At 57.7% G+C, this 55841-nt stretch carries 57 protein-coding genes and 1 tRNA gene (1 of these 58 running past the window's edge); 25 read left to right on the forward strand and 33 right to left on the reverse strand.

Features of this window, described 5'->3' with window-relative positions:
• Window positions 1-78 precede the first annotated feature (78 nt).
• The 4 genes from NW870_RS03630 (at window position 79) to NW870_RS03645 (ending at window position 3863) form a co-directional block, all read left to right on the forward strand.
• Window positions 79-1374, forward strand: coding sequence for an FAD-dependent oxidoreductase (locus NW870_RS03630; protein WP_414373957.1), 1296 nt, complete (start codon window positions 79-81; stop codon window positions 1372-1374).
• A 68-nt stretch (window positions 1375-1442) separates the two neighbouring features.
• The gene (locus NW870_RS03635; protein ID WP_414373959.1) at window positions 1443-2207 is read left to right on the forward strand and encodes a glycerophosphoryl diester phosphodiesterase membrane domain-containing protein; all 765 of its coding nucleotides are present in this window, start codon (window positions 1443-1445) and stop codon (window positions 2205-2207) included.
• A gap of 97 nt (window positions 2208-2304) precedes the next feature.
• Window positions 2305-3018 carry a hypothetical protein gene (locus NW870_RS03640; protein WP_414329739.1) on the forward strand — a complete coding sequence of 238 codons (714 nt, stop codon included), beginning with the start codon at window positions 2305-2307 and terminating at the stop codon, window positions 3016-3018.
• A gap of 125 nt (window positions 3019-3143) precedes the next feature.
• The gene (locus NW870_RS03645; RefSeq protein WP_414373960.1) at window positions 3144-3863 is read left to right on the forward strand and encodes a glycerophosphoryl diester phosphodiesterase membrane domain-containing protein; all 720 of its coding nucleotides are present in this window, start codon (window positions 3144-3146) and stop codon (window positions 3861-3863) included.
• 58 nt (window positions 3864-3921) lie between these two features.
• Here the strand turns inward: NW870_RS03645 and mnmA are convergent, their stop codons facing one another.
• Both mnmA and NW870_RS03655 read right to left on the reverse strand, forming a co-directional pair.
• The gene (gene mnmA, locus NW870_RS03650; protein WP_414373961.1) at window positions 3922-5028 is read right to left on the reverse strand and encodes a tRNA 2-thiouridine(34) synthase MnmA; all 1107 of its coding nucleotides are present in this window, start codon (window positions 5026-5028) and stop codon (window positions 3922-3924) included.
• Window positions 5029-5130: 102 nt separating this feature from the next.
• On the reverse strand, window positions 5131-5880 hold the full coding sequence (locus NW870_RS03655) for a HEAT repeat domain-containing protein (RefSeq protein WP_414373963.1): 750 nt from the start codon (window positions 5878-5880) through the stop codon (window positions 5131-5133).
• Window positions 5881-6106: 226 nt separating this feature from the next.
• Between NW870_RS03655 and NW870_RS03660 the strand changes: the two genes are divergently transcribed.
• Window positions 6107-7057 (forward strand): hypothetical protein, encoded by a 951-nt coding sequence (locus tag NW870_RS03660; protein WP_414373964.1) that lies wholly within the window; start codon window positions 6107-6109, stop codon window positions 7055-7057.
• 221 nt (window positions 7058-7278) lie between these two features.
• Here NW870_RS03660 and NW870_RS03665 read toward each other — a convergent pair whose 3' ends face one another.
• The gene (locus tag NW870_RS03665; protein ID WP_414329849.1) at window positions 7279-7866 is read right to left on the reverse strand and encodes a hypothetical protein; all 588 of its coding nucleotides are present in this window, start codon (window positions 7864-7866) and stop codon (window positions 7279-7281) included.
• 307 nt (window positions 7867-8173) lie between these two features.
• Between NW870_RS03665 and NW870_RS03670 the strand changes: the two genes are divergently transcribed.
• Window positions 8174-9115, forward strand: a complete 942-nt coding sequence (locus NW870_RS03670) for a hypothetical protein (RefSeq protein WP_414373965.1) — start codon at window positions 8174-8176, stop codon at window positions 9113-9115.
• A 47-nt stretch (window positions 9116-9162) separates the two neighbouring features.
• On the opposite strand, the gene NW870_RS03675 is transcribed toward NW870_RS03670, so the two are convergent.
• The 3 genes from NW870_RS03675 to selD form a co-directional block, all read right to left on the reverse strand.
• Complete coding sequence (locus NW870_RS03675) at window positions 9163-10299, reverse strand: ABC transporter permease (protein WP_414357721.1); 1137 nt, start codon at window positions 10297-10299, stop codon at window positions 9163-9165.
• A gap of 170 nt (window positions 10300-10469) precedes the next feature.
• Window positions 10470-10967, reverse strand: a complete 498-nt coding sequence (locus NW870_RS03680) for a hypothetical protein (protein WP_414373966.1) — start codon at window positions 10965-10967, stop codon at window positions 10470-10472.
• A gap of 131 nt (window positions 10968-11098) precedes the next feature.
• Window positions 11099-12175 (reverse strand): selenide, water dikinase SelD, encoded by a 1077-nt coding sequence (gene selD, locus NW870_RS03685; protein ID WP_414349883.1) that lies wholly within the window; start codon window positions 12173-12175, stop codon window positions 11099-11101.
• 117 nt (window positions 12176-12292) lie between these two features.
• Between selD and NW870_RS03690 the strand changes: the two genes are divergently transcribed.
• Window positions 12293-15790, forward strand: coding sequence for a DNA polymerase III subunit alpha (locus NW870_RS03690; RefSeq protein WP_414373968.1), 3498 nt, complete (start codon window positions 12293-12295; stop codon window positions 15788-15790).
• A gap of 37 nt (window positions 15791-15827) precedes the next feature.
• On the opposite strand, the gene NW870_RS03695 is transcribed toward NW870_RS03690, so the two are convergent.
• From NW870_RS03695 to NW870_RS03745, 11 genes are all read right to left on the reverse strand, one after another.
• Complete coding sequence (locus NW870_RS03695; RefSeq protein WP_011432810.1) at window positions 15828-16088, reverse strand: glutaredoxin family protein; 261 nt, start codon at window positions 16086-16088, stop codon at window positions 15828-15830.
• A gap of 9 nt (window positions 16089-16097) precedes the next feature.
• Complete coding sequence (locus NW870_RS03700; protein ID WP_011432809.1) at window positions 16098-16925, reverse strand: carbon-nitrogen hydrolase family protein; 828 nt, start codon at window positions 16923-16925, stop codon at window positions 16098-16100.
• A gap of 40 nt (window positions 16926-16965) precedes the next feature.
• Window positions 16966-17187 (reverse strand): DUF2839 domain-containing protein, encoded by a 222-nt coding sequence (locus NW870_RS03705; protein WP_414329235.1) that lies wholly within the window; start codon window positions 17185-17187, stop codon window positions 16966-16968.
• 149 nt (window positions 17188-17336) lie between these two features.
• A complete protein-coding gene (locus tag NW870_RS03710; protein WP_414373970.1) occupies window positions 17337-18098 on the reverse strand; it encodes an anti-sigma factor domain-containing protein in 762 nt (253 codons plus the stop codon).
• Entirely contained in the window at window positions 18095-18676 is a 582-nt protein-coding gene (locus tag NW870_RS03715; protein WP_414373971.1) for a sigma-70 family RNA polymerase sigma factor, read from the reverse strand. The genes NW870_RS03710 and NW870_RS03715 overlap by 4 nt, the downstream gene beginning before the upstream one ends.
• Window positions 18677-18963: 287 nt before the next feature.
• A complete protein-coding gene (locus tag NW870_RS03720; RefSeq protein WP_414373972.1) occupies window positions 18964-19677 on the reverse strand; it encodes a DUF4394 domain-containing protein in 714 nt (237 codons plus the stop codon).
• A gap of 341 nt (window positions 19678-20018) precedes the next feature.
• Complete coding sequence (locus NW870_RS03725) at window positions 20019-20801, reverse strand: ABC transporter permease (RefSeq protein ID WP_414374015.1); 783 nt, start codon at window positions 20799-20801, stop codon at window positions 20019-20021.
• Between the two features lie 17 nt (window positions 20802-20818).
• Entirely contained in the window at window positions 20819-21562 is a 744-nt protein-coding gene (locus NW870_RS03730) for a class I SAM-dependent methyltransferase (protein ID WP_414373974.1), read from the reverse strand.
• A 42-nt stretch (window positions 21563-21604) separates the two neighbouring features.
• The gene (locus tag NW870_RS03735) at window positions 21605-22090 is read right to left on the reverse strand and encodes an FHA domain-containing protein (RefSeq protein WP_414373975.1); all 486 of its coding nucleotides are present in this window, start codon (window positions 22088-22090) and stop codon (window positions 21605-21607) included.
• A 181-nt stretch (window positions 22091-22271) separates the two neighbouring features.
• On the reverse strand, window positions 22272-22898 hold the full coding sequence (locus NW870_RS03740) for an RNA-guided endonuclease InsQ/TnpB family protein (RefSeq protein ID WP_414374017.1): 627 nt from the start codon (window positions 22896-22898) through the stop codon (window positions 22272-22274).
• Complete coding sequence (locus tag NW870_RS03745; RefSeq protein WP_414373976.1) at window positions 22898-23476, reverse strand: hypothetical protein; 579 nt, start codon at window positions 23474-23476, stop codon at window positions 22898-22900. Before NW870_RS03745 ends, NW870_RS03740 begins: the two co-directional genes overlap by 1 nt.
• A 380-nt stretch (window positions 23477-23856) precedes the next feature.
• Between NW870_RS03745 and NW870_RS03750 the strand changes: the two genes are divergently transcribed.
• Complete coding sequence (locus NW870_RS03750) at window positions 23857-24537, forward strand: DUF3318 domain-containing protein (RefSeq protein WP_414358150.1); 681 nt, start codon at window positions 23857-23859, stop codon at window positions 24535-24537.
• Between the two features lie 4 nt (window positions 24538-24541).
• Here NW870_RS03750 and NW870_RS03755 read toward each other — a convergent pair whose 3' ends face one another.
• Window positions 24542-25495 (reverse strand): asparaginase, encoded by a 954-nt coding sequence (locus tag NW870_RS03755; RefSeq protein ID WP_414358152.1) that lies wholly within the window; start codon window positions 25493-25495, stop codon window positions 24542-24544.
• 142 nt (window positions 25496-25637) lie between these two features.
• Between NW870_RS03755 and NW870_RS03760 the strand changes: the two genes are divergently transcribed.
• From NW870_RS03760 to NW870_RS03775, 4 genes are all read left to right on the forward strand, one after another.
• A complete protein-coding gene (locus tag NW870_RS03760; protein ID WP_414373977.1) occupies window positions 25638-26432 on the forward strand; it encodes a sirohydrochlorin chelatase in 795 nt (264 codons plus the stop codon).
• A gap of 64 nt (window positions 26433-26496) precedes the next feature.
• Window positions 26497-27279 carry a uroporphyrinogen-III C-methyltransferase gene (gene cobA, locus NW870_RS03765; RefSeq protein ID WP_011432673.1) on the forward strand — a complete coding sequence of 261 codons (783 nt, stop codon included), beginning with the start codon at window positions 26497-26499 and terminating at the stop codon, window positions 27277-27279.
• Window positions 27276-28064 (forward strand): ABC transporter permease, encoded by a 789-nt coding sequence (locus NW870_RS03770; protein WP_011432674.1) that lies wholly within the window; start codon window positions 27276-27278, stop codon window positions 28062-28064. The genes cobA and NW870_RS03770 overlap by 4 nt, the downstream gene beginning before the upstream one ends.
• A 189-nt stretch (window positions 28065-28253) precedes the next feature.
• The gene (locus NW870_RS03775; protein ID WP_414373979.1) at window positions 28254-28943 is read left to right on the forward strand and encodes a response regulator transcription factor; all 690 of its coding nucleotides are present in this window, start codon (window positions 28254-28256) and stop codon (window positions 28941-28943) included.
• On the opposite strand, the gene NW870_RS03780 is transcribed toward NW870_RS03775, so the two are convergent.
• On the reverse strand, window positions 28929-29192 hold the full coding sequence (locus NW870_RS03780; protein WP_011432677.1) for a sulfiredoxin: 264 nt from the start codon (window positions 29190-29192) through the stop codon (window positions 28929-28931). The two genes, NW870_RS03775 and NW870_RS03780, sit on opposite strands and share 15 nt — an antisense overlap.
• Before the next feature lie 720 nt (window positions 29193-29912).
• Between NW870_RS03780 and NW870_RS03785 the strand changes: the two genes are divergently transcribed.
• Both NW870_RS03785 and NW870_RS03790 read left to right on the forward strand, forming a co-directional pair.
• The gene (locus NW870_RS03785) at window positions 29913-30395 is read left to right on the forward strand and encodes an ABA4-like family protein (protein WP_414373981.1); all 483 of its coding nucleotides are present in this window, start codon (window positions 29913-29915) and stop codon (window positions 30393-30395) included.
• A 464-nt stretch (window positions 30396-30859) separates the two neighbouring features.
• On the forward strand, window positions 30860-31480 hold the full coding sequence (locus NW870_RS03790) for a biotin transporter BioY (protein WP_414373982.1): 621 nt from the start codon (window positions 30860-30862) through the stop codon (window positions 31478-31480).
• A gap of 398 nt (window positions 31481-31878) precedes the next feature.
• Here the strand turns inward: NW870_RS03790 and gshB are convergent, their stop codons facing one another.
• Window positions 31879-32826, reverse strand: a complete 948-nt coding sequence (gene gshB / locus NW870_RS03795) for a glutathione synthase (RefSeq protein ID WP_414373984.1) — start codon at window positions 32824-32826, stop codon at window positions 31879-31881.
• A gap of 254 nt (window positions 32827-33080) precedes the next feature.
• On the opposite strand from gshB, the gene NW870_RS03800 reads away from it, so the two are divergent.
• A complete protein-coding gene (locus NW870_RS03800; RefSeq protein WP_414328957.1) occupies window positions 33081-33809 on the forward strand; it encodes a pentapeptide repeat-containing protein in 729 nt (242 codons plus the stop codon).
• Between the two features lie 39 nt (window positions 33810-33848).
• Here NW870_RS03800 and rpmB read toward each other — a convergent pair whose 3' ends face one another.
• Both rpmB and NW870_RS03810 read right to left on the reverse strand, forming a co-directional pair.
• Entirely contained in the window at window positions 33849-34085 is a 237-nt protein-coding gene (gene rpmB / locus NW870_RS03805) for a 50S ribosomal protein L28 (protein WP_414373986.1), read from the reverse strand.
• Window positions 34086-34109: 24 nt separating this feature from the next.
• Window positions 34110-34472 (reverse strand): hypothetical protein, encoded by a 363-nt coding sequence (locus NW870_RS03810; protein ID WP_414328958.1) that lies wholly within the window; start codon window positions 34470-34472, stop codon window positions 34110-34112.
• A 165-nt stretch (window positions 34473-34637) separates the two neighbouring features.
• Here NW870_RS03810 and NW870_RS03815 point away from each other — a divergent pair, with 165 nt between their 5' ends.
• The 5 genes from NW870_RS03815 to NW870_RS03835 all read left to right on the forward strand — a co-directional run bounded on the left by NW870_RS03815 (window position 34638) and on the right by NW870_RS03835 (window position 39526).
• A complete protein-coding gene (locus tag NW870_RS03815; protein ID WP_414373988.1) occupies window positions 34638-35750 on the forward strand; it encodes a dockerin type I domain-containing protein in 1113 nt (370 codons plus the stop codon).
• A 368-nt stretch (window positions 35751-36118) separates the two neighbouring features.
• Window positions 36119-37255, forward strand: a complete 1137-nt coding sequence (locus NW870_RS03820; RefSeq protein WP_414373990.1) for an NYN domain-containing protein — start codon at window positions 36119-36121, stop codon at window positions 37253-37255.
• Between the two features lie 356 nt (window positions 37256-37611).
• On the forward strand, window positions 37612-38229 hold the full coding sequence (locus tag NW870_RS03825) for an HD domain-containing protein (protein ID WP_011432688.1): 618 nt from the start codon (window positions 37612-37614) through the stop codon (window positions 38227-38229).
• Window positions 38230-38299: 70 nt separating this feature from the next.
• Window positions 38300-38737 carry a peroxiredoxin gene (locus tag NW870_RS03830; protein ID WP_011432689.1) on the forward strand — a complete coding sequence of 146 codons (438 nt, stop codon included), beginning with the start codon at window positions 38300-38302 and terminating at the stop codon, window positions 38735-38737.
• 48 nt (window positions 38738-38785) lie between these two features.
• The gene (locus NW870_RS03835; RefSeq protein ID WP_414373992.1) at window positions 38786-39526 is read left to right on the forward strand and encodes a D-alanyl-D-alanine carboxypeptidase family protein; all 741 of its coding nucleotides are present in this window, start codon (window positions 38786-38788) and stop codon (window positions 39524-39526) included.
• A gap of 49 nt (window positions 39527-39575) precedes the next feature.
• On the opposite strand, the gene NW870_RS03840 is transcribed toward NW870_RS03835, so the two are convergent.
• A tRNA-Gly gene (locus NW870_RS03840) sits at window positions 39576-39647 on the reverse strand.
• 152 nt (window positions 39648-39799) lie between these two features.
• On the opposite strand from NW870_RS03840, the gene zds reads away from it, so the two are divergent.
• On the forward strand, window positions 39800-41242 hold the full coding sequence (gene zds, locus NW870_RS03845; protein ID WP_414355875.1) for a 9,9'-di-cis-zeta-carotene desaturase: 1443 nt from the start codon (window positions 39800-39802) through the stop codon (window positions 41240-41242).
• A 328-nt stretch (window positions 41243-41570) separates the two neighbouring features.
• Entirely contained in the window at window positions 41571-42143 is a 573-nt protein-coding gene (locus NW870_RS03850; protein WP_414374018.1) for a Uma2 family endonuclease, read from the forward strand.
• Between the two features lie 97 nt (window positions 42144-42240).
• On the opposite strand, the gene NW870_RS03855 is transcribed toward NW870_RS03850, so the two are convergent.
• The 5 genes from NW870_RS03855 to NW870_RS03875 form a co-directional block, all read right to left on the reverse strand.
• Window positions 42241-43611 (reverse strand): cytosine deaminase, encoded by a 1371-nt coding sequence (locus NW870_RS03855; protein WP_414374020.1) that lies wholly within the window; start codon window positions 43609-43611, stop codon window positions 42241-42243.
• Between the two features lie 75 nt (window positions 43612-43686).
• Entirely contained in the window at window positions 43687-44016 is a 330-nt protein-coding gene (locus NW870_RS03860; protein ID WP_414355873.1) for a YggT family protein, read from the reverse strand.
• 178 nt (window positions 44017-44194) lie between these two features.
• Window positions 44195-44563 carry a hypothetical protein gene (locus NW870_RS03865; protein WP_414373993.1) on the reverse strand — a complete coding sequence of 123 codons (369 nt, stop codon included), beginning with the start codon at window positions 44561-44563 and terminating at the stop codon, window positions 44195-44197.
• 55 nt (window positions 44564-44618) lie between these two features.
• On the reverse strand, window positions 44619-46391 hold the full coding sequence (locus NW870_RS03870; RefSeq protein ID WP_414373995.1) for an ABC1 kinase family protein: 1773 nt from the start codon (window positions 46389-46391) through the stop codon (window positions 44619-44621).
• Between the two features lie 135 nt (window positions 46392-46526).
• Window positions 46527-47813 (reverse strand): glucose-1-phosphate adenylyltransferase, encoded by a 1287-nt coding sequence (locus NW870_RS03875; protein ID WP_414373997.1) that lies wholly within the window; start codon window positions 47811-47813, stop codon window positions 46527-46529.
• Between the two features lie 124 nt (window positions 47814-47937).
• Here NW870_RS03875 and NW870_RS03880 point away from each other — a divergent pair, with 124 nt between their 5' ends.
• The 3 genes from NW870_RS03880 (at window position 47938) to sat (ending at window position 50585) form a co-directional block, all read left to right on the forward strand.
• Entirely contained in the window at window positions 47938-48720 is a 783-nt protein-coding gene (locus NW870_RS03880; RefSeq protein ID WP_414373998.1) for a ParA family protein, read from the forward strand.
• 140 nt (window positions 48721-48860) lie between these two features.
• Window positions 48861-49229 (forward strand): hypothetical protein, encoded by a 369-nt coding sequence (locus NW870_RS03885; RefSeq protein ID WP_414329683.1) that lies wholly within the window; start codon window positions 48861-48863, stop codon window positions 49227-49229.
• A 165-nt stretch (window positions 49230-49394) separates the two neighbouring features.
• Window positions 49395-50585: a sulfate adenylyltransferase gene (sat, locus tag NW870_RS03890; RefSeq protein WP_414373999.1), complete on the forward strand. Its 1191-nt coding sequence runs from the start codon at window positions 49395-49397 to the stop codon at window positions 50583-50585.
• Between the two features lie 95 nt (window positions 50586-50680).
• Here the strand turns inward: sat and NW870_RS03895 are convergent, their stop codons facing one another.
• From NW870_RS03895 to pstA, 5 genes are all read right to left on the reverse strand, one after another.
• A complete protein-coding gene (locus NW870_RS03895; RefSeq protein WP_414355866.1) occupies window positions 50681-52681 on the reverse strand; it encodes a primary-amine oxidase in 2001 nt (666 codons plus the stop codon).
• Between the two features lie 775 nt (window positions 52682-53456).
• Entirely contained in the window at window positions 53457-53882 is a 426-nt protein-coding gene (locus tag NW870_RS03900; RefSeq protein ID WP_011432703.1) for a hypothetical protein, read from the reverse strand.
• A 43-nt stretch (window positions 53883-53925) separates the two neighbouring features.
• Complete coding sequence (locus NW870_RS03905) at window positions 53926-54753, reverse strand: TlyA family RNA methyltransferase (protein ID WP_011432704.1); 828 nt, start codon at window positions 54751-54753, stop codon at window positions 53926-53928.
• Window positions 54754-54848: 95 nt separating this feature from the next.
• Window positions 54849-55676 (reverse strand): phosphate ABC transporter ATP-binding protein PstB, encoded by an 828-nt coding sequence (pstB, locus tag NW870_RS03910; RefSeq protein ID WP_414374001.1) that lies wholly within the window; start codon window positions 55674-55676, stop codon window positions 54849-54851.
• Between the two features lie 82 nt (window positions 55677-55758).
• A protein-coding gene (gene pstA, locus NW870_RS03915; RefSeq protein WP_011432706.1) for a phosphate ABC transporter permease PstA crosses the window boundary here: on the reverse strand, window positions 55759-55841 show its final stretch. 808 nt of this gene lie beyond the right edge of the window; 83 of the gene's 891 nt are visible here — the last part of the coding sequence; its start codon lies beyond the right edge, outside the window — the gene reads right to left on this strand; the stop codon is at window positions 55759-55761.

Below are 55841 nucleotides of genomic sequence, written 5' to 3' on the forward strand. Positions count from 1 at the left end.
TGGTTGGAAACAAACAGAATGCTATCGCTGCATAGTTGAACAGTGATGTTCAGCAGTGTTCAGCGTAAATGTATCAGCATGGGCAAAGTTGTCATCATTGGGGCGGGGCTGGCCGGCTTGGCTTGCGCCAAAGTGCTGAGCCAGGCGGGGTGGAGGGATGTCCTGGTTCTGGAAAAAAGCGACGGCCCTGGGGGGCGGGTGCGTACCGACAAGGTGGATGGCTTTCGCCTGGATCGCGGTTTTCAGGTGCTGTTCACCGCCTATCCCAAAGTGCGACAGCATTTGGATCTGGGCAAGCTCGATCCCCGTCCCTACCGGCCCGGCGCTATTTTGGCTCAACCCGGTCGCTGCTGGCTGTTGGGGGATCCCCTACGGGATCTGTCCAGCCTTCTCCCCTCTTTGCTCAACCCCTTGGCCAGCTTTGGGGACAAGCTCAAGGTGCTGCAGTTGCGAGCGGAGCTGGCGCAGCGCACGCCGGAGCAGGTCTTCCAGGAAGGGCTGGGGGGATCCGATGGCTCGGTGCGAGAGTTCCTAGAGGGGTACGGGTTCTCCGCCAAGATCTGCCAGCACTTCTTCTACCCCTTTTTCCGCGGCATTCTTCTGGATCCAGAGCTGGCCAGCAGTGCCCGTCTCTTGGCGTTCTATTTCAAGATGATGGCCGAGGGGGCCATTGTCACCCCAGCGCTGGGCATGGGAGAACTGGCCCGACAACTGGCCGGTCACCTGTCCCCCGAACAGATTCGCTACCAAACCCCGGTGGAGCGCATCCTGGTCGAGGAAGGGAGAGTGCGCGGGATCCGCACCGCCAAGGGTGAAGAGATCCCTGCCGAGTGGGTAGTCTGCGCCACCGAGGCCCCTCAGGCGCGGTCCTGGCAAGCCGAGCTCTGTCCCCACGCCGCTGTGCCCATCCCCACCCAGGGACGGTCGGTTACCTGTCTCTACTTCTGCGCTCCCTTTTCTCTGGCCCGCGGCGCCTACTTGTACCTCAACGCCACCGGCCAGGGCTGGATCAACCATTGGGTCCAACTTACCCGCATCAGCCCGGCGCTGGCTCCTCCTGGCCAACACCTGTATTCGGTGGTGGTGCTAGGGGATCCCCCCTTAAGCGACGAGGAGCTGGCCCAAACCTGTCGGGCCGAGCTGCAGGTCTATTTTCCCAAAGCCCCCTTGAAACAGTTGCGCCTGCTGCGGGTGTATCGCATCCCTTTTGCCCAGTTTGTGCAGCCGCCTGGCTTCCAGCAGCATTTGGTTCCCACCCATAGCGGCCTGCCAGGCCTTCTCTGGGCTGGAGAGTACACTCACCAGAGCAGCATCGAGGGATCCCTGCGCAGCGGCGAACAGGCAGCAGCATGGATCCTGCAAAAATCGGCCTAGATCTGTAAAAAAAAGCAATGTAGACTTTCTTAACTCTACTCCCCGAACCAAAGCTGGGATCCCGTGGTATGAAGGGGGTGAACTTGGTCGCCCACAGGGATCCCTCCGCCATGCAAAACGCCACCCTTAGCCCAATCCCGCTCCTGCAGCGGTCGTTTGAGTTGGTAGGTCCCATCTACTGGCCGCTGCTGATCCTGGCCTCTCCAGGCTTTATTCCGGCCATCGTCACGGAGCTGACCCCACTTTTCGGAGGGATCCTCAACTTGGCCTACGTCCTCATTGTTGCCCCTATCCTGGGCGGAGCAGCCTTGTGGCTGGTGGATCAGCACCTGAAGGGGCAAGCTCCCCTACTGGGCAACAGCCTCGACCGAGCTGCCTCGAAGGCAGTACCTCTGGTATTCGCCAACATCCTGTTGGTGTTGATTGTCTTGCTTGGGATGCCGCTGCTTGTACTTCCCGGCATCTACTGGGGGGTAAGGCTGGCTTTCGCTCTCTGCGCGATTGTTTTGGAAGACAAAGGAGTCACAGAAGGGTTGGGCTACAGTTGGAACCTTGTCAAGGGTCGCTGGTGGGGAGTGTTTTGGGCACTTCTTATGGTTGTCTTCATGGCAATGATTGTGGCACCTTTTGCTGGAGCTTTCATCTTTGGCTTCACGGTAGGTGTGATTTCGCCTTCCGCTGAGACCTTTGCTGACAGAATCGTGGAAGCTGGAAGCCCTGTGGCTGGGATTGCTGCCATCACGGCAGTCGTGCCTATCCTGAATGTCTACGTCGTGCTCCTGTTCCGATCCCTGCAACAATTGAAGGGGCAGGCGGTCTCCTATTGGGGATAGCAAAAAGGGGGTTCCCCGTGCCTGGCTTTGAGATGAGAAGGGATCCCTTCTTGGGATTTCGGCTCAACCCGAGATGTCCTAGGTGAGATCCCGTGGTATGAAGGGAGTGGATCGGATTGCCCAGGAGGATCTCTCCGCCATGCACAACGCCACCCTTAACCCGATTCTGCTCTTGCGGCGGTCGTTTGAAGTCGTAGGCCCCATCTACTGGCCGCTGCTGATCCTGGCCTCTCCAGGCTTTATTCGGGCCATCGTCACGGAGCTGACCCCACTTCTCGGGGGGATCCTCCAACTGGCCTATGGCATTGTTGCACCGATCCTAGTTGGAGCAGCCTTGTGGCTGGTGGATCAGCACCTGAAGCGGCAAGCTCCCCTGCTGGGCAACAGCCTCAACCGAGCTGTCTCGAAGGCAGTGCCTCTAGTTCTGGGCACCCTCTTAGCAGCACTCCTCTCTTCCCTTGCCTCCATCTTTCTGATCATTCCAGGCATTTATGTAGGGGTTAAGCTGGCCCTCACACCTTGTGCCATTGCTCTAGAAAATCAAGGAACTACAGGAGGGCTGCGCTACAGTTGGAATCTCGTCAAAGGTCGTTGGTGGGGCGTGTTTTGGGCCCTTCTGGTCCTGGGCTTGATTCTTGGTTTTGCGGGTGGATTGATAGTTGGATTTGTCATAGTTGTGGCTGATGTTGGCGACTTTGGGGTGAGAATGGTTGCGGCTGCCGCTGCCACAGCCGTTGTGCCCATCTTCTGGGTCTATGTGGTTCTCCTGTTCCGATCCCTGCAACGATTGAAGGGGCAAGCAGCCTCCTAGTTTCCGCTTTTGCCCCCATTGGGGATAGCAAAAAGGGTGCTCCCCGTGCCTAGCTTTGAGATGAGAAGGGATCCCTTTTTGGGATTTCGGCTCAACCCAAGATGTCCTAGGTGAGATCCCGTGGTATGAAGGGGGTGGACTGGGCTGCCCACGAGGATCCCTCTGCCATGCAAAGCGCCACCCTTAGCCCGATTCTGCTCTTGCGGCGGTCGTTTGAGTTGGTAGGTCCCATCTACTGGCCGCTGCTGATCCTGACCTCTTCTAGCCATATCGCGTTCTTCGTTGTAGGTCTGACCTCACCTTCCCTCGGGATGATCCTCTCCTTGCTCCTCCTGGCCTATGGCCTGATCGGCCTGCCCATCCTGGCCGGGGCAGCCTTTTGGCTGGTGGATCAGCACTTGAAGCAGCGCACTCCTCCCCTGGGCAACAGCCTGGATCGGGCTGTCTCTAGGGCAGTGCCTCTGGTATTCGGCAGCATTCTGCTGGTGCTGATTGTCTCGCTGGGGATGCTGTTGTTTGTGCTTCCCGGAATCTACTGGGGGGTGAGGCTGGCTTTCACGCTCTGCGCGATTGCCCTGGAAGACAAAGGTGCCACGGAAGGGTTGGGCTACAGTTGGAACCTCGTCAGGGGCCGTTGGTGGGGGGTGTTTTGGGCATTTCTGGCTGTGGCCTTGATCTTCGGCATCGCGATCCTGATTTCGTTTTTTGTTGGGGGGATCCTGGGAGATACCCTAGGTGCGGCTGTGGTTGGGAATGCTGCCGCCACGGCAGTTGCGCCTATCCTCAATATCTATACAGTGCTCCTGTTCCGATCCCTGCAGCAGCTGCAAGCGCAAGCAGCGTAGTTTGGCTTGCCCTCACCCCCAATCCTTCCCCCCTGGCGAGAGGGAAGTTGCAGTTGGCCTAGGGAGAAGGGCGCTCCAGGATCCCTCCCCCCAGCAGGAGATCCCCGTGGTACCAGACGGCGGCTTGGCCAGGAGTGACCCCAAACTGCGGCTCGGCAAACTGCAGCTTTACCCGCTCTGGCGATTCCGGGATCACCATGGCGGGCACTGGGGGGGTACGGTAGCGCACCTGAACCTCAACAGCCAAGGATGCCGTCGGCGCCGGGATAGAGACCCAGTTGACTTGGCTTACCCACGCTTCAGCCTGGGTAGCCTCCTCCCGTTCCCCCACAACAACGCGGTTCATGGCCGCATCGATGCGCACCACGTAAAGCGGACGGGAAGAGGCAATCCCCAACCCCTTGCGCTGGCCCACCGTGTAGTGGTGGATGCCCTCATGGGATCCCAGCACTCGCCCCTGGGTATCGACGATTTCCCCTGGCCTTTGCCCAAGGTACTGATCCAAAAAGCTCCGCATCGAGCCATAGGTTTCAATCAAGCAGAGATCCTGGCTTTCGGGCTTGTCGGCTGTAACCAGCCCGTAGCGGGCAGCCAACTGACGGGTTTGGGCCTTGGTGTACTCGCCCAAGGGGAAGAGGCTATGGGCTAGGTGCTCTTGGCTGAGGTCGTAGAGGAAATAGGACTGATCCTTTTGCCGATCCACCGCCCGCAGCAGTTGATAGCGCCCCGATTCGGTGTCCAAGCGCACCCGTGCGTAGTGGCCAGTGGCCATCTGGGAGATGCCCAGCTTTTCGCGGGCATAGGCCAGCAGGGGGCCGAACTTCACCGTTTTGTTGCATTGGGAGCAGGGTAGAGGGGTAATGCCCTCCGCATAGCCGGCCACCAGATAGTCCACAATGTTGGCCTGGAACAGCTCGCGGCTATCCACCACATGGTGCGGGATCCCCAGCTGCTCACAAACAGCTGCCGCATCCACCAAGCCTTCGGTACAGCACTGCCCCTTCCCCCTCATGAGCCAGAGGGTGACCCCCTCCACGGCGTAGCCCTGTTCCTGCAAAAGGGCCGCCACCGTAGAGCTATCCACACCCCCAGAAAGGGCCGCCACAATGCGGGGCCGCGACGGGGATGCAACAGGTGAAACCGATGAGTGGGGGCTGATAACCATTGAGACAAGGGATCCTAGGAAAAGAAAGGCTCAGCCGGAAACAGAGGAGGCCTCTCTCTGGGGATTGGGGAACCCGGAACAAGCTGAGCCGGGATCTTTACTTTAGCCTTCCTCAGAATTGGCTGGCCCGGATCCCTTCTCAGGGGTGGTTTCTGAGATGCCCCTTTGCCGCAAGCGCCGCAGCGAATCCAAAGCAGCCGCCACAACGCTATCGTGGGGATCCCTGGCCAAGTAGTTGAGGGCAGAAACGCTCTTGGGAGAGGGCAAATTGCCCAAGGCCTGGGCCAGCCGCTGCCGCACCAGCCAATCTTCCGATTGGGCAAACTCCAGAATTCGATCCAACGCCCGCAGATCCCCCAATTCCCCCAAAGCCGCAATGGCCGCTTGCTGCAGCAACACCTCCGGCCCATCCAAGGCTCGCAGAAGCACCTCGTAAGCCCGCGGATCCTTCAAGTTCCCCAAGGCCACCGCCGCGCTGAAGCGCACCAGCCACTCCACATCTTCGTAAAAGGCGCGCACCAGGGCCTCAAAAGCCCGCGGATCTTCCAAATAGCCCAGGGCACCTGCCGCGTCGGCGCGAATGCCGTAGTCCGGGTCTTGGGTGAGGATTTCCAGCAACTTGGGCAGACAGGCGTCCGTTTGCTTGATCCCCAGGGCGAAGACGGCAAAAGAGCGCACCTGCAGGTTCTCATCGTCGATGACCTGCAAAATCAGCGGCACCGCCTGCTCTGCCGGCACATCTCGCAACTGGGCCAAGGCCACCATCCGGTCCGCAGAACGCGGGCTGCGCAAGCGTTGAGCGATCTCCTGTAAACGGGCGGGGTTGGCGGGATCCAAAGCAGAGACAGTCATGGCGTTAACAAATATTTACAATCTTTCTTCAGTATGGCAAACGAGGCTGCGCTTGGACAGAGGCCGTCTTTGTCTGGCCCGGTCGGGATCTCTGGGGACATGGTGCCACTGTTTCGATCGACAAATCCTAGCACTGTTGTCGAGAAAAGCAGGTTGACTTGGCCCCATCACGAAGATTTTGGATATTTTGGTGGAGAGGATACGAGGCTCTCTCCCGGTGGTCTCTATGCTGAAATCGCTGCCTGCTCGCCCATTGTCCTGCTTTCTTGTAGCCGGCCTGCTGTTGGCAGGGGGCGTTGCGTTTTTGGCCCCCCGTTGGTTCCCGGCTCTGGCCAACGAACAGGCTGTTCCTGAGGCCGAACTGGCGCTTCGGCCCCTCTTGGCTCCGGGATCCCGGATCCTCAGCTCGCGGCGATTGAGCGACACAGAAGCGGAAATTTGGGTGGAGTCTCGGGGGGGAACCAGCCCTGTGATCATGCGGCTGAATGCTGCAGGGACTTGGGAACAGGATATGAGCGCCACCTTGGCCCGCGGAGCCAGCCAGATGCAAGCTCTCGCCCGCCAACAAACGGTGAACTTGCCTGCCGGCTTTGGCCAGACCGCCCCCGATCAACCCCCGCCGCCGGTGCCCTCCCTTCTGCAGTCCCTCCCCCGGCTCCTCAGGCCCCTCCCCGATCAACCCCCGCCGCCGGTGCCCTCCCTTCTGCAGGCTACCCAAGCTGCCTCTAGCCTGATCCCGCCAGTGGATCGAGAGCAGGAAACCCAGCGGGCCTTGAGTGGGGCTGGCCGTGTGGATCCCTTTGTGCCCCAGAACATTCGCGCTCCTGAACCGCAGATTGTCCTGCCGCCCCTGCCTCCACCTCCGGTTTTGCCCCCTCCTGGCGACGGCAATGGAGCGCCTGTAGCCGTGGCCACCCCGATCCCAACGCCTACCCCCGACCCGGCTGCCTTTGCCCGCAGTGTACAGGTTTCCGGGATGATACAGATCGGCGGCGAGTCCTTTGCTCTGGTTTCTGGCCCAGGTGTCATTCCCGCTGTGGTGCAGGCCGGGCAAAACTACCAAACCGCCAAGGTGGCCGGAGTATCGGTGCCAGAGCGACGGGTTGTGCTCTCGGAAGGGGGAGAAACGGTCGTGAAGCAAATGGAAGACACCAGCGTGATTGTAGGTGCGCCCTAGCTTCAGCAGCAGCAAGACACCGACGGTAGAACGGGCTTATTCCAAGTAGCAGCCAACTAGCAGTAAAACAGTTGGCTGGCTTGATTCCCAACTCCCCCTTCCAGAGGGGCCGGGGGCAAGGGTCAGAGGCTACTTGAACGGGCTCGGAACAACCCTAGTTGGAAGATAGGAGTTGCCAGATCTCCAGATCCCGAGATCTTGGCGGCAAGGCCGAGAAGACTTCAAAAGCGGGGTTCGCTGCTGAGGCGGGAGGGCTGCTGTTTTAGGTAGCGCAAAAACTCCCGCAGCTCGGCGTCGCTTAGTTGGTGGCGAGATTTCTTCTGAAAGCGACGTTCCAAAAACTCTTGTCCTTCCTTGCGGCCCCAGCCAATGCGCTGCATCTCCACATCCGTTTGGGCAATGATGTCCGATAGGTCATCCCCATAGGCCGCCGGCTCACTTAGACCGGGCAGCTCTGGGGAACTTGGCTTTGCAGGGATCCCTATCGACTCGGGGGCTGGAGAAGCAGGGGAAGACTGAGCGTGTCCGTTGGCCAACTCAGGAGTTGGCAGATAAGGCACCCTGGCGGCAGCAGAATCCATGCCCAAACTCAAAGAGGAAGTGGGGCGACCAAATCCTGCGTGGTGGAGGGCGCGCTTCAAGGCAGCATCTTCCGCCTCTTCGACGGTGTTCGAGCCAGCCATGCCACTGCCCAAAACCGTGTTGTTCACCACCACCTGGGCTCTGACGATGTAGATCCCTTCTTCCACCCGCAACAGATCGGTGAGCAAGCTGCCCATGGGGTACCGCTCTCGAAAGTCTTGGATCATGTTGGCGTCAGAACCTGTTGCTGCTGAAGATCTGACTACAAGCTAGCCCGAAAGTTAACTTGGCATCCAGATCTCAATCCAATCCCACCCTCAATATCGACATTGAATTGATATAAAGCGAGAGATCTCAACAAGAGGGAGCTGTCCGAGCAGATAACATCCCGGCTGGTGAGGGTATGCTATGGCCAAGGAATCCAGTTATATTAAGCAAGCGTCAACCCACGTGGCTGGCTTGGAAAACCTGAATTATCAGCAGCTCAGCCTTGACTCTTAGCTCTATTGTCGGCGCCAAGACAGATGGGGGACTATGGCCAGCGATACCATCGGGGTCAGCTCAGCGAGTTTGGGACGGGCAGCCATTCGAGAGCGCAACTACGGCACTGCTTTGCAGTTGCTCCGGCGAGCTTATCGTGCGGATCCCAGCCCAGAGAATGCCCGTTGGCTGGCCACCGCCTACGAGGAGGCGGGTTACCTTCAATTGGCCGCTCTGTACCGAGAATTGGCCCAAGAGCGCAGGGAGACTCCCAAAGCGATTCAATTTCAGGCCCCCAAACCTCCCAGCACCCTTGAGGAGCTGAAGCAGCCATCTCCTGAACCGCCGGATCGCAAGACCATTCCCTTGCCGCAGCCGATCCCACGCCCAACCCCACCCGCATCTCCTCCGGATCAGCCAATTTGGGTTTACAAGCCCACCCCCATCGATCCCAAAAGCATCAGCCGCCAAGCGCCCCTTCGACCTCAAGCTGCAGAGCCTGCCCCTTCCCCTCAACCATCGGCGAAGAGGGACGACTATCTGCCGGTTCAGCACGCCCCGGATTTGAAAAACCCGCAGCAGGGATCCCCCTTTGTGCGGCGACTGAACCAACTGCATCGCCAGTTTAAGGATCAGCCCACAGCGGAACTGGCGCTACAACTGGCGGAAGCCTACGACGAGCAAAAGAACTTTAAAGAGGCCCAGCGCTACTACCGAGAGGTTTTGGATCTGGATGACTCTTGGCTGTTACGACCGATGGTGCAAGAGCGCCTAGAAGAGCTGCGGCAACTGCAGGAGCCAACAGCCGAACAGAATCCTTGGGCAGATCTCTCAGCCCAAAACTTGCTCAAGCTAGGAGAAAAGTTGGAACAGGAAGGGGAAGTGGCTCGTGCCGAGCAAGTTTACCGGCAGATCCTGAAAATGGATGCCACCCTGGATGTCCATGCTAAGGCTCGCAAGGGTCTAAACCGGCTCTATCCCGACGGAAAGCGGTGATTTGCAGGCCACTCCATTCCCCTCACTCGGCGCAATGGGGAAGCAGCTCACCCTTCCCGAGGATCGAGGGCGTCCCGCAAACCATCCCCCAGCAGGTTAAAGGATAGAGAGGTCAGCACCACCATCAGCGTTGGGGCCAGCACCAGCCAGGGTTGTAGGATGATCACCGAAGCGTTGGTGGCCAGCGAGAGCATGTTGCCCCAAGAGGCATCCGGCTGTTGGATCCCCAACCCGATGAGGCTCAGCACCGACTCTGCCGCAATGTAGCCGGGCACCGCCAAGGTTGCCGAGATCACCACATAAGTAGCTGTCTGGGGCAAAATATGCCGCACCAGCAGGTACAGGGATCCAGCCCCGGCTACCCGCGCTGCCTGCACAAAGTCCCGCTCTCGCAAGGACAGCACCTGCCCACGAATCACCCTGGCTAGGCCCGCCCAACCCACAAAAGAGAGGATCACCACAATCACCAAGAAGCGCTCGGCATTGCTGAAAGGCACCCCGGTCAGCGGATTCACCTGCAACACCGCTGCCAGCGACACCAGCAGATACAGCGTCGGAATCGACATCAACACCTCTGCCAAGCGCATCAGGAGCGTATCCACCCAGCCCCCAAGGTAGCCGGATATGGCCCCCACCAGCAGACCAATGGGGAAAGAGATGCCAATGCCCACCAAGCCGATAAACAGGCTGACGCGCCCGCCATAGACCAAGCGACTGAAATAGTCCCGACCTTGATCATCGGTGCCCAGCAGGTGTAGCCGTGCCACAGAGGGCTCTTCGCCGATTGGGGATCCCACCTGTCCCTCTTCTGCAACAGGCCGCAGCGGGACGGTGCCAAACAGATGCCGATCCCAGGGGATCAACCCCAACCAACGGTAGGGAGTACCGGCCACAAACAAGCGGATCCCGGCGGGACGGCTGGTATCCACCAAGAGCGGGCGTTCTCCCGTTTCCAGATCCACTGGCCCCTGGCGGGTTGGATAAACGTGGGGCCCAATCCAAGCGCCCGATTCATCCCAAAAGTGAATGGCGGTGGGCGGCAGAAGGGATCCCCCCGGCTGCGATTCCAGCGGGCTGTAGGGGGCAACAAACTCGGCAAAAATGGCGCAGGCGTAGAAAACAAGGAGAATGTAAGCTCCTACTTGGGCCCATCGGTTTTGGCGAAGCCGTTTCCACCACTGCATGAGGCAAAGATTCCGGTCGAGTCCAGTTGAACCAACTGCCAACGCAAATTGGCTTTCAGTGTAGCTGATCGTGTCTCGTTCCAGTTGCAGAGAGGGGCTAGAGGTGAGGGCCGGCAGCCTGTCACCGATTCCCATCAGCAGGACGAGTTCCTTCCCCAGTCTGAAAAAGCTCAGCCTGCCAGGGAATAGTTGGGGCTATAGCGGGCCATCATCTCCATCCGCACCGCAGCAACCGTCTGGGGCAGCACTCCCACCAGCCGCGCCAAAATGTCATCTGGCAATTGGCTAACCAAATCCGCAGAGAAAAATTCCTCTAAGCTAAAGAGCAAAACCCGCGCCCGCTGGGCCGGCAAAGGATTGTCGGTGATTTGCTGTAGCCAACGCATCCAGTGCAGCCGCTTGGCATAGGCACTTTGCCGCTCTTGGTGGTCTTGCGGATGCAGCAAAACCACATCCCCAATCGGGACAACGCCGCCGGACTCCACATCCAAGGGCCCCCCCACCGCAGCGCCTGGCCCGGCAAACTCGGCATGAAACGTCTTGCAGATGATCAGGGCGTTGTGCCGTTGTGGATCCACCATCAGCAATTGACCACTGCTGAGGGTGCGGATCAATTGGCCAGGCTCGACTCGCTGGACCAGACTATGGCTGGGGGGAAGCTCGCTCATAGATTTTAGGATATCTCAACCTTCCCTTGCCTCACATGGGATCTTTAACTTTCTCAGAGCTGCTTGACGCAATCTTCATATTGAGCCCTCTATCGAGACTTTGTGTTGCGAGCATTGCCAGAGGGTCTTCTTCAGGCTGCCGATGGGCTGGGGATGATCTCGCCGGTAACATGGATTCTAATATTGTCGGCATCTCCGGCTTGGCAGCGGCCAATGCGACGGGCGTAGGGGTAGCCGGCACTGTGCAGCTCCTGCAAAAGATCTGAGGTGTAGCCGGGATCCACCGCCACCAGCAAGCCCCCGCTGGTTTGGGGATCTGCCAGCAGCAGTTGCTGCCACTCGGGCAGGGATTCTGCCTGTACCCCCTCATAGCCCTGCCAATTGCGACGAGCCGCCCCTGGAAAGATCCCCGCCTCTGCCAGCGAGAGCGCTTCTGCCAAAAACGGAATGGAAGCCAGATCCAAACTGGCCCCCACCCCCGAGCCGCGACAGACTTCCAGCAAGTGTCCCACCAGGCCAAACCCTGTTACATCCGTCATGGCGTGAACTTGCGGTCGCCGAGCCAGTTGCGAGCCGATGCGATTCAGCTGGGTCATCACCTGCAAAACTTCCGCGTAGCCTGCCGCACTGAGCTGACCCTTTTTCAGAGCGGTGGTCATCACCCCGATCCCCAGCGGCTTGGTCAGGATCAGATCGTCCCCGGCTTGGGCCGTGGCATTGCGGCGAATGTGGTGTGGATGGGCCAAACCTGCTGCCACCAAGCCGAAGATGGGCTCCGGCGAATCGATGGAGTGCCCCCCTGCCAAAGGGATCCCGGCTTCTTGGCAAACCTGGATCCCTCCGGCCATGATCCCTTGGATGGCCTGCATCGGCAGGGTATTGACCGGCATGCCCAAAACCGCCAAAGCCAGAATGGGAGTGCCCCCCATCGCGTAGACATCGGAAAGGGCATTGGTCGCCGCGATCCGACCAAAATCCACCGGCTCATCCACAATCGGCATGAAGAAGTCGGTGGTCAAAATTAGGGCTTGGTGGTCGTTTAGTTGATAGACAGCCGCATCATCGCTGGTTTCAGCTCCCACCAACAAAGCCGGATTTGGGGATAGCAGGGGCACATCCTTAAGAATTTGTTGCAGCAGGGCCGGGGCAATTTTACAGCCGCAGCCACCGCCGTGGGAGTACTGGGTGAGGCGAATGGGAGCATCCATAGATTCAAGAAAAGGGAAAAAACATCAGCTGACTTTACTGTAGCGGCATCTGCAGGCAGTCGAGAAATGGACACGCTGAGTTAAGGTTAAAGGGATCCCACTATCCATAGCGTTGCCATGTCTTTTGTTCCTTTGCATCTCCACAGCGAATACAGCCTCTTGGATGGCGCCAGCCAATTGCCGCGTCTGATCGAGCAGGTGGTGGCTATGGGTTTGCCGGGGCTGGCCCTGACGGATCACGGTGTCATGTATGGGGCGTTAGAGCTGGTGAAACTGTGTAAAAGCAAAGGGATTACTCCAATCATCGGCAATGAAATGTATGTAATCAACGGCGATATCCGCGACAAAAGCCGCAAGTACCCCAAGTATCACCAAGTGGTTCTGGCCAAAAATACCCAGGGCTACAAAAACTTAGTGAAGCTAACCACCATTTCCCATCTACATGGCATTCAAGGGAAAGGGATTTTCTCTCGCCCCTGCATCAACAAAGAGTATTTGGTGCAATACAAAGAAGGGCTGATCGTCACCAGCGGCTGCTTGGCAGGAGAAGTGCCTCAAGCTATTTTGCAGCGGCGGCCAGAAATTGCCCGTGAAGTTGCCGCTTGGTACCAAGAGCAGTTTGGGGATGATTATTACATTGAGATTCAGGATCACGGTTATCAAGAAGATCGCTTTGTCAATGTGCAGTTGGTGCGCATCGCCCGCGAATTGGGGATCCCGATCATCCTCACCAACGATAGCCATTTTATTTCCTGCTGGGATGTAGAGGCCCACGATGCGCTGCTCTGCATTCAAACAGGCAAATCCCTTACTGAAAAAAATCGCCTTCGCTACACCGGAACCGAATACCTGAAAAGCCCAGAAGAGATGCGCCGTCTCTGCCGTGACCATTTGGAACAGGAGGTGATTGACGAGGCCATCGCCAACACCCTGAAGGTGCTGGAAAAGATCGAGGGCTATGACCTATTTGGGGAAATGCGCATGCCCGACTACCCGGTTCCACCGGGCCATTCTGCCGATAGCTATCTCACAGAATTGGCCTGGCAGGGGCTGGCGAAGCGCTGCGGTGTTGCTCAGCCGGATCAGATCCCCCAAAACTACCAGGAGCGCCTGCGCTTTGAGCTGAACATCATCCAACAAAAGGGCTTCTCCAGCTATTTCCTGGTGGTCTGGGACTACGTTCGCTATGCCCGCGAGCAGGGGATCCCGGTGGGGCCGGGGCGAGGCTCGGCAGCAGGATCCCTGGTGGCCTATGCCCTACAAATTACCAACATTGACCCGGTTAAATACGGCCTACTGTTTGAGCGATTTCTCAATCCAGAACGTCAATCGATGCCGGATATCGATACGGATTTTTGCATCGAGCGGCGGGGAGAGCTGATCGACTATGTGACCCGCAAATACGGCCAAGAGCGAGTCGCCCAGATCATCACCTTTAACCGCATGACCTCTAAAGCCATTCTCAAAGATGTCGGTCGAGTCTTAGACATTCCCTACTCAGAAGCCGACAAAATGGCGAAATTGATCCCGGTATCCCGAGGCAAGCCCGCAAAATTGGAAGAGATGATTGGCGAGGATACTCCCGCTCCAGAGTTCAAAGAAAAATACGAGAAAGACCCAACCACCCACCGCTGGATCGAGCTGGCACGTTTGTTGGAGGGCACCAACAAAACCTTCGGGGTTCACGCTGCCGGTGTGGTGATTGCTAAGGATCCCTTAGATGAGATCGTGCCTCTGCAGTACAACAATGAAGGCCAAATTATCACCCAGTACTCGATGGAAGATATCGAGTCTTTGGGCTTGCTGAAGATGGACTTTTTGGGTCTGCGCAACCTGACGATGATTCAGCGGGCAGTGGAACTGATCCGAGAACACAATGGCGTCAATATAGATCTGGATAACCTACCCCTAGACGACAAGAAAACCTACCAGCTTTTGGAAAAGGGAGAGCTGGAAGGGATCTTCCAACTGGAATCTTCTGGCATGAAGCAGGTGGTGCGGGAGCTCAAACCTTCCAACCTGGAAGATATTTCTTCAGTATTGGCCTTGTACCGGCCAGGCCCATTGGATACGGGAATGATCCCCGACTTTATCGATCGCAAGCACGGTCGCAAACCGGTAACCTATGCCCACGAACTCCTCAAGCCCATTCTTCAGGATACCTACGGAGCCATCCTCTACCAGGAACAGATCATGCGCATTGCCCAAGACATGGCCGGATACACCTTAGGCCAAGCCGATCTGCTGCGGCGAGCGATGGGGAAAAAGAAAGTCTCCGAGATGGAGAAACACCGCGAGCAATTTGTGCAGGGGGCAGCCAAGCGGGGTGTAAGCCAAGAAGTTGCCACAGAATTGTTTGATCAAATGGTTGCTTTCGCCGAGTATTGCTTCAATAAATCGCATTCTACTGCCTATGGGTTGATTACTTTTCAAACAGCTTACCTCAAGGCCAATTACCCAACGGAATATATGGCAGCCTTGCTCTCTTCTGTGGGGGGAGATCAGGACAAGGTACAGCGCTACATTACCTATTGCTTGTCAATTGGGATCCAAATTCAGCCGCCGGATATCAACCGTTCTGGAATGGACTTTACTCCCCAGGGATCCAGCATTTTGTTTGGTCTGGGGGCAGTGAAGAATGTAGGGGAGGGGGCCATTCAAAACATTTTGGCTGCCCGTCAAGCTGATGGCCCCTTCACCTCTCTGGCGGATTTTTGCCAGCGGGTGGATCTGCGCATTGTTAACCGTCGTGCCCTGGAGGCCCTGATTTGTGCGGGCGCTTTTGATTGTATTTCTGGAAATCGTAAACAACTAATTGCCGATTTGGATCCCATCCTCAGTTGGGCAGCGCAGCGAGCCAAGTCCAAAGCCATCGGCCAAGCCAGCTTGTTCGATTTACTGGGGAGCAGTGGCAGCGCCGGCAATGGATTTGTGGAGGCTCCGCGTGGGCCGGCTACTGAAGATTTTCCACCTCAGGAAAAGTTGAGGCTAGAACGGGAGCTGCTGGGGTTTTATGTCTCGGATCATCCGCTGCGGCGCATTCAGGAGCAAGCGCGGCTGCTGGCCCCTGTAAACCTAGCTGACTTGGGCGGCTGCGCAGCCGATGCCTCTGTGGGCGTTCTCGCCCTGGTGACTGCCATTAAAAATGTCACAACCAAGAAAGGGGATCGCATGGCCATTTTGCAACTGGAAGATCTCACCGGCAGTTGTGAAGCGGTGATCTTTCCCAAAACCTACGAACGTTTGCGAGGTCGCCTGGAGGTGGATCAACGGCTGTGGGTCTGGGCCAAAGTGGATCAGCGGGATGAACAGGTGCAACTGATTGTGGAAGATTTACAACCGATTGAATCTGTTAGTTGGGTAACGGTGGAGATCCCTCTCGACTCTGCTGGGACACTGGAGGATCGATACCGTTTACAGACGCTAATCGCTCGCCAACGCTCGGAAATTAAAGAAGAAAATCGCATTCCTGTCGTGGCTGCCATCACCGCCCATCCCCATACCCTTTGGGTGAGAATGGGATCCCAATTTTGGGTTAACAATGCCCAAGCCGCCGTTGAAGCCCTGCGTCAAGCCGGCTACACCGCCCGCAGCGAATCGCTGCTCTCTCCATAGGCATGGCAGAGAAAGCTCCGGCAGCAGCAGGAGAAATTCAACGGAGCTGTTTCTCAAGCCAAGCCCGCAACTGGCTCACCGTCAGCCGAGGGGAAGGACGTGGCAAAGGTCGCTCGGGATCCCCTGCCAGGGTGAGCACGGGAACTTCCAGTTGGTATTGCTCCCACCAACTCGGGTTGGAGGTGATGTCGCGGACTTCCAGATCACGGATTTCGGGGATCTGCCGCAACTTCTCCACCAAGCTCTCGCAGAGGTGGCAGCCGGGTTTGCTGTAGAGAATCAGGGGGGGCCAAGGCACAGCGGATCCCTAGCGGGTGACGGTGCAGGCCAGCCGACGGTGTTGTAGGGAAGGCATCTGCCGCCTGACCAACTGGAAACGCTCTGGGTTAATTTCAGCAATGGCCACCCCCGGTTTTTCGCCACCCGCATCCGCCAAGATAGTCCCCCAGGGGTCCACGATCATGGCATGGCCGTGACACTGTCGCCGCTCGTAGTGGGTGCCCACCTGGGCGGGGGCTATCACGTAACAGGTGTTCTCAATGGCCCGGCATTGCAGCAAAACCTGCCAGTGATCCCGACCCGTGTAGGCCGTGAAGGCGGCAGGGATGAGCAAAATCTGGGCTCCGCGATCCACCAGGGATCGGTACAGCTCTGGAAAGCGTACGTCGTAGCAGACCGACAAACCGAGGTTCCCCAGTTGCTCTTGCTCGCAGGTGACCACCTCATCTCCGCTGACCACCGTGTTCGACTCGCGGTAGGTATTGCCGTCGGGCAGATTGACATCGAACAGGTGGATTTTGCGATAGCGGGCCAGCTCTTTGCCGTCAGGGCTGTAGAGGGCAGCGGTATTGTAAACTTTGCCCTGCCCGTCCGGCACAGGATATCCTCCTCCCAAAATAAATACCTGGTAGCGCTGGGCCATCTTGGCCAAAAACTCCTCCGCCCGCTCCGCAATCTCGGGGGCAAGGCGGGCTTTCTCGGCTTCCGGCCCCATGAAGGCAAAGTTTTCTGGTAGCGTCACCAGCTCGCACCCCTGGCGCACTGCAAAGTCGATCCACTCTTCCGCCTGCTGCAAGTTGCTGGCCAGATCGGGAATGCTGGTCATTTGAATGGCGGCTGCCAGATAAGAGCGCATAGACGGAAACTCCAAAGGATGCTAAAGGGGATCCGGCCGGCTAGCCGACCAGATGCCACCAGCCGAAGGCAGGCCCTACAAATCGGATCACCACCCAAATGATGGCCAGGAGAATGATGCCTGCCCAAGCGCCACGGGTTGTCCAATTGTAGATGGCGCGAGCTTGCCCTTTGGTGAGGGGAATGTCTTTGAGGTTGGGAAACACCAGCTCTTGGTCGGGATCTTGGCTGATGCGGGTTTTACGGCGCTTTGCTTCGCCCATGGGGTAGCCTCCGAGTTCTTCGCCGGGTGGCGACTTTTATCTTAAGGTTTTCTGTCTGGGTCACAAGACTGGGTGGATATCAATCTGCATAATAATCGCCTATTTACGCCATCAGGCCACGCCAATCCATGGGCCTGCCGATGCTTTCCCTAGCCGGAAATCCACAAAGGGGATCCCTGGTGCTCTTGGGGACGATTGCCATCCTCTTCGGTAATGGCCACAGCCCGCACCCATTCTGTAGATTCAAACACCGGCGGTAGGCGCAGCTCCTGTTGGCGATTTCCTGTTTCATCCACCGGAAAAGCTGCCACGAGAACGGCCCCCGCTCTATCGGTGGTAAAGGGCGCCTCCGGTTCCAGCACCACCCACAGGGCATAGACCCGGCCTTCCGGCAAAGGCGGCAACCCTTGGGCCACCAATCGCCCTTGCAGGCGCTGGGGATCCACCTCAAGCTTGACCGAGCCGGTTAGGTTCTCCGCAGTCGGCTGCAATTCATAGGTCAACACCTCGCCAGGGATCGGGATCCCTTGCGTCTGGGCTAGCTGCAGCCTGCGCCACAGGTAGAGGTTCCCCAGCCCCAAAGCGACGATCAAGCCTGCGGCCACCGCCCCCAAGCCCCGCTGCCAGAGACGGGATCCCTTGGCAATCCAGGCGGGGGTGCGCATCGGTTGGGCTGCCTGCTCCGCATGTGCCTGCAACAGAGAAGCCCGCAGGGCGGGGGGAGGTTGCTTTTCCTCCACGCCGTAGGCTGTCTCCAACGCCCGTTGCAACGCTTGCAGTTCTCGGTGCAGCTCCGGGCGCAGCTTGAGCAATGCCTCCAGCCGGTCGGCCTCTTCCGGGGAGAGATCCCCCAGCACATAGCCCGCCAGCCACAGTTGCAGTTCTTCGGGAGACACAGATTCGGCTTTCATGAGGGGCCTCCCAACAACTCGCGCAGCCGCAGCAAACCCCGCCGGGCTCTGGCTTTGACCGTTCCCAAAGGCAGATCCAGTTGCTTGGCAATTTCCGTTTGGCTCATGCCTTCGTAATAGGCCATCTTTAAGACTTGCCGTTGACTTTCGGACAACTCGGCCAAAGCCGTTTGCACCTCGGCCACCCGTTCCGCTTGGGCCAACTGCTCCAAGGTGGGATCCGCAGCAGGACTACCCTGCAATTCCACTCTGCCCTGTTCTAGGGAGCGCTGTCGATTCCGCCAAGAGCGCAGCCGATCCAAACAGCGAGAGCGAGCCAAGATGCTCAGGTAGGTGCGCAGGGATCCCCGCCTGGGATCGAAGGCAGAACGGGCCAAGTTCAAAAAAATATCTTGGGTGAGATCTTCGGCTTCGGCAGTGTTGCCCAGCATTTTGCAGGCAATTCCGTACACCAAGCCGGCATGTCGGTCGTAGAGAATGGCCAGAGCTTGTGACCGGCCTGCTTTTAGGGCTGCAAACACCTCTGCATCGGTTTTTTCCTGCAGGGATTCCTCAGCTTTGTCACCCTCGATCTTCATGAGCGGGAAGAGGAAACGGGATGGAAGAGAGAGAGAAACTGCAGAGGCACAAGCATCGCCCAGGACAACCCAAGCAGGGCAGCGGCTTTCATAATTTATCGTCTGCATAGGCGAAGGTCAACCCTGACTTGTGGGGAAATAGAAGGCCCAATCCTGAGCTGGGATCGGGCCACGCAAGGGATCAACTGCGGCAATGATTTCAAAAAGTTGATCCAAACCCATGAATTCAAAATGTTGATTAACGCTGATGAATCTTGATTTAGATAGGCAAATAGGAATCGGCCTTCCTAGAGGGCAGCCAAGCCAAAGAACGGCCCACCCGGCAGCGTGCCCAGGGATGTGGCCCGACCGGTGTTTAGGTCAATTCGATACAAGGTGGAGCCGCCGATGGCAAAGCCGGTATCCACTCCATCAGCAGTACGGATGTCAAACCCACCCATAGGGCCGAAGTTCACCCCCAGAGGGCCAATGGGCACCTGAACCCCATCGTTGGGGGGATTCTGCAACACCAGCAGGTTCCGTTGCCCGTCGATGTTCAGCAGCCGCGTGGATTGGGCACCCGCCACATTGTTGGTGTAGGCGGCGGCGGTGATGGCCGGCTGGGATCCCTGTAGTTCCATTGGGCCAAAGGCCAAAGGTCTATCTTGGATCACTTCGCCCGTATCCACATTGATGCGGAAGTTCTGGCCATTGGCTCCCACCAAGCGCAGCCGATCCGGAACAGGGTTGAAATCCATGCCAGAAAGCGTGCCCGCGGTGAAGGGAACCGACAGAGTGCTGGCCACGGTAGCGACACCGGTCTGCAAGTTGATGGTGTAAAGGATGCTGGTGTCGGTCAGCCCGTAAAGCAGCCGGTTGGCAGGGCGCACATCGATACCAATGAGGTTGCCGTTCACTCCTGTTACCGTCAGGGATCCCTGCACAAAGGCATCGGCAGAGCGGATGAAAGTGAGGCGATTGCCGCCGCTCAAAGCCACCAAATCCGCTTGGGAAGGCATCATCGAAGACGAAGTGCTGCTGCCGCAGCCCAAGAGAGCAAAACTGCCGGCTATCACAGATGCTGCTACAAAGCTTGTGTGTTTGTGCATTGAACAGGCTCCTCAAAAGATCGACAAACCATCAAAACCACTGACAGACAAGCCCCCCTAAACCACAGAGCCTGTGGCTGCAAAGCGCTGCAGTGAAAACTTTTTTGCCCTCAACCCAGAGAACTCTGCGATTCCCTCTGCCTTGTACTGAAGGCAGTTGTTCTCCGCGATGTCAGCGCGTGGGGCGCGTCTGTAGAAATTACTCAACTCCTGGAAACTCGGATGCGTGGGATCCAAGCTTTTTGGCCCAGACTTTAACTGGAAGCGCTGGTGTAGAAGCGCAGGGCAAAGCGCCAGAAGAGATGGGATCCCCACAACAGCCCTGCCGCCAGCAGAGCGGATCCCAGCAGCCACGGCCATTGGGCTCGCCCCAGCAGGGTCTCCGCCGGGATGGTGGTCAGGAAAGCCACCGGCACGACGAAGGTGAAAAACACGCGGTAGGCCACCGGATAGGCCACTATCGGAAATCGTCCTGCCTCTACTAGGCCCCGCAGCACCTCGGTGACGTTGTAGATTTTGACAAACCAAATGCTGGTGGCTCCCAACATAAACCAGAGGCTGTAGAGGATGATCAGCCCCAGCAGCAGAGGCAGCAGCCCCAGAGCATAGGCCCAAGCAGGCAAATGGAGCTGGATCCCGGCATGGAGAATGAGCAGTAGGCCAAAACCCACATCCGTCAAGCCCCAGGGGGAAAACACCCTGGCCGACAGCCAAAACTGGCTGCTTATTGGCTTTAGCAAAACAAAATCCAAGGTGCCTTCCTGCACCTGCTGCACAATGCGATTGAGGTTGACGTTAAAGAGACTGGCCGACACCCCCTGCAGAATGGTGAACACCCCCAACACGATGAGGGCTTCCGGCCAACTCCAACCGCCCAGCCGGTGCCCCTGCTGGTAAAACAACGACAGCCCAAACAGAGCCGATCCCAACCCACCCAAACTGCTGAGGCTGGCAAAGAAAAAATTGGCACGGTACTCCATTTCTGCCGCGATTGAGGTGCTCCAAAACAGCCACAATATCCGCAAATAGCGCAGCACCTTGGTTTTCTCCAATCTCAGCTTTTATCCCACTTGCGGTAACAGCGGGCGGTAATGAAATAGGGGTGAAACACCTCCAAAAAACAGCTTTGCAGCACCTGAAAGAATTGCTCTACCTTTTGCGGGTCGTCCAGGTGAAAAGGAAACTCGCCGTTAAACCCCTTGAAAAAGTACCAGTTGATCAAAAGCTTACCTGACGGCTTGAGCCAGTCGTAAAACTGCCGCAACTGCGCTGCCGGATCCGCCAGATGTTCCACCACATCGAAGCAGATGACCGTGTCAAAAAAGATCTCTTCTGGGAAGTTTTCTGGACAGTGGATGCGCTCGGTTAAGCCCAGCTTTTCCGCCCGCCATTGCACAAACTGCCGATGGATGGGGTTGATATCCCAGAAGATCACCTGATCCACCGCTGCGCAGAGGGCCGCCCCGATAGCATGGGTGCCGATGCCGCCGCCAAAATCCAACACCAACCCGCGGGCATGATCCGCCACCAGGCGTAAGGTATCGCCGATGTAGTCGGTGCTGCTCAGGTGCCAAGCAGCCAAGTCCAGCAAATAGGCGGATCCCACCTGATCCCGATAAAACGCATCTGCCCGATCCCAGCCAAAGTCTCGCCGGCCCAACTCCGCCAATTCTTGCTGCCCTGCCCGCAGTTTCTCCCGCAGATCGGCAGCCGCAAGGCCCAGGAAGGATCCCAGATGGTCTTCTAGGTCAAAGGCATTTTGCCAGTAGCCGCTCAGCGCAGGTGGAATGGGGGGCACAGCAATCAGAGCTCGATCATCTGCTGAATTCGGGGCAGGGAATCAGGCGGCGGTAAAGTCGCCGTTTTTTTTCGGGATCTCTTCCGAGGTTTTCTTCTGGGATCCCAGCAGGGCCCTGTGGTCGCCGGGGGATAAAGGCTTTAACAGACCGGCCAGGGTTTCGGGAGTGAGGCGGTCGGTGCTCTCCACAATTGCCGTCACATTCGGGCCAAAGCCTATCTTATCCAACAACTCAAGGCGATGGGACAAAACCCGTTTCCCATTGACGAATAGGCCGTTGGTGCTGCGGCCAGATCCAGAGCCGCCATCGAACACCACATAGCCATATCCAACCCGGTTCTCATCGGGAATGCGGATGATCAACGCATGCTTGCGAGAGACGCAAGGGTCGTAAAGGCGAATGTGGTTGTTCACTGCCCGGCCTACCGAGTAGTAAATGTTGTCCAGGACAACACCGCGCCGACCCATCTGATCGGTGAAGATCAAGACCAGGTGAGCAGGGTTGGGTTGGGCAGCAGAAGCGTTCATGCTATGGGTGCGCTCGGCGTGGTTGAGGTGTTGGAAACGGCAGCCCAAGGACGGCCAGGCAACGAAGCTGCAGTTAACCCCAGAATGAGGACTTCCCCCTCTTATCGCCCGCCATCGGCTCAAATCATACACCACCATCTTATTTGACATTCTCCCCCGCCTGAAGCCGGGGGATTCTTTCTCAGGTTGCAGAATGACTCCTGCTTACTGAGCTACACCGGGTATGGGGTCGAAACCTCAACCCGATGGGGGATGCCATCACCCCAACTACTGGGACATCAAACTGCCCCAGATACTTTCGTCTCAGATTTACCGACCCTACGCCGTCGCGGTGAAACCGAAAGCCACAAGCCCGGCAATGATACTCCCTACCCCTGGGCTTGTGGAGCATGTGGCAACGCGGGCACTTCTGCGAGGTGTACCGTTCCTCTTGCAACACCACCCACATCCCCAACTTCTCTGCCTTGTAGGTGAGCAGCCGCCGCACCTGTCCCGACAGCATTTGGTGGATTTTCTGGTTCGCTACCTTGTTGTACTGGGCCGACCGCCGGATATCCCGGATGTCCCCAATCACAACCGTCTGCACGCCTCGCCTGTGGAGCGTGGAGACAAGCCTGGTCGTTTGCTTGTGTAAAACGTCCGTAATCTGTCTACGCAGCCTAGCTAACTGACGCTGCTTGGAACGAACTAACCGCTTCCAGCGCCGCGAGCCTCTCTTCTTGCGAGCCATTAGCCTGGAGAGCTTGCCCTTCAGCTTGTTCTGGTAACGCCTTTGGGAACGCAGTAACCGCCCGTTAGCTATATAAATTAGCTATATAAAGTTGCCCGACCGTCGTGAGCAGTAGCTAAATGCACTTCCCCTAAATCGACACCTGCTACTTCCCCAGCCTTTGCCGTTACTTCCCCTTCCGGCCTACTTAACTCGTAGCAGGCCCGCAACTCGTACTGCTTGCCGTCCCAGCCGATTTCTACCTGCACCGGTGTATCCCATGCCCAAGGAATAACCACAGGCGGGTTGGTCTTGCCGTTGGAAAGAACTAACTTCCCACCCCGAACCCTAATGGCAGAGGACTTCCAGATGACCTTGAAGTAGCGCCGCCGTCTTTTGGGGGGCTTGGCGTTGGGATCCGTTTTACGACGCTTGTACCAAGACTTCAGAGAAGCAAAGAAACTTTGTACCACTGCATCGGCACTATGGGCGTGAAGTTCGTTTCCACTACTGTTGGGAAACCAGCGCATCAAACTCGAGGGCTTTAACCACAAGCCTTTCTTGCGTGCCACTCGCCAAAAGAAAACCAAGGTCTTGGAGTATAGCTCGCCCGCGGCTAAAGCCAGATGCTGCAGTTGCTCTGAAAACCCCAACTTTAGCTTCCGAGCAAAATACATCGGAAACCCTACTCGTGCTAGCCGGATTTTAGCAAAAAGCCGCCCTACTCGCGTCAGCGGGCCGTAGGCCCTAGGGCGGGGCTTGAACCCAGTTTTTTGGTCAACTTATACCGACAGCGTCCTCTACTTCCCCTGCCTCTCAAGGGCAGAAAGGCCCAAAAGATGGGCGCGTTGCAAAAATGACAACTGATCCAGAACAAGCTGGTCTGGTTTTTACAGTCAATTCAGTTGAGGGTGAGACGGCATTACAGGTGAGATGGCATGGACGCAGACCTCAAATCGCAAAAGGCTTTCTTGGAGCTAGCCTGCAAGGAAGGCTAGGATCCTTATACTATGGGGGTAATGATCTCCAGCCGCTCCTTTAACCGCACCGTGCCAGCATGTATACCATTTCCGACTTTGACCGCCTGATCCAGTTTCTCCCGGTGGAGATCCGCCCTGAAGTGCAGATCGAGATCGGCACCCCCGACCAGTCTCGGATTGTGCAGCCGCTGTGGCGCTTTCCCTGGCAGAAATACTCTCGCTTCGCCATTGACCTCAGCCGTTGGCAGAAGCTGAGCCCTGACCAGCAGAAGATCTACTTCCTGCGAGAAGCGGTGATGGCCACAGAGCTGGCTTTGGGGGATAACTGGTCGGCGTTGTTGCTGTATCCCGCCTTGATCGGGGCCGGCAGCATGGGCATTTTGGTGGAGCTGCAGATGGGAGACAACCTCGGTGTTGGCCTAGCAGCCGGGTTGGCCGCTTCGGCGGTGTTTCTGTTGCGCAAAGCGGAAAAGGGGCAAAAAGCACAAGTTGCAGCCGATGAATTTGCCGTGCGCTACGCCTCGCAAAACGGCTACAGCTCCGAGCAGGCCGCTGCCATCCTGCTGAGTGCGTTGCAACAGGTGGCCATGCTGGAAGATCGCGTTAAAAATGACTACGACACCACCATGCGCCGCCGCAACCTGGAGTTTTTGGCGCAGCGGGGCCTGGGATCTGGCACTCTAACCATCAACCCCAAGTACCGCAACAAAGGCCAGAGCTCCAACCCCAATCCTTACCAAAACCCCTTCCAGCGCTGAGTCTTCAAGGCATGCGCAGTTCCCCTTCTACTTCTAGGCGGGTGTAGGGGCCGACGTTGAGGAAGCGCTCCCCCAGCATCTCGGCGGCGGCAGGTTGGATCCAGCCCATGCGCTGCAGCAGGTGCAAAGCCAAAGCATATTTGGCCCGGGCAGCTCCATCCTGAACCTTGATGGCCAGGCCCATGCCTTCCCCTACCCGGCCAATGCATTGGATCCCTTCAGCACCCGATTTGCTCACCAGATCCCCTTGAGTAGCCCGCATCAACTCCGTGTCGAAACACCCCTGTCCAGCCACCATCTCCGGGTGATGGGTCATGGCCCGTGCTACCGATTCCAAGTCGGGCCGCTCGCCAGCAGTCAGTTGGGCGAATAGGGAGGCCAGGTGATTCAGTTGCAGTTGGTAGGTGGGCACCCCACAGTCATCCCGCGCAAACAAAAACTCCTCCGAGGGCATTTGCAGCAAATCCGCCAACTTGGCCCGCACCAGCGCTTGCACCGGATGCTGCCGCTGGGCGTAGTCCGACAAGGTCCAGTTTTGGGCGCGGCTGGCCACGAGCATGCCAGCATGTTTGCCGGAGCAGTTGTGGCACAGGGGGCTGGGCTTGCCGGGTGGGGTGGGGCAGACCAGCAAATCGGGAGATAGATCGGCCCGCCACAGTATGCTGAACACCTGCCGCGCATGAGCCGTGGTGCCCTGATGGGATCCGCACATGATGGCAATATCTTTCTCAGTGAGGCGGTAGCGCTCGCGGATGCCGGTGGAGAGCATGGCCAGCGCTTGGAAAGGCTTGAGGGCAGAACGGGCAAAGACGGGGGTGGTGCTGTTGCCGGCCATGGCCAGAGAACGCCCGCGGCTATCGGCCACGACAGCTTGGCAATGATGGATAGATTCGGTCAACCCCTCCCGCAAGACATGGATTAAGAGTTCGGGGGCGGTGGAACGATTCTCAAATGACATGAAAACCTGGGAAAGGGCTGACGAAGCTGGGAAAGAGGGTGTGTACTCTTCAAATCATACGCGCAGATCCTACACGAGAAGTTGGCGGGATCCCCTAAAGTGGCAAAATAGAGCCGTTCCGCTGGGATCCCTGACCTCTGCCATGTCCTCCAATCCCCTGGTGTTTTTGGTCTGTCACGGCAGCCGGGATCCCGATTATCAGCAGGCTTTGGCAGATTTGTTGGCCCGGGTGCAGCAGCAGCTGGCTCCCCAGCCGGTGGAGCTGGCCCAGTTGGAAGGTCAGCCTCTCACCCTGGCCGAACAGATTCAAGGACGGCTGGCAGCTTGGCTGGGCGCAGGCCGATCTCCCAATCAGGTGGTGCTGCTGTCGCTGTTTATGGGCGAGGGATCCCATGTGGAAGAGGATTTACCGGCTGCGGTGAAGCAGGTTCAAGCTCGCTGGCCGCGCCTGCCCATCCGGTTAACACCCCCCATTGGCCAGCACCCGGCCCTCCTGGATCTGTTGGTGGCTCGCATTCTGGCTCCACAGCCCTCTTGCTTTGCAACGCTCAGGCAATCCGGCGAACGGGCAGATGCCTGGATTGTGCTTGGCCATGGCAGCCGTCTGCCGGGGTTTGCCGCCCAGCTCCAAGCCGGGATCCAAACTGTGCAACGGCGCTTGCCCGAGATCCCCTTGCATGTGGCTTTTGCTGCCCAGTCCCCCACCTTAGAAGCGGTCGTGATCCATTGCTTGCGCCTTAGCCAGTGCCGTCTACGGGTGCTGCCGTTTTTTCTCTTTCCAGGCGGTCTGCTGCGCGCCCTACAAGAACAGGCTCAGCGATTACAGCGGGAATGGCCTCTGCTCCAAATCCAGGTGGAGCCGCCCCTCTGGCGGGATCCTCAACTGATGCAGGCCATTGTGGAGACACTCCAGGCTTTTAGCCCGGCGCTGGAATAGCCGAATCTTTCCCATTCCCTCAAAATGGATATTTCCAACAGCAATGACGCGACCAGGACTTGAGATGGGCAAAGTGTATTTGGTGGGGGCAGGGCCTGGGGATCCAGGGCTGCTGACGGTGAAGGGAAAGGCGCTACTCGCCCACGCGGATGTGGTCATCTACGATGCTCTGGTGGGATCCTCCATCCTGGAGCTGATCCCGCCGACGGCAGAACGGATCTATGCTGGCAAACACTGCGGCGCTCACACCTTGCCCCAGGAGCAGATCACAGCCTTGCTGATGGAGAAAGCTCGGACGGCAGCCGTGGTGGTGCGGCTCAAAGGGGGGGATCCCTTCATCTTTGGGCGAGGCGGCGAGGAGATGTTGGCTCTGGTGCAGGCCGGGATCCCAGTGGAGGTGGTGCCGGGAATTACGGCGGGCATTGCCGCCAGCGCCTATGCCGGGATCCCTCTCACCCATCGCGACCTCAGCTCCTCAGTTGCTTTTGTTACCGGACATGAGGCGGCAGGGAAATACCGCCCTCAGGTCAATTGGCGGGCTTTGGCCGGGGCGGTGGAAACCCTGGTGATCTACATGGGCATGCACAACCTCAGCCACATTGCCGCTGAATTGTTGGCCGGAGGGAAAGCTCCCGACACCCCGGTTGCCCTGATCCGCTGGGGCACCACCCCTGAGCAAGAGATTCATCTGCTCCGCCTGCAGACTCTGGCTGGGCAGCCCTCGCCCGTAGCACCGCCTTCAATTGTTGTGGTGGGAGCGGTGGTCAGCCTGGCCAGCTTGTTGCCCACTTTGCGTCCGCCAGTCTCGTATTGCTCCGCAGCGCTTGCGCAACCGGAATCTCCATGAACGCCTTCTTTCGCAAGTTGGGTGCCCTCTTCTCCGCCTACTACGCCTACATGCTGGAGTACCGGGCCGAGCTGATCCTGTGGGTGTTGGCCGGATCCCTGCCCCTGATCATGATGGGGGTGTGGAGCGAGGCAGCCCGCTCAGGAGACTTCTCGCTGTCTGCTCTGGAGTTCATCCGCTACTTTCTGGCGGTGTTCCTGGTGCGCCAGTTCACCATCGTCTGGGTCATCTGGGACTTTGAGCGAGAGGTGGTCGAAGGCAAATTATCTCCTCGCCTGTTGCAGCCTCTGGATCCCGCTTGGCACCATGTGGCCAGCCACCTGATGGAGCGCTTGGCCCGTCTCCCCTTTACCCTGGTTTTAATCGCCCTTTTCTTCGTCCTCTACCCCCGTGCCTTTTGGATCCCCTCTTGGGCCCAGGCGGGGCTGGGATCCCTGGCCATTCTCCTGGCTTTTGCCCTGCGCTTTCTCATGCAGTACACCCTGGCGCTGCTGGCCTTTTGGGTGGAACGGGTGACGGCCTTGGAGCAGTTCCATTTTTTGGTGTACTTGTTTTTCTCGGGGGTGATCGCTCCTCTGGAGGTGTTCCCACCCCCCGTGCGCCAGGTCTTGGCCTGGACACCCTTCCCCTACCTGGTGCACTTTCCCGCCAGCCTCTGGGCAGGGATCCCGGTGGACATTCTGCGCGGTTTTGGCCTGGGCCTGGCCTGGACGGGCCTGCTCTGGCTGGCTAACCGCTGGTTGTGGCGCAAAGGCTTGCAACAGTACTCGGGAATGGGAGCTTAGAGGGCCAGGTTCAGTCCCTCATTTCACAGCTACCGTAGTCTTCAGCTTTCAACCAGGCCACCCTTGAAACCACTATTATGGGTCAAGGCACCCCAGCCAAATGACGAATCCTGTCCGTCTCCCTAAAATAGCGACAGATAACGGGTAATAGCGCTTTACCCTTTTCCTTGACAGCCTCCTCGGGTTCTCATGAAGCGTGTACTGGTCGTAGATGACGATCCCCTCTCCCTGAAGGTGCTGAGCCGCCACCTGACTCAGCATGGCTATCGGGTTTCTACAGGCGCTTCGGGTGTGGAAGGATTGCGCCTGTTTGCCCAAGAGCAGCCGGATGTGGTGGTTTCAGATGTGGTGATGCCGGAAATGGACGGCTTCGAGTTTTGCCGACAACTGCGCCAACAGCGCGGCGGCGAGCTCGTCCCCTTCATTTTTCTCTCTTCGCGGGGAGAGATCGATGACCGGGTTCAGGGCTACGAGCGGGGGGCGGATGACTACATCATCAAGCCCTTTGAACCCCTGGAGTTGGTGGCCAAAATCGAGGCCCAGATTGAACGCTCCCGCCGCACCCAATCGGAAATTTTGCGGCTAATCCAACAGCAGTCCCAGCCAAAACCCGAAGCGGACCCCCGCCCCACCCCACCCGAATTGCCTCTGACCCCTGCTGAGGAGCGGGTCTTTCGGGAAGTCATTCGCGGCTTCACCAACAAGCAAATCGGCGAGAAGCTGTTCATCAGCCCGCGCACTGTGCAAACTCACCTGACCAACATCCTCAGCAAGCTTTCTTTGGAAAATCGCTCGCAACTGGTGCGTTTTGCCTACGAACGGGGCTACACCGCCCAAGAGGAGCCGGGCCAGAAGGGATCCCTTTCAGGCCAGGTGTAGCCTCAAAACAGCACGTGGCGCTTTTCGCACCCGGCAGGGGATCCGCTCCTTGCCCAAGCGGACAAATGCCTCGTAGCGATGGCAGCCGGAGAACCCATAATACTCCCCTTCCACTTCCAAAACCTCAATGGGCTCCTGTAGGCCGACTGCTTCAATGGAAGCCATCAGCGCCTGCACCTTATCCGGATCCGTTTGCCGCGGCAAAGGGCGGCGAATTTGGGCAAGGGGAATCTCGCGAATCTGCGCCATGTTGAACTTTCTCCCTAAGCAAGCTACTTAATCATACTCGTTATGACTTTGCTCTATCAAGACTGGCAGAGGGGATGGATTCTCAGGCCAGAGCATGGCAGGATAACACCATTCCTCACTGCTCTCTCCCTCAGTAGCCAACCCAGCCATGTGGCAACTCCTCAAAGCCTTATGGGGAAAGATCGCCGGCCAAGCCCCCCCTGCACCCCCCGCTGCCGCGCCACGACCACCCCTTGACAAGAGGCTGGTTCAGCAGCCCTCTCCCCGGAATGTCCCTGCTGCAGAGGCCGCCCGCAAAGAAGAAGCCCCTGAGCCCACACCAGAACATCCCACCCCAAAAGTTGCAGCAGCCCAACGGGGTGAGGAACCTGTGGTGTTGCTCCCTTCTCAGGAGAAATCCCCAGACTCTGTGGCAGTAGAATCCCCCATCGGCCCGGCTCAACCCACCTCTACCGCCAAAAGCATCAGCAGCTTCTGGGCCATGACCGACACTGGATCCCGGATTTCCTGCATTGCTGCCACCACCGACAGTGGCCGTGCGGTCAGCTCCATTGCGACTGCTAGGCTCCGCCAACCGGAATAGCGACCGGGATCCCTCTGGCTCCAGAAAAAACTTCAGGGCAAGTCAGGAATAACTCCTATCCATTTCCACCCGCTACTGCAGGGATCCCCAGGGGGCATTAGGCCGATAATGGACAGGTAGCGTTGGGGGTTCCAAGCATGCTGGAGATGATCTTTAACGGGGCCAACTGGTTTGCTTTGCCCTTTTGGGCAATGATGATTCTGTTGCCGGGTTGGAAGGTAACCCGCAAAGTGATGGAATCGCTTTTGCCCATCGCTATTTTGGCGGCGGTTTATTTGTATCTTTTGGTCACCGGGTTCAACGCGGATGTTCTCAAGGAATTTTCCGACCCTCAACTGTCTCTGACCAGCTTAACTGGCCTATTCAGTCAACCCTCTGTTATGGCGACGGGATGGGTCCACTACATCGTCATGGATTTGTTTGTGGGCCGCTGGATCTTCTTGGAAGGGTGGGATAAGCGAGTATGGACAACCCATTCTCTGATTTTGTGCTTGTTTGCTGGGCCTGTGGGTCTGCTCTCCCATTTGCTTACGGTGGCAATTGTACAGACGACTCGCCAGAACCGGCCCAGTGCTCCTCAACCTGACAAAGGCACAGAAGTACCGCAAGAATCCATCTAGCCCCTGCTTGGCTTTATGGCTCTTTCCGATGCACAGGGTGCAAAATGAGCAGCGTGGGATCATCCTCGACCTCAACGTTGCTGCCACGCAGCTCCCCAGCGCTACGTACTCGCCAGCACACAGGGTGGTTCCCGAGTGCCTTTAGGTGCCGTTGTAAACAACAACCACAAAACCCACTGAGGTCGGATCCAACCGTCAGGCTGTCGGGTTTAGGGCCTACAGCCCGTTTACGCGAACAATGCGCCCTGTGCTGCTGTGGGCGAGAGCGGCTGACTACCCTGGCACTGCAGGCAGCGTAGCACAAAGCCGCTTTAAAGGGCGGGGCTTCAAACCCAGTTTTTCGGTAACCGAATTCTTGTATTCTGAAACCCTGACATACTCCCCGCCCTACTGGCTTGCTTCCGCGCAGCGATGGGACGGGGCCTCAAGCTCAGTCTTCGGGTAAACAGGAGTGCAAACCTCTCATGACTGCTACCTTTGTTCACACACCCTTGGCGCAAACTGTTCTGCCTCGCCCTTCCCGAACTCGGGATCTCCTGCTGGTTCTGGGGGGAAGTTTGTTCGTAGCTGCCTTGGCTCAGGTGCGGATCCCTCTGCCCTTCACGCCGGTACCGATTACCGGGCAAACCTTTGGAGTAATGCTGGTGGGGGCAGGCTTTGGGGCACGGCTGGGCTTTCTCACGTTGCTGGTCTACCTGCTGGAAGGGATCCTGGGATTGCCCTTCTTCAGCGGTGGCAGATCCGGGCTTGGCCACTTGGCCGGGGCGACGGGGGGCTACCTGTTGGCTTTTCCCCTGGCTGCAGGGCTGATGGGTTGGTTGGTGGAGCGCTGGGGCGTGGATCGCAACCCCTGGAAGATGGCGCTGGCGATGTTGTCCTGCTCGGCTCTGATTTTTTTGCTAGGAGCCACTTGGCTAGGGGTGTGGCTGAACCAGAATGTTGAGCCCACCTCGATCTTGGCCGTCCTCAACAAGGGGGTCTTCCCTTTTATTCCAGGAGACTTGGTGAAGTGCGGACTGGCGGCAGTGCTGCTGCCCACCATCTGGCGCTGGGTGGGTCGGGAAAGGCCACCGGCTGACTCGTAACCCACTGGGCAAGAGCAGCAACTCTAAAGACCGCTCCGGCAAAACAGAAGGGGCTCGGGATTAGCCTCGGGCCGAAAAATCTAAAAAAAAGATAACAGCTCCGAGGATTTGGCCTTTTTTCTGAGATTCTAAAAACTGTGCTCAATGCGATGTTCAATACGGCCTATTCATGGAGCTTTTCTTTATATTGCTCTAGAGTTTTATAAGTCGCTGACTGGTCGCGGCAGAGCCCCCTTGTGGGGCTTTTTATTTTCTATCTGCCGACCGGAAAAAGTTGAACTCAACCTACTATGGTCATTCCAAGCTATAATTTGATCCCTATAGACTCCCTAAATAGACGGGAACCCCGTCAGGCAACAGACGCGCCGGATCCCAGAAACATCCCGGTGGGTAGTCATTCAGCCCTTGACGGGCACCTTCTTTTCCAGCCACTGAGCCACTTGATCTGCCAGGTCAACTCCTTCCAACTGACAGAGTTCTCGCAGCATTGTTGGGCTGGTCACGTTCACTTCGGTTAGTCGTTCCCCGATAACATCAATCCCGACAAAATACAGCTTCTCCTGCCTGAGCACCGGCGCCAAAGCCCCGCAGAGAGCCCGTTCTTTTTCGGTAATCTTGGTTTTTTCCACTCGACCGCCGGCAGCAACATTGCCTCGAAAATCGCCCTCTCCAGGGATCCGATTGACGGCACCCAAAGGCTCTCCTTCCAGCAGCAAAATGCGTTTGTCTCCTGCCGCCGCCTGTGGCAAATACTCCTGCACCATCACAGGCAGCCGACCAAATTGGGTGCTCATTTCAATCAACGAGTTGAGGTTTGGATCCCCGGCATTGACCCTCAGGATCCCTTCCCCACCTTTGCCACCCAAAGGCTTGAGCACCGCCTGTCCTTCCTGTTCGACGAACTGACGCAGCAGGCGTTTGTTGCTGCTGACGCGGGTACGCGGGATCCACTCTTGAAATTGCAGGGCATAGAGCTTTTCGTTGGCCGAGCGGATCCCGGCAGGATGATTGAGCACCAGCGTGCGGCTGGGGGAGAGACGATCCAAAAGGTAAGTGGCATAGAGATAGGCCGTATCCACCGGCGGATCCTTGCGCATCCACACCGCCTGCATTTGGCTCAGGGGCAGCAGTTGCCGGTCTTTGACCTCATACCAGGGATCCGCCTTCAGATCCAACCGGATTTCCTCAAGGGATCCCCACGTTTCCCCTTGATCCCAGTAGAGATCCGCCAGGCCCAGGCAGAAAATGCGGTGCCCCCGTTTCTGCAGAGCTTCCATCAGGGCAATGCTGGTGTCATGGCCCACCTGCAACTGAGGCAATGGATCGACAATAAAAGCTACCTGCATGGGAGGTGTGGTTCACTGACGAAAGGCTGCCCCGAGTATGCAACAAATCGGAGCCGATTGTGCTCTGCTGGCAGGCTGTTTCCACAAGAGAAGACCCCCTCTGGAAAGCTCGATGCAGAGTTGTCTTCTTAATATCCTCTTAACCTCGACAGGCGACGCAAACGTTAGCTTGATAGGTGGAATCCCCAGTTGGCCCTCAGTTCTCGGCTGGGTTGACCGGATTTCTGGCCTAACCTGTGAGGAATGCTCCATCTGTGAGTGCTCCCCCTTCTCAACCCTCAGAGCCGGTTCGCATTGAAACCACGCGGGACTTGCTGGAAGCCTTGCGTGAGGGGCGCTCCCTGGTGGGTGCCAACCTGGAGAATGCCTACCTCTCGCGGGGCCTGTTCGACCGCATTCAGATGCCCAAATCCAATTTGACGCGGGCTAACCTGCGCTCGATCAGCCTGCAGCAAGCCGACCTACGTCTGTGCAACTTTCGCCGCGCTGAGCTAGAGCGGGCCAATTTTACCGCCTCAGATCTACGGGGATCCAGCTTTAGCCAGGCTCTGGGGGACTACAGCAACTTTACCGCCGCCAAACTGGACAAAAGCAGCTTTCAGGGGGGCCGTTTCAGCCATTCCATCTTTCGCGAAGCCAGCTTGGTGGCTGCTAATCTGGCGGAGGGGAACTTTTTTGCCGCCGACTTCCGCCAGGCCAACCTATCTCGCTGCAACCTCTCCCAGGCTGCCTTGGTGAGTTGCCAGCTTCAGTTTGCCAACCTGGAACAGGCCATTTTGGTGGGGGCCAACCTACGGGACGCTCAGATTGAAAACACGCTCTTCAGTGGAGCCGATTTTACCGATGCCAAGCTCTCCGATGAGACGCGCAAGCTCTTAATCGAGCGGGCCAGCGGCACCAACGAGCTTACCCAACGGGATACCCTCAACACCTTGCTGGCGGGATTGCAACCCAAGTCCCGTAAGCTTTTTGGCTTGCTGTGAGGTTGGAGCTGTCAGACACAACTGGGCTGAGGAGAAAGCTCAAAACCGGCTGAGGTCGATCCCGGCTTCCCGGGCCATGGCTCCTATACCCTTGGCCTTGAGAGTCTTCAAGGCTTTGGTGGAAAGGCGCAGACGAACAAACCGCTTACCCTCTTCCCACCAGATGCGCTTCCACTGCAAATTGACTTCCTGCAGGCGCTTGGTGCGCCGGTGGGAGTGGGAGATGGCAAAAGCGTTGTTGCGTTTCTTGTTGGTTAGTTGGCAGCGACGCGCCATGGGATCAAAGCAAACTCAGCCTAGCTATCGTAAGGCATCTTTTTGTTGGGCAGCAAGCTGAAGTTGACTTTGCAACTGGGCTAGCTCTGCCTTCAGTCGGTCAAAGGTTTGTTGGCAGTGGTTAACGCTTTTTAGGGGCAGCTCTTCATTTTTGGCAATGCAGGTCACCTGTACAGAGCCGTCGGCAGCCTGACGGGTGCGATCCACAAACACTTCCACCGTCACCAGTTTGGTGTAGGGATTTTTTCCGGGAGGCTCGCCGGCCACCCAATAATCAAGGCTGTTGTGGAGGACATTGAGTTGGCAGCGCTCCAAAACGGCGCGGATCGACTCACTGAGCTGCTCGGCTGAGCCCACAAGCTGAGTAACGCAAGAGTATCGAGCCATAGGAGGAGCCAGTCACCACGGTTATCCTACCATCAAGTTTTCGGCTCCTGCAGCCAAAGGCGAACCGGCAGAATTGCGCTCAAGAGTACTCTACACCGGCTCGGTTAGCCCTGCTGCGAGGAGGTGAATTACGTTAGAACATGAACAACTCCCAGGAGAGTTGCCATGTTTAGGGTCTCCTGTTTGGCTCATTCTCTTTTGCTACTGGGATCCCTGGGCCTGGGTTGGATAGGCGTGTCTTTTGCCCACGCGCAGCCCTTTCAGGCGGGCGACCTGGATGGGGATGGCCGTTTGACGGTGCAGGATCTCAACCTGTTGGGGGCCTACTTGCGGGGAGAACGGGGATTGACCGACGACCAGATCCGAGCTGCCGATGTCGACCAGGATGGACGGATCACAGAAGCCGACTGGCAAGTGTTGCAGCAGCGCATTCAGGCAGCAACGGATGTGCCCACAGGACAGGTGCAGTTGGATTCCGCCTATTCGGGACAGGTGGTGGATCGGCTGACAGGGCAGCCCTTGGCCGGGGCGGAGGTGGCCATTCCGGGGGCGGGTATTTCGGTGCGCACCGATGCCCAGGGTCGGTTTCGCCTGCCAGGGCCGCTGCCGGCAGAAGAAATTTTGGTGGCGCGGCTGGAAAATTACTTGCCCTATTCCCAAAGTACAGGCAACGGTCAAGCCAGCGGGGATCGGCCTTGGCAACTGCAGTTGGAGCGCTGGGATCCCAACACAACTTTGGTGCTGGAGGCGAATGTCATCCGCCTGGGCGATAACCAGTACTCGCCGGAATCGGCTGCTGCCGGGCAATTTCTGGGCCCTGCCCAAGGGGTGGAGATGACTCGCTCTTTCACTTTGCAACGCCTGCCTTCGCGCCCACCGGTTTTGCGGATTGGATCCCTGATTGGGTTGGATACAGCTGCCGCCTATCGGGCCGGCCAATCCCGGATCCCCAGCGCCAACATGTCTCCCATGCAAGTCATCTTGAACGGGGTGGAAATCGAACAGATTCACCTGGGGGGAGATAACCTACAGATTCCCCTGCCTCTGCAACATCTGCGCCTGGGCCTGAACACTGTTACCCTGCGCACCGGCAAAACCCTGATTGAGCCCAGCATGGTCACCCGTGGTCCCCAAGTGCCGATCAGCATTCCCCTTTTCGGGGGATCCCTGCACATCTCGGTGCCGCTGGGAGGTGATACAGTCATCCGGCACGGTGGAGCCTGGGTGGATCATGACGATGTGCAGTTGGCTAACGTAACCATCGAGATCCCCAACTGACCCTGCTCCGTTCAATGGTTTTACGGCCCATACCGTCAGCCAATAGCTTGGACGTTGAATCCAGGTTGAGCGGGCCACGGGGCCTGTCGGTCAAGAGGAACAAGTTTGAGCCTGCTTTCGATAACTGACTCGATATCTGATCCGTTTGCTCAACAAGGGAAATACGTTTGTCCAGCGATTGGAAGATTCCCCTTCCAACAGCCGGCATACTGCAGTTGCTGAATTGCTCCTCTTCGATGCCTCTGTGAGTTCTGTGCATCTTGCTCTTCAAGAGGGATCCCTGAGGTGGCCCATGTGAGTGAGGTAAAATCCTGGCAACCGAGCAGATCGATAACCCAAACCCAGGAGAGCTGACTATGAGTATGAGTATGAATAGGGCTTCTGCCTTCCCCTTAACCTGGCTGTGGACGGGATCCCTGGCCCTGGGGGTGACGGCCCTGGTGACCCGCCAAGTGATCTGGGGGCTCTTACCTTTGGCAGCAGCCTACCCTGCCATCCGCCGCCGCGAAGAACAGCTTGGCCAAGTTCTGGAACAGACCTGGACACAGCAGCAACAGACAGCAACCCAACTGGAGACCCTGCAAGCGCGTTTCGAGGTGCTGGACGCTCGGCTCACTGCTGAACCGTCCCTTCTGCAGCAGACCTTGGCTTCCCCGGCTGAAGCCATTCAAGAGCTCGAGCAGAAAGTAAAGGTTTTGGAGCCCATCTGGGTACAGCAGCAGCAGACGGCGGCCCAACTGGAAACATTACAAGGGCGGATCGACGCCCTCGAAGCTCGGCCCACGTCTCATCTGTCCGTGCGGCAACAGCTGGCCCCCACCACCCAGGCCATCCAGCACATTCAGCAGCGGTTAAAAGCCGTGGAGCTGCGGTTGAATGCTCTGCCGGTATCCCAGCCCCAAGTGACTTTGGAGCAACTGGAGTTGGTGCAGGCGCAACTCCAACACCTGCAGCAGCTGGTGGCATCCCAGCCGAACCCTGCATCTCCCCGCAAAGCCCTGGGGGTGTTCATCGACGCGGCCAATCTCCACGCCAGCGCCCAGCAGCGGGGATCCCATCTCGACTATCCCAGTCTGCTCAGCTGGCTGGCCCAGGGCAGATCCGAGATGGAAGTGCATGTCTACAGCGGGGTAGATCGCCGCAACCCAGCTCAGCGTCGTTTCCTGCGGGAGTTGAGAAAACAGGGCTATCGGGTGGTCACCAAGCCGGTGGTGATCCACGCCGACGGCAGCCGCAAAGCCAATCTGGATGGGAAGCTGATCGCGGATATGATGGCGATGTGCTCCCGCTACGAGACGGTGCTGCTGCTGAGTGGGGATGGAGATTTTGCGCCGGCCCTCAAGTACATCCGCCGCCAAGGCTGCCGGCTGGAGGTAGCCGCCTACAGGCCGGACACGAACTCGGAGCTAATTTGGATAGCCAACCAGTTCGTGGATTTGTGCGCTTGGCAGGGAACAGGAACGCTGGTGCCGCTGCCTGCAAAACAGACTCCGGCCACCGACTAAACCTTTGCAATCTCAGCGCCTGAACCTCGCTTGGATCAACCTTGTCCAAAAATTGGCATTCTCCCTGCCCTAAAAGGCAAGGATTCTTTCCCAGGCCACAGGATAATTCCTACTTCTTGGGCTACACCACCCTTGCGAGTGGTGGGGGATGCCATAACCCCGACTACTGGGATGAACTCCCAGATACTTTTCCTGCTGACATTGCTCTTGCTAACACTGCGCCATACTCAAGTTGGCGGAGTTCAACCAACAGCGTAGCACGAAGCCGCCCTTGCCGCGTCAGCGGGCTGTAGGCCTTAGGGCAGGGCTTGCAACCCAGTTTTCTTGGTCAACTTAACCCCAATTGGAGAGTCCAGATGTCAACGCAACTCACACAGCGGTTTGTGCAGGCAATGCACTATGCCCATCGCTGGCATGCTTCTCAGACCCGCAAGGGAACCGGGATCCCTTACCTCAGCCATCTGTTGGCCGTAGCAGCCATCGCCCTGGAGCATGGGGCGGATGAAGATGAAGCGATTGCCGCTCTGCTCCACGACAGCCTAGAGGACGGCCCCCACAACACAGGCGAGCCCCGGGCCCAGATTGAGCAACAGATCCGGGAGCACTTTGGAGAACGGGTGCTGCAGATCATCCTGGGATGTACGGATACCGAAAGCGATGGCTCCCGAGGCGAGCCCAAAGAAAACTGGAAAGAGCGCAAAACCGCCTACCTGAAGCACCTGGAAACGGCAAATGCCTCGGTTTTGTTGGTGGCCGCCTCTGACAAGCTGCACAACGCCCGCTGCATCTTGCGGGATTTTCGCCAACTGGGGGATGAACTCTGGCAGCGGTTTTCCGCCGGAAAAGAGGGATCCCTGTGGTATTACCGATCGTTGGCAGAGATTCTGAGGCGACGGCTGCCCGGCAATCTATCGGCGGAGCTTCAAGAGCTGGTGGCTGAGTTGCAATGCCAAGCTGGAGCGGTAATGCCTTGACAGAGACAAGCAGGGCTGAAGAAAATGCTGAGGGCAGCCCTATTCATCACACTTTTTGGGTCACGCACCTATGGTTCTCGCTGTTGGCACCCCTGCTCCTGGGTTCAACACCACTGACACCCAAGGCAACCAGGTTTCGCTGGCTGATTTTGCCGGCAAAACCGTTGTCCTCTATTTTTACCCCAAAGACGACACCCCCGGCTGTACCAAAGAAGCCTGTGGATTCCGCGACGCCTACGCCGACTACCAAAGCAAGGACGTGGTGGTGCTGGGGGTGAGCATGGACGACCAGGCTTCTCACCAAAAGTTCACCGAAAAGTACAACTTGCCTTTCCCCCTACTGGTGGATAGCAGTGGGGTGATTACCCGCGCCTACGATGTGGATGGGGGCGGCTATGCCAAGCGGGTGACCTACGTCATTGATGGCGAGGGCAAAATTGCCAAGGTCTACCAGAACATCAATACCGAAACCCATGCCCGCGATATTTTGGCGGATTTGGGTTTGTAGAAACGCTGCCTCTTTTCAGTACTCCTCGCTAGATCCCGGCCTTTGCGCATGAACGACGACATTCCGGTCGCCCGTCGCCAGTCCACTCCGGCGAAAAAAGCGCAAAGTTCGGTGCCTGCCCTGAGGTCCCGTCTAGTCTTGGGCCTGGTGCTGGTTGGGCTAGTGCTCCTGGCGGGTTGGGGGATAGAGAAGTTACCGGGATCCCAGCAGGCGGCGGATCCCCAAGTTCTGGAAGAAACCGGTCAGCCCCCTCTGCCGCAGCCAACTGTGCAGAATGGGCGAGCTTCCTTGCTGGGGCACTATGCCTATTCCGAAGCCCCTGCAGACAGCTTGCGGGTGGTGGGCCACTACCACGGTCGTGAGGTGCGCCTACGCCAGGCGGCTGCTGAAAGTTACCTTCGCATGAGCGAAGCAGCTCAAGCTGCCGGGATCCGCCTTGTCCCCATTTCCGGGTTTCGCTCCATTGCGGATCAGGAATTCTTGTTTTTTCAATTGGCTCAATCCCGAGCCTTGCGACCCGAGGAACGAGCTGCTGTCAGTGCTCCCCCTGGCTACAGCGAGCACCACACTGGCTATGCCATCGACCTTGGGGATGCCGGGTTTCCGCAGTGGGATACTCAAGAAGCCTTTGAGACCACCCCGGCCTTCCAGTGGCTGCAGAGCAACGCGGCCCGCTTTGGCTTTGAGCTGTCTTTCCCCAGAAACAACCCTCAGGGGGTGAATTACGAACCCTGGCACTGGCGCTTTGTGGGCGACCGCCATAGCCTAGAGACCTTTTACAAGCGCTAGCCAACTCCCTTCTTCTGAGGGAAGGGGGGCTGGGGGTGAGGGCCCAAAGAGCGGATGACGCGATTCGAACGCGCGACCGTCTCGTTGGCAACGAGAAGCTCTACCACTGAGCTACATCCGCGTCGGGAAATTTATGATGGCAAGTTTTGCGGTGGTTTGTCAAGTCAGGGATCCCTGGCGCATTTTGTTCCAGAATGAGAGAAGTTCATCTTTCTTTGCAGTTGCGCAAAGTCTGGGCGGGATCCCGGGCAGCGCCTGTTTGAGGGTATTGCTATGCGGGTAGCCATTATTGGGGCCGGATTGGCCGGGTTGGTGACGGCAGTCGATTTGGTCGAGGCAGGACACGAGGTGCAGCTCTACGAGGCGCGGCCTTTTGTCGGTGGCAAGGTGGGATCTTGGCAGGATGCCGATGGCAACCACATCGAGATGGGGCTACACGTTTTTTTCTGTAACTACAGCAACTTGTTTGCCCTGATGAAGAAGGTGGGAGCCTACGAGAACCTGCTGCCTAAGCAGCACACCCACACCTTTGTCAACCGAGGTGGGCAGACGGCCAGTCTGGATTTTCGCTTTCCCCTGGGGGCACCTTTCAACGGCCTCAAAGCCTTTTTCGCCACCGAGCAGCTCTCTTGGGCGGACAAGCTGCGCAACGCCTTGGCGCTGGGCACCAGCCCCTTGATTCGCGGCTTGCTGGACTATGAAGGGGCAATGCGGCAAATTCGCGCCTTGGATCGGATGAGCTTTGCCGATTGGTTTCGGCGGCATGGGGGATCCGAGGGTAGCCTGAAGCGGATGTGGAACCCGATTGCCTATGCCTTGGGCTTTATCGATACAGAGCAGATTTCTGCCCGCTGCATGCTGACGATCTTTCAGATGTTTGCCAGCAAAACAGAAGCCTCCAAGCTCAATCTCCTCAAGGGATCCCCGGACACCTACCTCACTCAGCCCATCGTCCGCTACATCCAAGCCCGCGGGGGCCAGATCCACACCCGCAGAGGGGTCAGTCGCATTGAAGTGAGCGACTCCTCTCCCTACCCCGTGACCGGCTTGCTCTTGACTAATGGAGAGCGGGTAGAGGCAGATGTGTACGTGTGCGCAGCGGCGGTGGAAGGGGCCAAGCGGCTGATCCCGGAAGTGTGGCGGCAGTGGCCACAATTCGACAACCTCTACAAGCTGGAATCCGTACCGGTGGCCACGGTGCAATTGCGCTTCGATGGCTGGGTGACGGAGCTGAACCCCCAAGGCCAGGCCAAACGAGCTGGCGAACACCCAGAGGCTCTTGGCATCGATAATCTCCTCTACACTGCCGATGCCGATTTTTCCTGTTTTGCCGATCTGGCCCTCACCAGCCCCGCCGACTACTACAAACCCGGCCAGGGATCTCTATTACAATGCGTGCTCACGCCGGGGGATCCCTTCATTTCCATGCCCAACGAGCAAATTGCCCAGCACGTGTTGCACCAAGTCCACGAGCTGTTTCCTTCATCCCGGCAACTGAACATGACCTGGTACAGCGTGGTGAAACTGGCCCACTCCCTCTATCGAGAAGCGCCGGGCATGGATCCCTATCGCCCACAGCAAAAGACCCCAATACCCAACTTCTTTTTTGCCGGCAGCTACACCGCCCAAGACTACATCGACAGCATGGAAGGGGCCACCCTCTCCGGCCACCTGGCTGCTCAGGCCATTCTGGCTGCCCACAGGGATCCCCAATAGGAGGACTTTCACCTGATGGCACTTGACCCCTTTGACATACTCCCCGTCATAAAGGGCGAGGATTCCGGTTCCTGGTTCTGCTACGGCACTTCCTCTGTCGGGTTGCCCTCCCATTCGCGCCAGCGGGACGGAGCCCTTGAAGCCTGCACTCTATGTGTCGGCATGAGTGCGGGAGTATGTCACAGTGGGTACCAGAAGTCTTGGCCCAAAGCCGAGAGTTGGGTAGAAGTCCAGCCCTTCGCGCCCCTCGCCAAAAAATACGCTCCATCCTAGGGGATCAATACGAGCCACAGGCCCCATACCCTGAGAGTTTTGCCCAGGAAGGATGATGATCGCCCTCAACCTGCAGCCGGCTGTGAATTTAACCGATGAAGTTTTCGAGCAGCTCTGCCGGCGGAATCCTGAGCTGCGCCTGGAACGCACCGCCCAAGGAGAACTGATCGCCATGGCTCCTGCAGGCAGCGAAAGCAGTCGTCAAAACTTGAGCCTTAGCGCCCAGCTCTGGCAGTGGAACCGGCAAACTCAGCTTGGTGTGGCCTTTGACTCTTCCGCCGGTTTTGCCTTGCCCAATGGGGCCATTCGCTCTCCCGATGCTGCTTGGATGCCCAAAGAGCGCTGGCAGCAGCTCACCCCAGAGCAGCGCCGTCGTTTTGCTCCCCTCTGCCCTGACTTTGTGCTGGAACTGAAGTCTCCTACTGACGAGCTGGCCATCCTTCAGGCCAAGCTGCAGGAGTACCTGGACAACGGATCCCAACTGGGCTGGTTAATCGACCCGGAAAGCGGGAAGGTCTATGTCTATCGCACAGGTCAGCCGGTGCAAGTTTTGGAGCGACCTACCAGCTTGTCTGGGGATCCCGTTCTTCCTGGCTTTGTTATGGATCTCACCCTAATCTGGGGATAACCGACCCACCCCATGACTCCAAATTTCATTTTTCCCACTCTGGGGAGAAACGCCAGGGATCCCCAAGCTGCTTCGCTGCAATTCAAGTAACCCTGCTCTACTGCTTGGAGCCAGAACTAACCGCTGCTCCCACCCTCTCCATTAGGTCGTCCAGCTCGCTGTAGTCCGGCAAAGTGGTGTCGATGGCCTGCCCCTGACGCAACACCACCCGGTCATGTTGGGGTCGCGAGAGCAGCTCGTCAAAGCCACGTCCCTTGAACAGCACCAGATCTGCCGGCAAGCCCACCCCAATTTGCCCTCGCTCGGTCAAGCCCATGATGCGGGCAGGGGTGGTGGTGATGGCCTGGGGCCAATCCCCATAGGGGGTATCCAGGTGCAAAATGCGGGTGGCCTCCCGGAACACCTCCAAGCCATCGTGATCCCCAAAGCCGTAGAAGGGATCCCGGCAATTATCGCTGGCTATCATCACCGGCACGCCCAAAGCCTTCAGCTCATGCAACAGCGTCACTCCCCGCCAGCGGGGGGTATGGCCGGGGTTACGGGCTTGCAAATATAGGTTACACATGGGCAGGCTGACCACGGCAATTCCCGCCTCTCTGACCAAGGCCATAGTCTTGTGGGCCACCTCCGGCGGTTGCACGGCCAGGCTACAGCAATGGCCACACACCACCTGATGGGGAAAATCGTTGCGCAAGGCCGCCGCTGCTACGTGTCTCAATGTGAGGGATCCCGGATCATCCGTCTCATCCGTATGAAAGTCCAGAGCCAAGCCCCGCTCCTTGGCCAGGGCAAACACCCGATCCAATTGCCGATCCAGTTCCGGCCCCATCGCCGCCACCCCCCCCAGGATCCCGCCCACTTCCGCCACCTTGTCCGCCAGCTTTTCTGCTGCAGGGGTGAGAAAGGCATCCAAGCTCAAAAGCGTGACCGCCTGGAGTTCCAGCTTGCCCGCCCACTCTCGGCGCAGCTGAACAAACACCTCCCAGCTGGCCCCCATAACCTGAGGATTCTCACAGACCAGATGGGTGCGCACTGCCTGGGATCCATGGGCATAGCTGCAGCGCAAACCAAAGCTGAAGCGACGGTAGAGATCCTCCCGAAACTGCTCCGGATCCCCGTCATAGGCTTGCTTCATCTTCACCCAATCTTCCTGGCCGGCCTGCCTCGCCCCGGCAAAGGTACCATCGGGATTGGGGGTGCGCGGCCACACATGCCCCTTATCCAGGTGGGTATGGATATCCACAAAGCAGGGCCACACCTGGCCTCGCCTTAGATCCACGCCGGGGATCCCCTGGGGCGGGATCCCTGTTGCCAGCTGGATTCGGCGGATCTGCCCCCCTTCGATTTCCAGATCCAGCAACACCAGGTTATCGCGGTTGGGAACAGCTCCTGGCACCGCCTCCTTCAGTACCGACAGGGGAACCTGAGCATTCAGCAGCCAGTAGTGGGCAACGCCGGGGATCTGCATGGCGGGCAACGAAAAAAGCAGCTCTCCATCGTAAAGGGATCCCGGCCTATCCAGATGAATCCAGTGCTACAGCGGCTAGGCAAACTGGCCCACCACCTGCATGGCAAAACTGAGCAAAATGAAGGCCAGCCAGGGGGAAAAGTCCAAGCCACCAATGGGGGGAATGATGCCGCGGAACAGGTTGAGATAGGGATCGGTGAGTTGGCTGAGCACCGACAGGATGGGGTTAGACCAGTTCAGTTGCGGGAACCAGCTCAGCAAAATCCGCACGATCAGCAGAGCATTGTAAATGACGATGAACTGGTAAAGGGAGCGGAACAGCAACGACCCGGCAGTGCCGTAGACCAACCCCAGAGAGAGGCCGTCCATCCAGGCGAGAGGAGACAACAAGTGGCTAAGCATCATAGCGGTTCAGAGAAGGGAATGAACAAAACACAGATCAGTCAGACAGACCAAACGCCGTCAGCAGAGGCAAACCTCACATCCGATGGCAACCCATCCAAAGATGCAAGGCAGAAAGCCATTGCCGCCTCTAGTTTGACATGGGCGGGAGACCCCTGAGGTTCCTTCTTCCCGCTCAAGCTCAAGAGTTTTCCTCAGCAGCAGGGGCAGGCACTTCCTTGACAAGCAACTGAGCCCGGGTGGCCTGGATCGCCTCGTTTAACTCGGCAATCTTGGCCTCTAGAGTGCGGCGGGCTTGGGCAATTCGTTCTGCCTCATTTTCCCACTTCTTCCAGTCGCTGGACATGGCCGACTCACCTGAAGCACTGAGGCGCGGTCGTTCAGGGGTTGCGGAGGTGCCGTTGAGGCGATCTGGATCCCGGCGTTGGCCTTCGGCGGATCCCTTGCTGAGTCGAGGGGCAAGCACAAACCCGATCACCCCGCCGATCATCCCTCCCAACACGGCGCCGGTCACTACACCCGCAATGAAATCACCTTTCTGATCTGCCACGCTTCTGTCCAGCTCAATAAACAACAAACTTAAACTTGAGCCACCTTCTTCCGTTCTATCTTTCCTGTCCCACTCCTGCCAGCAAATCCGACCAGGGTTGAGGTGGCCGCCAGCGGCTAAGATGTTCCAGATGGGCTTGCACCTGATCCCTGAACTCGGCAAACGTGTGTTGCAGATCGCCGGTCGAGGGTAGGGATCTCAGCGTCGCCTGCCAGAGGTAGGCCGGGGAAAGTTCAGGGCTGATCAACCGCCACAGGCGCTGCAGCTCCTCAAAGTGAAGGCGATCATCTTCTGTGAGGGAAAGCACCAACTGGCGGCGCAGATCGCGGGCCTCTTCCGACATCAGGTAGCGCAAGCCCATTTGGGCGGTGGGCAACCAATCCAGTTCCCCATCGCTGCGGGCAATTTGAATCAGGTTCTCCAGGCGGTTCCAGCGGAACTTGCCGTCTTTGATCAACACTTGCAGCAGCCGTTGGCGAATACGAGGCGATTCGTCCGTCAGCAGGCGCTTGGCCACATAGGGATAGGCCACACCGACGATGCGGAACTGGGGATAGAGGCTGAGGGCTACTCCCTCTTGGGTCACCAAAGAGCGGATCACCAGAGCAAAGTGGGAGGGCACCTGAAAGGGGTAGCGGTACATCAAGTCGGAGAACTGATCTGTGGCCGTTTTGAAGTTAAAGTTGACCACCTCTTGGGTCAGCACGTCTGCCAGCACCTTTTCCAAGGCGGGGATCAGCTCTTGGCGGCCGACATCCGACTGCAAAAAGCCCAGATGAATAAAGTCATCGATCAGGGCGTTGTAGTCGCGATCCACCAGGTGAACCAGAGCATCCACCAAGTACTCCTTCATTTCCTCGGTAAGCTGATCCATCATGCCGAAATCGATGTAAGCCAAGCGACCATCGGCCAGGGCAAACAAGTTACCTGGGTGGGGATCCGCGTGGAAAAAGCCGTATTCCAGCAATTGCTTGAGGGCAGCAACCACCCCGATACGCACCAATTGTTTCACCTCCAGGTTGGCTGCTCGAATGCGCTCCACATCCGTCAGCTTGATGCCGTCGATCCACTCCAGGGTCAGAACCCGGCGGGTGCTGTAAGCCCAGAAGATGCGCGGCACGTACACATCCGGATCGTCGCGGAAGTATTCGGCGAAGCGCTCGCAGTTTCGCCCTTCGTGCAGGTAGTCGATCTCTTCAAAAAGCTTGCGGCCAAACTCATCGACCACCGCCGTCAAAGTACTGCCCAGGTTTAAGGGCAGCCAGGGGCCCAGCCATGTCGAGGCCCAGCGAATCAGGTACAGATCCAGGCTCAACTGCTCTCGCAGATGGGGTCGCTGCACCTTCACCGCCACCCATTCGCCGCTGTGCAACTGCGCTTTGTAAACCTGGCCCAAACTGGCAGCAGCCACCGGCTCTGGAGAGATCTGGGCAAAGATCTCGGCAATCGGACGGCCCAACTCGGATTCGATGCGGGCAAATGCTTGCTCGGAAGGAAATGGCGGCAGTTGATCTTGCAGTTGGGTGAGTTCTTCTAGGTAGTCTTTGCGCACCAGATCGGGGCGGGTGGAGAGGGCCTGACCCACCTTGATGAACGTTGGCCCCAGGTCGGTGAGCAGCTTTCGCAACTGCACCGAGCGCCGTCCCACATTGCGATCAGTGTGGCCCCACAGTTGATCCCAGCGCAAACAGAGGACAAACCACAAGAAAGGCCAGAGAATGGCCAGCGCCCGACCGATCACTTGGGGCAGGCGCCAGCGGTAATAGCGGCAGATCAATTGCGGATCGTAAACTTCCAAAGCGGCAACGGATGAAATTCTACTAAACACACTCCAGCGATCTCACAGTCTTTTGTTTTAAAGCTCTCGGTATCCATCTTAACAGAAAAAGCCTCGCCGTTTCTGCGCAAGGGCCTGTCAGCCCCATCCTGCCCCCTTCTCGGCCAGGGCCGGCCTGTTTCCCCCTCAAATGATGGTGTTGTCCGGGATCACCGAGTCTTTGATGATGGTGACGATGCCATTGCTGATCCAGATCCCCTCCTCTTCCCGCTGCGCTTCGGTGACGTGATCCTTGTTGAGGATGCGGACATTGCGCCCAATGCGGGCATTCTTATCCACGATGGCGTTGACAATGTGGGAGTTGGCCCCGATGCCCACCGGTGGGATCCCTTCCTCTAGCCTGGCCTGCCGCTCTTCTGCCGACTCGTAGTAATCGGCTCCCATCACCAGGGTGTTTTCGATGGTGGTGTTGGCCTCCAAGCGGCTGCGAATGCCGATGATGGAGTTGCGAATTTGGGCGTTTTTGATGATGCAACCATCGGCGATCATGGAGTTGACAATCTGGGAGTCGAGGATTTTGTTGGGGGGCAAAAAGCGCGGGCGGGTGTAGATGGGCATTTCGCTGTCGAAGAAGCTGAAGGGCGGGTTGGGCTGCTGCACCAGTGCCAGGTTGGCCCGATAAAAAGCCTCGATGGTGCCGATGTCTTCCCAGTAACCCTTGAAGAGGTAGGCTTGCAGATGGTACTTGCCGATGGCTGCCGGCAGCACCTCTTTGCCAAAGTCGGTGTGCTCCTTGACTTTGAGCATCTCGATCAGAGCTTCTCGCTTGAATACATAGATGCCCATGGAGGCGATGTAGGGCTTGGCTTTGGCTTCTTCCGGGCTGAGGCCGAGGGCTTGGGTGTCCACCTGACAGGCTTTCAGCAGATCTCCTGTTGGCTTTTCCTTGAAATCCACAATGCGACCGTTCTCGCCAAGCTTGAGCAAGCCAAAACCCGAGGCCACTTTTTCTTCACAGGGGAGCACCGCCAGGGTCACATCGGCTCCCACCTGCCGGTGATGGTGGATGAAGGGGCGGTAGTCCATGCGGTAGAGGTGATCCCCAGACAGGATGAGGAAGTCCCGCGGCTTCCAGGAGTCCATCAGCCAGAGGTATTGGCGAACGGCATCGGCGGTGCCTTGGAACCAATCGGGATTGTCAGGGGTTTGTTGGGCCGCCAAAACGTCCACAAAGCCGCCTGTGAAGGGGGACAAGCGGTAGGTGTTGACGATGTGGCGGTTCAGAGAGGCAGAGTTGAACTGGGTGAGGACGTAGATTTTTTCGATGTCGGAGTTGATGCAGTTGCTGACCGGGATGTCGATGAGGCGGTATTTGCCGGCCAGGGGCACAGCAGGTTTAGCGCGGCGCTTGGTCAGGGGATAAAGTCGGGTGCCACGCCCACCTCCCAAGATGATCGCCAGTACATCGCGCATGGTTGTCCTCCACCAGGCTACACCCAATAGCATAGACTGCTGCGGGGCCACCTCAACGACTGTCCTGTCGGATCTGGCCGGGCTGCTCGGAAAGGGGAACAAGTTGGCAAAACGGGGGGAGCTGATGGCGCGTATCCTGGCCTTTACCAACAACAAAGGGGGCACCGGCAAGTCCACCCTCTGCGTCCACGCGGCTCAGTTGACGGCCCAACGGGGATACCGAGTTCTGCTCATCGATCTCACGTCCCAGGCCACCGCCAGCAGTCTCTACTTGGAAGAGGCCGGATCCTTGCCGGCACCGGAAACGGCTTGGGCCAGCTTACACCCGCAGCACCAACGTCCTCTGGAAGAGGTGATCTACTGCACGGACAAGGGAGTGGATGTGGCGCCCTCCCACAGCACCATGGCGGAAGTGGCGGCCCAACTGGCTGCTGCTGGAGAGATGGGGCAGAATCTGTTGCAGCGCCAACTGGATCCCTTGCTGCAGGACTACGACTTCATCTTTCTCGATACGCCGGGAGAACTGAATGCTCTCACCGCCAATGCCCTGCGGGTGGCCCAGCGGGTACTGATCCCGACACGGCTCAACCGCGCCGATTTCTCCTGCACGGAAGTAACCTTGCGCTACATTGAGGCCCTGAAAGGCCAGCTCAGCCACGCCCGCGCCATTTTGACAATGCTGGATGACCGCTATCTGCCGGGGGGCATTTGGTCGGGATCCCATACCGGGCAATTGTATGTGCAAGCGCAACAGATTTTTGCGGATGTGCTTTCACCCGTTACTATTCCAGATAGCAGCGATTTGCGCATTGCTTTTGACTACGGCTTGACGGTGATGGACTATCGGCCTGGATCGGCGGTGTGTCAGCGGCTGCTGCAGTTTGTTGAACGCGAGGTGCTCTTGTGACTGGATCTGACCGCAGCCTCTTTCCTTCGTCGGGGGAAACTTCCCGCCGCTCCGGCGGAATTCGGCGCAAGGCCAGTGCTAAAACCAGTTCAGAGCCCACCTCCGCAGAGTCTACTCCCACAGGCGAGGAGCCGACAACGATGTCTTCTCAGTCTCCCCCAGAACCAACCCCAGAATTGCCGGAAATTGCAGCCCTCAAAAGCCAACTGGCCGAAGCTCAACAACTCTTGCAAGACTACCAAAACAAAGTCTCTACCCTGCAAGCTCAATTGCAGCAGGTTACTGCCCATCGGGACGAATTGCAAAAGGCGCTGGCGCAGTTGCAAGCGGTTGCGGACGAGCGGGCCAAAACCATCCAGGAGTTACGGAAACCCAAAGAGCAAGCCCCCATCATTCAGCCCAAACCCCAATCCTCACCTCTGCACGCGCAAAAGAAGATCATGAATCGGCCCATCTTCGACAACGTATCGGCCACCGATGAAAGCATGCCCCCCTATTTGTTGGATTGACTGGGATGGAGGGGATCCCTGAGGGCGTGATTTGGATGGGGTCTCCACCTGTTCTGCTCCCTCCTGTTTTCAGCCCGACCTGTGCTTTTTTCCCTGCTTCCTGGAGATCCGGGATCCGATAGTTGGATATTGGATTGGATAACCTTTGTTCTCAGTGCCCTTCTCATGAGCCAATCTCCATCGACTCTCCCTGCTGGTGATGCCATTCCGCCCCACGGGGGCACCCTGATCAACCGCATTGCCCCGCCTGAGCAGGCGCAGGAGCTGCGTTCCAAAGCCGAACATTGCCCCATTCTTTATCTCGACGAGCGGGCCCAATCGGATCTGGAGATGATCGCCATTGGGGGCTTCAGCCCGCTAACGGGGTTTATGGGGCGGGAAGATTACCAGGCCGTTCTGGAAACAATGCACCTGGCCAATGGCTTGGCTTGGTCGCTGCCGGTCACCCTGCCGGTCTCCTCAGAAGTGGCAGCGGGTCTGAAAGAGGGGCAAATGATTGCCTTGGCCAGCTCCGCGGGCAAGATCCTGGGCTTACTGGAGCTGACCGAGAAGTTCACCTACGATAAAACATACGAAGCCCTGCAAGTTTATCGCACCACCGATGAGCAACATCCAGGGGTAAAGGTGCTCTACGAGCAGGGATCCGTCTATTTGGCCGGCCCCGTCACCCTCCTGCAGCGGGATCCCCACCCTCTTTTTCCGGCCTACCAGATCGATCCGGCCCAATCGCGGCAACTGTTTCGGGAAAGAGGCTGGAGAACCATTGTAGGCTTCCAAACCCGCAACCCCATCCACCGCGCCCATGAATACATCCAAAAATGTGCCTTGGAGATTGTGGACGGGCTATTTTTGCACCCGCTGGTGGGGGCTACCAAAAGCGACGACATTCCCGCCGATGTGCGTATGCGCTGCTACGAGGTGTTGATCGAAAAGTACTACCCCAAGGAGCGGGTGATCTTGGCCATCAACCCTGCGTCGATGCGCTACGCCGGCCCCCGCGAGGCTATTTTCCATGCTCTCATTCGCAAAAACTATGGCTGTACCCATTTCATTGTGGGGCGGGATCACGCCGGGGTGGGGAACTACTACGGTACCTACGATGCCCAACACATTTTCGATGAGTTCCAGCCGGGGGAGCTGGGCATCATTCCCTTGAAGTTTGAACATGCTTTCTATTGCACCGTCACCGGCACCATGGCCACGGCCAAGACCAGCCCCAGCCAGCCTCACCAGCGCATTCACCTCTCAGGTACCAAGGTGCGGGAAATGCTGCGCCGCGGTGAAGTGCCCCCGCCGGAGTTTTCTCGACCAGAAGTGGCCCGGCTGCTGGCCGAAGCCATGCGAGAGCGGGGTTAACCCTGGGAATCTCCCTAAGTGGCAGTCAAAAAGGGCCTGGGACAGACCAGACCCTCTGTATTGAAAGTTGAAGTTAACAAGATTCAAGCCGAATATCAGGCCGGCTCCGCCAGATTGATCGTCGGGTTGCGGTCGAAGAAGCCCCAAGGTATCAGCTTAAAGCCCGTTCTGTGTACAGGCATCACCGGCCAATCCTCTGGGCGCGGCACATGGGAAACGCCCAAGGAATACCAAACCACCAGATCCTCCCCTTCTAGAGGTTGGTCGTCGCTCACCCACTTCGGCAATCCTTCTCCAGGCCCGCTTTGGTTGGGATAAGGGCCAGCAGCATACAGTTCGCCGGGCTGGTAGTGGGTAGCCCAGAAGTGGTGGGTGGCAAATCCGGCCCGCTCCCGCACGTTGGATCCCTCGACCGGCAGGAACATGGCATTGGGGCCGGGCATGAGGGCGTAGCCGGTAGGAGCGCCGAGGGCGTTGGTCTTGCTGCTGGAGACGATGACCCACTTACGGCTGCTGGCCATGTTCAAGTCCCGTACGGCCTCTTTTTCGCTGAGCAAATGCTTCTCCTCCATGATGAAGGCGTTGCCTGCCGGGTTGTCGGGGCTTTGGGGCAGGGGCTTGAGGTTCATCTCCATAACGGCATTGTCGGTGCCATCCACATCCATATCCAGCCGGAAGCTGAAGTAGTGCTGGTGGTTGGTACCGCCCACATTGGGTGCCATCAGGGGGGCAAAGGGATCCGCGTCAGCAGTCGTCACAGCATCTGTACCCTTGGCCAAGACGATTCCGGTCAGATCTGCCTGCACTTCAAAGGTGCCATCCTGGTGAAACACCCAGCTAATGCCGTAGTCGTAATTGCCGATGGCGGCGGTCATGGTCATGACCAACTCACGGCTGCGGCGCACATCGTTGCGCTTTGTGTTGTACTCGTAGTGCTTCCAGAGCATGCCGTTATCCCGCTCGTAGAGGCCAATCACCCCCGGCATCACGTAGGGCTCCCCATCGTTGTCGGCAAAGACGGCATCCAGCAACAGGCCGTTCTCCGGTACCTCCTTGCCCAGCTCCATGGTGTTGGCGAGCAAGCCAAAGTTGTATTCCCCCACATCAAAGGCGTTGCGGAAATACCAGGTTTCATCGGGATCCCCGTAGGGCACCACCATCTCCGAGAGGCTCACCCGGTAGAACACAGGCCGTTCTTCTTCTCCCTCTTGGTAGCGAGCAGTGTAGAGCACCAATCCCTCGCGCGGGTGCATCAGGTAGCGGAACTTCCAGCCTTGCCAGGTGATCTCGTTACCCTTGATGTCGTAGCTGGCGCCCTCGGGGTGGGTAATTTTTAGAGGTTTGGGGGCGGGGCGAACGCTGCCCAGAGAAGCGAGGTCGTAGTCAAAGCTCTCTTTGGAGAAGGCCACAAGGGTGTCATCGTCGATCAGCTTTGAGACTTTTCCCGTGTTCAGGTTCACAGTGGCCAAAACCCCTTCAATGGGGGCACCGTAGTAGTTCCAGTTGTCGCCTTTGTAGTAGGAAATGCCGCGACAGAAGCGATTTCCGGACGCTTTTTCCTCTTCGCTCAAGTTGCCCGGCGCCCAACAATCCACAGCCACGCGGTCGAAATCGGTGATCCCCCGCTTGCGCATTGCCTCTTGCCAGCCGGGATCCGCCTTCACCACTTCTGCGGCCAACCCAAACTCGCTGCTCACCATCGCCGGTTGCACACCGGTCACTTCCGTCCAGCTAACCAGCTTGTTTTCCATCAGGTCGACAATGGCTTCGTGGGTGCGGTTGGCCTTCGGTTCGTAAACGATGGCAAAAGCTTCTCGGCGAAAGGGATCCCCTGGCTGAAAGCTGAGCACCTCGGCTTTGTCGGGCTCCCGCAGATCGATCAGCACAAAGGTGGCATCCTCGGCCAAGTTCTCGGCCTTGCGGATAACGCTGGCCGTCATTTTAATTTCCTCGGCAGTCAGGGGATCCAGCGGGTGAGAGGCCTTGGGGGATCCCGGCGAACTGGCGATGGTCAGAGCTACAATACCGACGCCAAATACAACTGTGATAACCAATATCTTTAGCCAACGTGGCCACTGCCGCCCAATGTTCAACATGGATAAACCCCCTTTTGGGTATGCGGATGGGGTGAGGATTGCCGGCCAAGCCCACCCCTCTAAAGTGGCCTCATTCAAGCATATGGACGGGGTTACAAGTGCATCCAACGCTACCAAGTCCGCTGCCGGCCTCTGCCTTATCCCATAAAAAACCCCACGCCAAAGGCATGGGGAGAATGCATGACGGGAATCCGGCTCTCCTACACCCTGAGGTCAAAAAGCCCTGAATAGGTGGCAACAGCCCTCATCCCGCTTCAAACCGGAGTTGTTCGGGATCCACATAATAGCAGCGGGCATTGTCAGCACAGATCAGCGCCCAGCCATTTTGGTCAGCCTCGACCAAAGTATACTCAGACTGGGGGATGAAGTGGCCTTGGTGGTTTCGGGTATCGCTCTTAACCCAAACGGTCTGACGGTTCATCTTAAAGTTCCTCCCATCTGCAGTCAAAGGCGTCAAAAAAGTGAGGTTGGAAAACGGGACTCGATTCAGTGGCTATGGAAGCGGCGGCAGTGCAACACCACTGCAATATAATGAAGTGCAGCCACCGCCGAGCTAAGCATCTCGCGCCAGCCCGGAGTTCAATCTCATCAATCAACTGAGGCCGGGGAAGAGAAGCGACGAGAGCTAACCCCTATCGATAAATGGATCCCATATTGCTATTGGGTACAAGAAGTTTAGCACCAACTCCATGAGAACATCGCTAAGAGTTGTAGATTAAAATAAAAAGCTCTAGATTTTCCTAAAGTCTTGTTGCAAAACCAGGAATAGGGTCACTTAATCTTCTTCAAAGAGCCAGTTGTAAATCTTGCTCAAGTGGGGCCAAGCAGGACGGCGGTTCCCTCCCTCTTGCAGGTTGGATTTGACACCCTCAATCTGCTCGGGATCCCGTGCCAAGATTTGCTTAATGGCCTCCACCTGCTGGCGTACCCCGGTTTTTTTCAGCTCCAGCATGGCTAGGGTCAGATTCACACGGGGCTGGGCATCCACCGGATCCAACTTCACAGCAGTCTGGGCGGCCTTCAGAGCTTTTTCCGCCTGCCCCTCCAGAAGGTAGAGCCAGGACAAGCACGTCCAAGCCGCCGCCGCCTTTGGGGATCCCTTACAGATCGACTCAAAAGAGGGAATTAACGTCTTGGCCGCTTCCCCGGATTCATAGCGCCGAATCCCTTCCTGAAATAATTCTTCAATTTTTTGGCTCATCTCCCTCAATCCAGCACATTAGCTTATTGACAAAATCGACGATCTATGCATGTAAAGTCGCTCTCGCCTGCTCGCTCATCTGTTGTAGCGCACTGCCGCTGGGGAGAGGGATCCCTTCTCCTTCAGCCAGCCAGAGCCAATACTCGATATTGCCGGCAGGGCCAGTGATGGGCGACCACGTGTAGCCTTGCACCTGCCAGCCCTGGGCCACGGCCGAGCGCATCACCGTCTCCAGCACGCGGGCATGGACAACCGGATCCCGTACCACCCCCTTTTTACCCACCTGGTCTCGGCCCGCCTCAAACTGGGGCTTCACCAGCAACAGCGCCTCCCGTGGGAAACGCAACAGGTTCCACAGCGGAGCTAGCACCTTAGTCAGGGAAATAAAAGACAGGTCTACCACCGCCAAATCCGGCCAGCTCTGGGGAGGTGCCTCGCTTCCGTACAGATCCTCCGGCTGCAGATGGCGCAAGTTGGCCCGCTCCTTTAGGATCACCCGCGCATCCGTTCGCAAAGACCAGGCCAGTTGCCCATAGCCCACATCCACTCCGTAGACCCGCTGGGCTCCCCGTTTCAACAAGCAGTCTGTAAAACCTCCTGTGGAAATGCCCGCATCCAAACAAATACGACCCTGCACCTGAACAGGAAAAGTTTGCAGCGCCCCCTGTAGCTTTTCTCCCCCCCGTGAGACAAAAGCAGGCCCAGACTGGACTTGCACCGCTGGATCCCCGCTCACCCAGGTTCCAGGCTTTTCCGCCCGCACCCCATTTAGAAAGACTTCTCCTGCCAAAATGGAGCGTTGCGCTTGCTGGCGTGAGGAAAAATATCCGCGCTCCACCAACCAGCTATCCAGACGCACCCGCTTGGCCATCTCGCCGGTGCCTCACCTTGCATAGATCTTCCCGCCCATTAGAATAGGCGAGCGGGATCCCAACTGACCAGAATTGAGGGATCGCCAACAGCAGATTAGCCGAACCGTCCGCTCACGTACTCTTCCGTTTCCCGATGGGCGGGAGAGTTAAAGATTTTCTCAGTGCGGTTAAACTCCACCAGCCGTCCGTAGCGAAACCCCTCTTCGTCGACTTCAGTGTTGAAGAAGGCGGTAAAGTCGGAGACCCGCGCTGCCTGCTGCATGTTGTGGGTAACGATAATGATCGTGTAGCGACGGCCCAGTTCCTTGAGCAACTCCTCAATGCGCAACGTGGAGATTGGATCCAACGAGGCACAGGGCTCGTCCATCAGGATCACCTCTGGTTGGATGGCCAAGGTGCGGGCAATGCAGAGGCGCTGCTGCTGTCCCCCCGAAAGGGAGAGGCCGCTCGTCTTCAACTTGTCTTTCACCTCGTCCCAGAGGACGGCCTGACGCAATGCGCGCTCTACCAGCTCATCCAAGTCTCCTTGGTAGCCGTTGACCCGTGGCCCAAAGGCAATGTTGTCGTAGATGGACTTCGGGAAGGGGTTGGGCTTTTGGAACACCAGGCCAACTCGCCGCCGCACTTCAGCAGGATCTACATCGGGATCGTAGATGTTTTTCCCGTGAAAAATTACGGATCCGTCTACTCTCGCCCCCGGGATCAGATCGTTCATGCGGTTAAAGCAGCGCAGCAAAGTACTCTTGCCGCAGCCGGAAGGGCCAATAAAAGCAGTGATGTGATTCTTGGGAATCTTCAGAGAAACCTGCTTCACCGCCAAATGAGAGCCGTAGTAAACACTGACTGCTTGCGTTTCCAGCTCAACAGTTAACTTGGCAGACTTCTTAGAGGAATCAGGAGTGCCGGGAAATGGAGGGCGCATGGGAATACCAGAGGTAGACGTTGCTTCAGAACCCAAACTCAAAATCGAAGAATAGTGAGGCAAAAATCTCAGAAGAACCAGATCAGATAGTAATGGTTTCCTGACGACGACTCAGCAGCAGCCGGAAACTGATCGTGGTGATCAAAACCAGAATCACCAAAGCCA

Origin of the sequence: Synechococcus sp. R50.1 (assembly GCF_047462115.1) — a bacterium.
In the GTDB taxonomy this organism is placed as follows: Bacteria; Cyanobacteriota; Cyanobacteriia; order Thermostichales; family Thermostichaceae; genus Thermostichus.

Excerpts from the sequence above, each read along its gene's own strand:
- NW870_RS03630 (WP_414373957.1), top strand. The coding sequence starts at position 79 with ATGGGCAAAGTTGTCATCATTGGGGCGGGGCTGGCCGGCTTGGCTTGC.
- NW870_RS03635 (WP_414373959.1), top strand. The coding sequence starts at position 1,443 with ATGAAGGGGGTGAACTTGGTCGCCCACAGGGATCCCTCCGCCATGCAA.
- NW870_RS03640 (WP_414329739.1), top strand. The coding sequence starts at position 2,305 with ATGAAGGGAGTGGATCGGATTGCCCAGGAGGATCTCTCCGCCATGCAC.
- NW870_RS03645 (WP_414373960.1), top strand. The coding sequence starts at position 3,144 with ATGAAGGGGGTGGACTGGGCTGCCCACGAGGATCCCTCTGCCATGCAA.
- mnmA (WP_414373961.1), bottom strand. The coding sequence starts at position 5,028 with ATGGTTATCAGCCCCCACTCATCGGTTTCACCTGTTGCATCCCCGTCG.
- NW870_RS03655 (WP_414373963.1), bottom strand. The coding sequence starts at position 5,880 with ATGACTGTCTCTGCTTTGGATCCCGCCAACCCCGCCCGTTTACAGGAG.
- NW870_RS03660 (WP_414373964.1), top strand. The coding sequence starts at position 6,107 with ATGCTGAAATCGCTGCCTGCTCGCCCATTGTCCTGCTTTCTTGTAGCC.
- NW870_RS03665 (WP_414329849.1), bottom strand. The coding sequence starts at position 7,866 with ATGATCCAAGACTTTCGAGAGCGGTACCCCATGGGCAGCTTGCTCACC.
- NW870_RS03670 (WP_414373965.1), top strand. The coding sequence starts at position 8,174 with ATGGCCAGCGATACCATCGGGGTCAGCTCAGCGAGTTTGGGACGGGCA.
- NW870_RS03675 (WP_414357721.1), bottom strand. The coding sequence starts at position 10,299 with ATGCAGTGGTGGAAACGGCTTCGCCAAAACCGATGGGCCCAAGTAGGA.
- NW870_RS03680 (WP_414373966.1), bottom strand. The coding sequence starts at position 10,967 with ATGAGCGAGCTTCCCCCCAGCCATAGTCTGGTCCAGCGAGTCGAGCCT.
- selD (WP_414349883.1), bottom strand. The coding sequence starts at position 12,175 with ATGGATGCTCCCATTCGCCTCACCCAGTACTCCCACGGCGGTGGCTGC.
- NW870_RS03690 (WP_414373968.1), top strand. The coding sequence starts at position 12,293 with ATGTCTTTTGTTCCTTTGCATCTCCACAGCGAATACAGCCTCTTGGAT.
- NW870_RS03700 (WP_011432809.1), bottom strand. The coding sequence starts at position 16,925 with ATGCGCTCTTATCTGGCAGCCGCCATTCAAATGACCAGCATTCCCGAT.
- NW870_RS03705 (WP_414329235.1), bottom strand. The coding sequence starts at position 17,187 with ATGGGCGAAGCAAAGCGCCGTAAAACCCGCATCAGCCAAGATCCCGAC.
- NW870_RS03710 (WP_414373970.1), bottom strand. The coding sequence starts at position 18,098 with ATGAAAGCCGAATCTGTGTCTCCCGAAGAACTGCAACTGTGGCTGGCG.
- NW870_RS03715 (WP_414373971.1), bottom strand. The coding sequence starts at position 18,676 with ATGAAGATCGAGGGTGACAAAGCTGAGGAATCCCTGCAGGAAAAAACC.
- NW870_RS03720 (WP_414373972.1), bottom strand. The coding sequence starts at position 19,677 with ATGATGCCTTCCCAAGCGGATTTGGTGGCTTTGAGCGGCGGCAATCGC.
- NW870_RS03735 (WP_414373975.1), bottom strand. The coding sequence starts at position 22,090 with ATGAACGCTTCTGCTGCCCAACCCAACCCTGCTCACCTGGTCTTGATC.
- NW870_RS03745 (WP_414373976.1), bottom strand. The coding sequence starts at position 23,476 with ATGTATTTTGCTCGGAAGCTAAAGTTGGGGTTTTCAGAGCAACTGCAG.
- NW870_RS03750 (WP_414358150.1), top strand. The coding sequence starts at position 23,857 with ATGTATACCATTTCCGACTTTGACCGCCTGATCCAGTTTCTCCCGGTG.
- NW870_RS03755 (WP_414358152.1), bottom strand. The coding sequence starts at position 25,495 with ATGTCATTTGAGAATCGTTCCACCGCCCCCGAACTCTTAATCCATGTC.
- NW870_RS03760 (WP_414373977.1), top strand. The coding sequence starts at position 25,638 with ATGTCCTCCAATCCCCTGGTGTTTTTGGTCTGTCACGGCAGCCGGGAT.
- cobA (WP_011432673.1), top strand. The coding sequence starts at position 26,497 with ATGGGCAAAGTGTATTTGGTGGGGGCAGGGCCTGGGGATCCAGGGCTG.
- NW870_RS03770 (WP_011432674.1), top strand. The coding sequence starts at position 27,276 with ATGAACGCCTTCTTTCGCAAGTTGGGTGCCCTCTTCTCCGCCTACTAC.
- NW870_RS03775 (WP_414373979.1), top strand. The coding sequence starts at position 28,254 with ATGAAGCGTGTACTGGTCGTAGATGACGATCCCCTCTCCCTGAAGGTG.
- NW870_RS03780 (WP_011432677.1), bottom strand. The coding sequence starts at position 29,192 with ATGGCGCAGATTCGCGAGATTCCCCTTGCCCAAATTCGCCGCCCTTTG.
- NW870_RS03785 (WP_414373981.1), top strand. The coding sequence starts at position 29,913 with ATGCTGGAGATGATCTTTAACGGGGCCAACTGGTTTGCTTTGCCCTTT.
- NW870_RS03790 (WP_414373982.1), top strand. The coding sequence starts at position 30,860 with ATGACTGCTACCTTTGTTCACACACCCTTGGCGCAAACTGTTCTGCCT.
- gshB (WP_414373984.1), bottom strand. The coding sequence starts at position 32,826 with ATGCAGGTAGCTTTTATTGTCGATCCATTGCCTCAGTTGCAGGTGGGC.
- rpmB (WP_414373986.1), bottom strand. The coding sequence starts at position 34,085 with ATGGCGCGTCGCTGCCAACTAACCAACAAGAAACGCAACAACGCTTTT.
- NW870_RS03810 (WP_414328958.1), bottom strand. The coding sequence starts at position 34,472 with ATGGCTCGATACTCTTGCGTTACTCAGCTTGTGGGCTCAGCCGAGCAG.
- NW870_RS03815 (WP_414373988.1), top strand. The coding sequence starts at position 34,638 with ATGTTTAGGGTCTCCTGTTTGGCTCATTCTCTTTTGCTACTGGGATCC.
- NW870_RS03820 (WP_414373990.1), top strand. The coding sequence starts at position 36,119 with ATGAATAGGGCTTCTGCCTTCCCCTTAACCTGGCTGTGGACGGGATCC.
- NW870_RS03825 (WP_011432688.1), top strand. The coding sequence starts at position 37,612 with ATGTCAACGCAACTCACACAGCGGTTTGTGCAGGCAATGCACTATGCC.
- NW870_RS03830 (WP_011432689.1), top strand. The coding sequence starts at position 38,300 with ATGGTTCTCGCTGTTGGCACCCCTGCTCCTGGGTTCAACACCACTGAC.
- NW870_RS03835 (WP_414373992.1), top strand. The coding sequence starts at position 38,786 with ATGAACGACGACATTCCGGTCGCCCGTCGCCAGTCCACTCCGGCGAAA.
- zds (WP_414355875.1), top strand. The coding sequence starts at position 39,800 with ATGCGGGTAGCCATTATTGGGGCCGGATTGGCCGGGTTGGTGACGGCA.
- NW870_RS03850 (WP_414374018.1), top strand. The coding sequence starts at position 41,571 with ATGATCGCCCTCAACCTGCAGCCGGCTGTGAATTTAACCGATGAAGTT.
- NW870_RS03855 (WP_414374020.1), bottom strand. The coding sequence starts at position 43,611 with ATGCAGATCCCCGGCGTTGCCCACTACTGGCTGCTGAATGCTCAGGTT.
- NW870_RS03860 (WP_414355873.1), bottom strand. The coding sequence starts at position 44,016 with ATGATGCTTAGCCACTTGTTGTCTCCTCTCGCCTGGATGGACGGCCTC.
- NW870_RS03875 (WP_414373997.1), bottom strand. The coding sequence starts at position 47,813 with ATGCGCGATGTACTGGCGATCATCTTGGGAGGTGGGCGTGGCACCCGA.
- NW870_RS03880 (WP_414373998.1), top strand. The coding sequence starts at position 47,938 with ATGGCGCGTATCCTGGCCTTTACCAACAACAAAGGGGGCACCGGCAAG.
- NW870_RS03885 (WP_414329683.1), top strand. The coding sequence starts at position 48,861 with ATGTCTTCTCAGTCTCCCCCAGAACCAACCCCAGAATTGCCGGAAATT.
- sat (WP_414373999.1), top strand. The coding sequence starts at position 49,395 with ATGAGCCAATCTCCATCGACTCTCCCTGCTGGTGATGCCATTCCGCCC.
- NW870_RS03895 (WP_414355866.1), bottom strand. The coding sequence starts at position 52,681 with ATGTTGAACATTGGGCGGCAGTGGCCACGTTGGCTAAAGATATTGGTT.
- NW870_RS03900 (WP_011432703.1), bottom strand. The coding sequence starts at position 53,882 with ATGAGCCAAAAAATTGAAGAATTATTTCAGGAAGGGATTCGGCGCTAT.
- NW870_RS03905 (WP_011432704.1), bottom strand. The coding sequence starts at position 54,753 with ATGGCCAAGCGGGTGCGTCTGGATAGCTGGTTGGTGGAGCGCGGATAT.
- pstB (WP_414374001.1), bottom strand. The coding sequence starts at position 55,676 with ATGCGCCCTCCATTTCCCGGCACTCCTGATTCCTCTAAGAAGTCTGCC.